55 protein-coding genes (1 of these 55 only partly in view) are annotated in these 57,168 nt (G+C 44.8%); 28 read left to right on the top strand and 27 right to left on the bottom strand.

The features are described 5' to 3' along the window. Positions 1–51 precede the first annotated feature (51 nt). The gene (gene catC, locus R7044_RS20260; protein ID WP_025768711.1) at positions 52–711 is read left to right on the top strand and encodes a type C chloramphenicol O-acetyltransferase; all 660 of its coding nucleotides are present in this window, start codon (positions 52–54) and stop codon (positions 709–711) included. A 55-nt stretch (positions 712–766) separates the two neighbouring features. Here the strand turns inward: catC and R7044_RS20255 are convergent, their stop codons facing one another. The 4 genes from R7044_RS20255 to R7044_RS20240 all read right to left on the bottom strand — a co-directional run bounded on the left by R7044_RS20255 (position 767) and on the right by R7044_RS20240 (position 7,030). Continuing rightward, on the bottom strand, positions 767–2,446 hold the full coding sequence (locus R7044_RS20255; protein WP_225455782.1) for a DUF342 domain-containing protein: 1,680 nt from the start codon (positions 2,444–2,446) through the stop codon (positions 767–769). A gap of 251 nt (positions 2,447–2,697) precedes the next feature. Further along, positions 2,698–4,725: a tRNA(Met) cytidine acetyltransferase TmcA gene (locus R7044_RS20250; protein WP_062730867.1), complete on the bottom strand. Its 2,028-nt coding sequence runs from the start codon at positions 4,723–4,725 to the stop codon at positions 2,698–2,700. A 105-nt stretch (positions 4,726–4,830) separates the two neighbouring features. Next, positions 4,831–5,805, bottom strand: a complete 975-nt coding sequence (locus tag R7044_RS20245; protein WP_062730866.1) for a ParB/RepB/Spo0J family partition protein — start codon at positions 5,803–5,805, stop codon at positions 4,831–4,833. 7 nt (positions 5,806–5,812) lie between these two features. Then, positions 5,813–7,030 carry an AAA family ATPase gene (locus R7044_RS20240; protein WP_005374503.1) on the bottom strand — a complete coding sequence of 406 codons (1,218 nt, stop codon included), beginning with the start codon at positions 7,028–7,030 and terminating at the stop codon, positions 5,813–5,815. A gap of 1,238 nt (positions 7,031–8,268) precedes the next feature. On the opposite strand from R7044_RS20240, the gene R7044_RS20235 reads away from it, so the two are divergent. Next, a complete protein-coding gene (locus tag R7044_RS20235) occupies positions 8,269–10,239 on the top strand; it encodes a replication initiator protein RctB domain-containing protein (protein WP_017635223.1) in 1,971 nt (656 codons plus the stop codon). A 289-nt stretch (positions 10,240–10,528) separates the two neighbouring features. On the opposite strand, the gene R7044_RS20230 is transcribed toward R7044_RS20235, so the two are convergent. Genes R7044_RS20230 through R7044_RS20220 form a run of 3 tightly spaced genes read right to left on the bottom strand, consistent with a single transcriptional unit; the run spans position 10,529 to position 12,779 of the window. Then, complete coding sequence (locus tag R7044_RS20230) at positions 10,529–10,996, bottom strand: hypothetical protein (RefSeq protein ID WP_005374501.1); 468 nt, start codon at positions 10,994–10,996, stop codon at positions 10,529–10,531. Next, complete coding sequence (locus tag R7044_RS20225; RefSeq protein ID WP_171342403.1) at positions 10,996–11,928, bottom strand: ATP-binding cassette domain-containing protein; 933 nt, start codon at positions 11,926–11,928, stop codon at positions 10,996–10,998. The genes R7044_RS20230 and R7044_RS20225 overlap by 1 nt, the downstream gene beginning before the upstream one ends. 2 nt (positions 11,929–11,930) lie before the next feature. Further along, positions 11,931–12,779 carry an ABC transporter ATP-binding protein gene (locus R7044_RS20220; protein WP_005374497.1) on the bottom strand — a complete coding sequence of 283 codons (849 nt, stop codon included), beginning with the start codon at positions 12,777–12,779 and terminating at the stop codon, positions 11,931–11,933. Between the two features lie 361 nt (positions 12,780–13,140). On the opposite strand from R7044_RS20220, the gene R7044_RS20215 reads away from it, so the two are divergent. Both R7044_RS20215 and ribA read left to right on the top strand, forming a co-directional pair. After that, positions 13,141–13,338, top strand: coding sequence for a PA3496 family putative envelope integrity protein (locus R7044_RS20215; RefSeq protein ID WP_005374493.1), 198 nt, complete (start codon positions 13,141–13,143; stop codon positions 13,336–13,338). Between the two features lie 233 nt (positions 13,339–13,571). Beyond that, positions 13,572–14,633, top strand: a complete 1,062-nt coding sequence (ribA, locus tag R7044_RS20210) for a GTP cyclohydrolase II (protein WP_081107475.1) — start codon at positions 13,572–13,574, stop codon at positions 14,631–14,633. A gap of 68 nt (positions 14,634–14,701) precedes the next feature. Here the strand turns inward: ribA and R7044_RS20205 are convergent, their stop codons facing one another. Next, a complete protein-coding gene (locus tag R7044_RS20205) occupies positions 14,702–15,457 on the bottom strand; it encodes a substrate-binding periplasmic protein (protein WP_033907241.1) in 756 nt (251 codons plus the stop codon). Between the two features lie 68 nt (positions 15,458–15,525). Between R7044_RS20205 and R7044_RS20200 the strand changes: the two genes are divergently transcribed. The 3 genes from R7044_RS20200 (at position 15,526) to R7044_RS20190 (ending at position 18,586) form a co-directional block, all read left to right on the top strand. Further along, the gene (locus R7044_RS20200; protein WP_033907240.1) at positions 15,526–17,424 is read left to right on the top strand and encodes an ATP-binding protein; all 1,899 of its coding nucleotides are present in this window, start codon (positions 15,526–15,528) and stop codon (positions 17,422–17,424) included. Between the two features lie 100 nt (positions 17,425–17,524). Further along, entirely contained in the window at positions 17,525–17,734 is a 210-nt protein-coding gene (locus R7044_RS20195; RefSeq protein ID WP_005374484.1) for a DUF3283 family protein, read from the top strand. A gap of 135 nt (positions 17,735–17,869) precedes the next feature. Continuing rightward, the gene (locus R7044_RS20190) at positions 17,870–18,586 is read left to right on the top strand and encodes a YebC/PmpR family DNA-binding transcriptional regulator (protein WP_005374482.1); all 717 of its coding nucleotides are present in this window, start codon (positions 17,870–17,872) and stop codon (positions 18,584–18,586) included. A 72-nt stretch (positions 18,587–18,658) separates the two neighbouring features. On the opposite strand, the gene rodA is transcribed toward R7044_RS20190, so the two are convergent. Then, positions 18,659–19,741 (bottom strand): rod shape-determining protein RodA, encoded by a 1,083-nt coding sequence (gene rodA, locus R7044_RS20185; RefSeq protein WP_064376345.1) that lies wholly within the window; start codon positions 19,739–19,741, stop codon positions 18,659–18,661. A gap of 392 nt (positions 19,742–20,133) precedes the next feature. On the opposite strand from rodA, the gene R7044_RS20180 reads away from it, so the two are divergent. The 8 genes from R7044_RS20180 (at position 20,134) to R7044_RS20145 (ending at position 27,470) form a co-directional block, all read left to right on the top strand. Beyond that, positions 20,134–20,802 carry a hypothetical protein gene (locus R7044_RS20180; protein WP_033907237.1) on the top strand — a complete coding sequence of 223 codons (669 nt, stop codon included), beginning with the start codon at positions 20,134–20,136 and terminating at the stop codon, positions 20,800–20,802. A 9-nt stretch (positions 20,803–20,811) separates the two neighbouring features. Beyond that, complete coding sequence (locus R7044_RS20175; RefSeq protein WP_033907236.1) at positions 20,812–21,510, top strand: ABC transporter ATP-binding protein; 699 nt, start codon at positions 20,812–20,814, stop codon at positions 21,508–21,510. Further along, complete coding sequence (locus R7044_RS20170; protein ID WP_033907234.1) at positions 21,498–22,766, top strand: ABC transporter permease; 1,269 nt, start codon at positions 21,498–21,500, stop codon at positions 22,764–22,766. Before R7044_RS20175 ends, R7044_RS20170 begins: the two co-directional genes overlap by 13 nt. Further along, positions 22,759–23,544, top strand: a complete 786-nt coding sequence (locus R7044_RS20165; RefSeq protein WP_064376346.1) for an outer membrane lipoprotein-sorting protein — start codon at positions 22,759–22,761, stop codon at positions 23,542–23,544. The genes R7044_RS20170 and R7044_RS20165 overlap by 8 nt, the downstream gene beginning before the upstream one ends. A gap of 45 nt (positions 23,545–23,589) precedes the next feature. Continuing rightward, positions 23,590–24,936: a hypothetical protein gene (locus R7044_RS20160; protein WP_064376347.1), complete on the top strand. Its 1,347-nt coding sequence runs from the start codon at positions 23,590–23,592 to the stop codon at positions 24,934–24,936. Beyond that, positions 24,937–25,959 (top strand): sensor histidine kinase, encoded by a 1,023-nt coding sequence (locus tag R7044_RS20155; RefSeq protein ID WP_045406506.1) that lies wholly within the window; start codon positions 24,937–24,939, stop codon positions 25,957–25,959. A gap of 15 nt (positions 25,960–25,974) precedes the next feature. Continuing rightward, positions 25,975–26,766, top strand: a complete 792-nt coding sequence (locus R7044_RS20150) for a LytR/AlgR family response regulator transcription factor (protein ID WP_064376348.1) — start codon at positions 25,975–25,977, stop codon at positions 26,764–26,766. A gap of 68 nt (positions 26,767–26,834) precedes the next feature. Continuing rightward, positions 26,835–27,470: a DUF2268 domain-containing putative Zn-dependent protease gene (locus tag R7044_RS20145; protein WP_064376349.1), complete on the top strand. Its 636-nt coding sequence runs from the start codon at positions 26,835–26,837 to the stop codon at positions 27,468–27,470. A 117-nt stretch (positions 27,471–27,587) separates the two neighbouring features. On the opposite strand, the gene R7044_RS20140 is transcribed toward R7044_RS20145, so the two are convergent. From R7044_RS20140 to R7044_RS20125, 4 genes are all read right to left on the bottom strand, one after another. Continuing rightward, positions 27,588–28,082: a peptidylprolyl isomerase gene (locus R7044_RS20140; RefSeq protein ID WP_020195057.1), complete on the bottom strand. Its 495-nt coding sequence runs from the start codon at positions 28,080–28,082 to the stop codon at positions 27,588–27,590. Between the two features lie 121 nt (positions 28,083–28,203). Further along, complete coding sequence (locus tag R7044_RS20135; protein WP_225455778.1) at positions 28,204–29,865, bottom strand: methyl-accepting chemotaxis protein; 1,662 nt, start codon at positions 29,863–29,865, stop codon at positions 28,204–28,206. A 175-nt stretch (positions 29,866–30,040) separates the two neighbouring features. Next, positions 30,041–30,427, bottom strand: a complete 387-nt coding sequence (locus R7044_RS20130) for a thiol-disulfide oxidoreductase DCC family protein (RefSeq protein ID WP_225455777.1) — start codon at positions 30,425–30,427, stop codon at positions 30,041–30,043. Positions 30,428–30,451: 24 nt separating this feature from the next. Continuing rightward, positions 30,452–31,246: a DUF4344 domain-containing metallopeptidase gene (locus tag R7044_RS20125; protein WP_225455776.1), complete on the bottom strand. Its 795-nt coding sequence runs from the start codon at positions 31,244–31,246 to the stop codon at positions 30,452–30,454. Positions 31,247–32,108: 862 nt separating this feature from the next. On the opposite strand from R7044_RS20125, the gene gltS (R7044_RS20120) reads away from it, so the two are divergent. Further along, a complete protein-coding gene (gene gltS, locus R7044_RS20120; protein WP_005374448.1) occupies positions 32,109–33,344 on the top strand; it encodes a sodium/glutamate symporter in 1,236 nt (411 codons plus the stop codon). 100 nt (positions 33,345–33,444) lie between these two features. On the opposite strand, the gene R7044_RS20115 is transcribed toward gltS (R7044_RS20120), so the two are convergent. The 3 genes from R7044_RS20115 to R7044_RS20105 are packed head-to-tail and all read right to left on the bottom strand — an operon-like array spanning position 33,445 to position 35,500. Continuing rightward, complete coding sequence (locus R7044_RS20115) at positions 33,445–34,275, bottom strand: hypothetical protein (RefSeq protein ID WP_225455775.1); 831 nt, start codon at positions 34,273–34,275, stop codon at positions 33,445–33,447. After that, positions 34,275–35,132, bottom strand: a complete 858-nt coding sequence (locus R7044_RS20110; RefSeq protein WP_225455774.1) for an ABC transporter ATP-binding protein — start codon at positions 35,130–35,132, stop codon at positions 34,275–34,277. The genes R7044_RS20115 and R7044_RS20110 overlap by 1 nt, the downstream gene beginning before the upstream one ends. Next, complete coding sequence (locus R7044_RS20105) at positions 35,129–35,500, bottom strand: GntR family transcriptional regulator (protein WP_005374444.1); 372 nt, start codon at positions 35,498–35,500, stop codon at positions 35,129–35,131. The genes R7044_RS20110 and R7044_RS20105 overlap by 4 nt, the downstream gene beginning before the upstream one ends. 413 nt (positions 35,501–35,913) lie before the next feature. Between R7044_RS20105 and gltS (R7044_RS20100) the strand changes: the two genes are divergently transcribed. Together gltS (R7044_RS20100) and R7044_RS20095 are read left to right on the top strand one after the other, a co-directional pair. Beyond that, positions 35,914–37,140, top strand: coding sequence for a sodium/glutamate symporter (gltS, locus tag R7044_RS20100; protein ID WP_025768732.1), 1,227 nt, complete (start codon positions 35,914–35,916; stop codon positions 37,138–37,140). A 154-nt stretch (positions 37,141–37,294) separates the two neighbouring features. Then, positions 37,295–38,161 (top strand): hypothetical protein, encoded by an 867-nt coding sequence (locus R7044_RS20095; protein ID WP_005374442.1) that lies wholly within the window; start codon positions 37,295–37,297, stop codon positions 38,159–38,161. Between the two features lie 90 nt (positions 38,162–38,251). Here the strand turns inward: R7044_RS20095 and nagB are convergent, their stop codons facing one another. After that, positions 38,252–39,052, bottom strand: coding sequence for a glucosamine-6-phosphate deaminase (gene nagB / locus R7044_RS20090; RefSeq protein WP_005374441.1), 801 nt, complete (start codon positions 39,050–39,052; stop codon positions 38,252–38,254). A gap of 374 nt (positions 39,053–39,426) precedes the next feature. Here nagB and R7044_RS20085 point away from each other — a divergent pair, with 374 nt between their 5' ends. Beyond that, positions 39,427–39,678 carry a DUF3081 domain-containing protein gene (locus tag R7044_RS20085; RefSeq protein WP_005374440.1) on the top strand — a complete coding sequence of 84 codons (252 nt, stop codon included), beginning with the start codon at positions 39,427–39,429 and terminating at the stop codon, positions 39,676–39,678. Positions 39,679–39,829: 151 nt separating this feature from the next. Here R7044_RS20085 and R7044_RS20080 read toward each other — a convergent pair whose 3' ends face one another. Next, entirely contained in the window at positions 39,830–40,183 is a 354-nt protein-coding gene (locus R7044_RS20080) for a DUF413 domain-containing protein (RefSeq protein ID WP_005374439.1), read from the bottom strand. 149 nt (positions 40,184–40,332) lie between these two features. Between R7044_RS20080 and R7044_RS20075 the strand changes: the two genes are divergently transcribed. Beyond that, positions 40,333–41,226, top strand: a complete 894-nt coding sequence (locus R7044_RS20075) for a LysR family transcriptional regulator (RefSeq protein WP_005374436.1) — start codon at positions 40,333–40,335, stop codon at positions 41,224–41,226. Between the two features lie 81 nt (positions 41,227–41,307). Here the strand turns inward: R7044_RS20075 and R7044_RS20070 are convergent, their stop codons facing one another. The 3 genes from R7044_RS20070 to R7044_RS20060 form a co-directional block, all read right to left on the bottom strand. Then, the gene (locus tag R7044_RS20070) at positions 41,308–42,003 is read right to left on the bottom strand and encodes a pirin family protein (protein ID WP_017821043.1); all 696 of its coding nucleotides are present in this window, start codon (positions 42,001–42,003) and stop codon (positions 41,308–41,310) included. A 9-nt stretch (positions 42,004–42,012) separates the two neighbouring features. After that, the gene (locus tag R7044_RS20065; RefSeq protein WP_005374434.1) at positions 42,013–42,456 is read right to left on the bottom strand and encodes a DoxX family protein; all 444 of its coding nucleotides are present in this window, start codon (positions 42,454–42,456) and stop codon (positions 42,013–42,015) included. Between the two features lie 326 nt (positions 42,457–42,782). Further along, on the bottom strand, positions 42,783–42,986 hold the full coding sequence (locus R7044_RS20060) for a hypothetical protein (RefSeq protein ID WP_017633816.1): 204 nt from the start codon (positions 42,984–42,986) through the stop codon (positions 42,783–42,785). A 194-nt stretch (positions 42,987–43,180) separates the two neighbouring features. Here R7044_RS20060 and R7044_RS20055 point away from each other — a divergent pair, with 194 nt between their 5' ends. The 3 genes from R7044_RS20055 (at position 43,181) to R7044_RS20045 (ending at position 45,946) form a co-directional block, all read left to right on the top strand. Further along, the gene (locus R7044_RS20055) at positions 43,181–44,548 is read left to right on the top strand and encodes an AlkA N-terminal domain-containing protein (protein ID WP_225455773.1); all 1,368 of its coding nucleotides are present in this window, start codon (positions 43,181–43,183) and stop codon (positions 44,546–44,548) included. Beyond that, positions 44,545–45,027, top strand: a complete 483-nt coding sequence (locus R7044_RS20050; RefSeq protein ID WP_005374431.1) for a methylated-DNA--[protein]-cysteine S-methyltransferase — start codon at positions 44,545–44,547, stop codon at positions 45,025–45,027. Before R7044_RS20055 ends, R7044_RS20050 begins: the two co-directional genes overlap by 4 nt. Positions 45,028–45,127: 100 nt before the next feature. Further along, the gene (locus R7044_RS20045) at positions 45,128–45,946 is read left to right on the top strand and encodes a hypothetical protein (protein ID WP_064376354.1); all 819 of its coding nucleotides are present in this window, start codon (positions 45,128–45,130) and stop codon (positions 45,944–45,946) included. Between the two features lie 72 nt (positions 45,947–46,018). Here the strand turns inward: R7044_RS20045 and R7044_RS20040 are convergent, their stop codons facing one another. After that, entirely contained in the window at positions 46,019–46,627 is a 609-nt protein-coding gene (locus R7044_RS20040) for a YitT family protein (protein ID WP_225455772.1), read from the bottom strand. 201 nt (positions 46,628–46,828) lie between these two features. Between R7044_RS20040 and R7044_RS20035 the strand changes: the two genes are divergently transcribed. Further along, positions 46,829–47,224 (top strand): GFA family protein, encoded by a 396-nt coding sequence (locus R7044_RS20035; RefSeq protein ID WP_033907219.1) that lies wholly within the window; start codon positions 46,829–46,831, stop codon positions 47,222–47,224. 37 nt (positions 47,225–47,261) lie between these two features. Here the strand turns inward: R7044_RS20035 and nhaD are convergent, their stop codons facing one another. Together nhaD and R7044_RS20025 are read right to left on the bottom strand one after the other, a co-directional pair. After that, a complete protein-coding gene (gene nhaD / locus R7044_RS20030; RefSeq protein ID WP_017633821.1) occupies positions 47,262–48,692 on the bottom strand; it encodes a sodium:proton antiporter NhaD in 1,431 nt (476 codons plus the stop codon). A gap of 420 nt (positions 48,693–49,112) precedes the next feature. Further along, positions 49,113–50,138, bottom strand: a complete 1,026-nt coding sequence (locus tag R7044_RS20025; protein ID WP_033907218.1) for an acyltransferase — start codon at positions 50,136–50,138, stop codon at positions 49,113–49,115. A 250-nt stretch (positions 50,139–50,388) separates the two neighbouring features. On the opposite strand from R7044_RS20025, the gene R7044_RS20020 reads away from it, so the two are divergent. Continuing rightward, entirely contained in the window at positions 50,389–50,979 is a 591-nt protein-coding gene (locus tag R7044_RS20020) for a TetR/AcrR family transcriptional regulator (RefSeq protein ID WP_005374416.1), read from the top strand. Between the two features lie 128 nt (positions 50,980–51,107). Next, positions 51,108–51,965, top strand: coding sequence for an alpha/beta hydrolase (locus tag R7044_RS20015; RefSeq protein ID WP_017633823.1), 858 nt, complete (start codon positions 51,108–51,110; stop codon positions 51,963–51,965). 168 nt (positions 51,966–52,133) lie between these two features. Here the strand turns inward: R7044_RS20015 and R7044_RS20010 are convergent, their stop codons facing one another. Beyond that, a complete protein-coding gene (locus R7044_RS20010) occupies positions 52,134–54,680 on the bottom strand; it encodes a glycosyl hydrolase family 18 protein (protein ID WP_033907217.1) in 2,547 nt (848 codons plus the stop codon). A 369-nt stretch (positions 54,681–55,049) separates the two neighbouring features. Further along, positions 55,050–55,553, bottom strand: coding sequence for a DUF2850 domain-containing protein (locus R7044_RS20005; RefSeq protein ID WP_005374408.1), 504 nt, complete (start codon positions 55,551–55,553; stop codon positions 55,050–55,052). A gap of 328 nt (positions 55,554–55,881) precedes the next feature. On the opposite strand from R7044_RS20005, the gene R7044_RS20000 reads away from it, so the two are divergent. Continuing rightward, positions 55,882–56,166: a pyrimidine/purine nucleoside phosphorylase gene (locus tag R7044_RS20000; RefSeq protein ID WP_005383244.1), complete on the top strand. Its 285-nt coding sequence runs from the start codon at positions 55,882–55,884 to the stop codon at positions 56,164–56,166. Between the two features lie 132 nt (positions 56,167–56,298). Continuing rightward, positions 56,299–56,580 carry a hypothetical protein gene (locus R7044_RS19995; RefSeq protein WP_033907216.1) on the top strand — a complete coding sequence of 94 codons (282 nt, stop codon included), beginning with the start codon at positions 56,299–56,301 and terminating at the stop codon, positions 56,578–56,580. Positions 56,581–56,583: 3 nt separating this feature from the next. On the opposite strand, the gene R7044_RS19990 is transcribed toward R7044_RS19995, so the two are convergent. Beyond that, positions 56,584–57,168 carry the 3' portion of a GGDEF domain-containing protein gene (locus R7044_RS19990; RefSeq protein WP_225455771.1) on the bottom strand. It continues 564 nt past the right edge of the window, so 585 of the gene's 1,149 nt are visible here — the last part of the coding sequence; the start codon falls outside the window, past its right edge; its stop codon occupies positions 56,584–56,586.

Below are 57,168 nucleotides of genomic sequence, written 5' to 3'. Positions count from 1 at the left end.
ATAATAGAAAGCCTCTAAACTCTGTACAACCTAAATTTGAAAGGATGAGTTATGAGTGTTTTCGACACGTGGTTAAAAGGTCAAGTCATTAAAGATCACATCACTAATACCAATATCATCGTTGGCGATTACAGCTATTACTCGGGCTTCTATCATCAAAAAAGCTTCGAAGAGCAAGCGGTACGCTACTTGTTGGGTGACCCCGTCACACTTCAAGAATGGCAAAGTAGAGAACCCGATAGCATCGACAAATTAATCATTGGCAAGTTTTGTTCCATCGCTTCTGGAGCCACCTTCATGATGGCAGGAAACCAAGGTCATCGCATTGACTGGATTTCGACCTTCCCCTTCTCTCCTGAAGAATTTGGAGAAGGCGTACAAGACGGTTTCGAGCGTGCCGGAGACACAGTGGTGGGAAATGATGTTTGGATTGGCAGTGAGGCGATGATCATGCCCGGAGTAAACATCGGCGATGGAGCCGTCGTCGGAGCACGCGCCGTAGTGACGAAAGACGTGCAACCTTATTCTGTGGTGGTTGGAAACAACCAAGTCGTACGTCAACGATTCAGCGATAAAGAGATTGAAACTCTACTCAATATCCAATGGTGGAACTGGCCAATAGAACACATTAAACAAGCAATGAAAGTAATGTGTAGCAGCCAAGTGGGTGCGCTTGCGGACTACTATCAAGAGCACATTGTCGATTTGTAGATAAAAAAAGCCCACACATCTTGTTGCGACGTGTGGGCTCAGTGAGTAAGAAAGCTTAAACCGCAGCGACGTCCTCTTCTTCCAAGTTCGCCGAGACTTTAATTTCGTATTGATTGAAACGGAACGAACAACCGCCATGAGTGCGCTTTGTCGTTACTTGTTCGTCGCCAAACTGCACCGTCACGCGAGTGAATACACGCTCTTTGGCTTCGACAATATTTTCTTCTAACGCGACTTCAAAGTCATGTTCCGTTTGTTCTAGCTTTTGCTTTATCGCTTCAAGCTGCTCGTTGTTTTGTGTTTTCATCACATCAATCTGAGCTTGTTCTTCGTCGGTACGTTCGGCTTTAGGACGTTTCTTAAATTCGAGCTCTTTACGAATCACATCCATCGTGCCTTCTTGAGCGCGTTTGTATTGATCTTTGAGCTCTGCTAATCGCTCCTTAAATGCAGAATAGCGCGCGAACGCTTCTACCTTAGTGGCGGTGTCGCCTTCTACGCCCAATTGTAAGCACACCACTTTGTCACCGACTTTTGCATCTCCGCCGCTGAGCGTACCGTTCCTACCGTTCGCATCCAGCACCGTCAGATTGCGCCCACAAACAATATCGTTATTCATGCTGTGCACCGCCAATTCAATATCTTCTCCGGCTTGCAAATCACAATATTGGGCGTAGCTTGCGCGAATCGAACCTTTGGCTTTGACGTGACAACTCTTTGGCTGGCCATCACTCACGGTGTGGCCAATGATCCCTTTACCAACTTGAATGTCGTCTTGCGCTTGTACGTCAGCCGATTCAATGAAGCCGCCTACAGTAATAGAGCCCGTCGCTTTAACAATCATGCCAGATTCAATGTTGCCACCGATAATCACATTCCCTTTGAATTTCACGTGGCCTGTATTCACGCCAACGCTATTGAGGCAGAGTGCGTTATCAACTTCGATGGTTTTGTCTTTAATCAGAGGCGTACCGGATACCGATGCAATCAATAGGTTTGGGTCGTGCTTGCTTATCTCGGTGCCCTTGCCTGGCTTCATTGGGCTATCTTTTCCGGCTTGTGGAGGAATCACTCGCCCTTGAACAGTAAAACCAGGCGTGCCTTTGGTCGCAGGCGTGCGGCGCATCACCTCATCGCCTACGTCAACCGCGATAGTTTCACCGAGGTTACGTAAATCAATTTTGTCGCTAGCAGATTGGCCGTCTTTGGGTTTGAGGATGCGTTTGGTGATGTCTTTAACAAGAGGAGTAAAAAGAGCGTCTTTGCCTTTGATAGGTTGCTTACCAACCGCTACAGGTTGAGAAAAAGTTTCGCCAGGTTTGAGCTGAGTGCTGACAACCAACACTTTCTTCAAAGCCAGTTTGTTGATGCCTTTCGAAACTCGCGCTTGAGCAAGAGCTTGAACAATCTCGGGGCCGCGTAAACCTCGGCCTCCATAAGCACCGACAACGTTCATACTGGCGAGCATGTCATTATTCGACAATTCGACCTCAACTTGTGCGTTGCGTTTTTCTGCAATGACGATGCCTTCGTAAGCTTCAGCTTTACGTTCTTTGGCGCAGTTAATGAACCTAACGGCTTCCCCCTCTACAACAAACATCTTTTCGGCGTTCATTACGACGAGCTGCTCGTTTAATTCATTTTGATTTAGCTCACCACCGAGATCCACTTCACCCGGAAGACGGGCTATCACCTTGGTTTTATCTTCAGATAACTCAAGACACAGCTTCCACATACCCTTACCACTTTGCATCCCATCAACACTTTCAGTCTAACCAAATCCGTTTTCTGAACAAACCTCGCATTTCTTATTATAGGGCTCACGTCACTAAAGAAAGTAATCCATCAATAACGGTTAAACAGGATATTAAGAGAAAACTCGATTTAACCTAAAGCTCAATCAAAATACACGCTGAAATAAAAAGGAGCTGGATTTACAGTGTAAAATCAGCTCCTAATAATTTCATTTACAGTGTAAATTTCCCTTTAGTGTTTACAGTGTAAATCGTTCCAAATATGTCTTACTTCGTCCCTTAACTGCTGCTCAACTTGCCTTCTTCCAGGTAAACCAAATTGCTGAGCACATTCAGTCCAACTACGGTTAAGAAAAAGCTTACTGATCATCAAGTCGGAAGCGGAGTTCAAACCTAAGTTAAGTAACCACTGCTGAAGCCAAGCAGACACGGACTCATAACTGTTACCACCATCAGCATAGCATTCAATTAGTAATAACTTAGCGGGATGAAGTGGACTCATTCCCAAAGGTTGCGGTAATAGAGCTCGAAAAATAGAGGCTTCTAATTTTGGATAGACGTCAGCCACATTGTTAGACAACATTTCTTCAAATAGCGCCTGAGATTCATCGACCCAAGCCGTCTGTTGGGAATCACAAGGTTTGACCATCAAGACTGAATAACAACCGCTAGCAGCATCGCGCATTGACCCTAAACGAATTGCACGGAAGTTCGATTGTAGCCAGAAATGGACCAACTCTTCCGTCGCACCGAAACTCGTGGATAAGTAAGCAATGTGTTTAGCCGCCATTTGATCAAGTTGCTGCAGCATTTTTTGACCGATGCCTCTTCCTTGCAATTCCGGATGAACAGCAATTCTCATGACTCGCAGCGTCGATAGATTCGCGACATTCGGAAATCCTAGGTGGTTTGCAATCGTAACTGGGGCTAAGTGTCCTTTAGGACGACGCTTACCAAGCTGAATTTCTTCAACCAATTCAGCGTCAAGCCCACCCTCTTCGACCGCTAATATTACCCCCACAACCGCATTATCTTGCTTAGCAAAATAGAGCTGACTGTTGTCGTCTTGCAAAAGGTGAATCAAATCATTCGGCGAGGTCTGATAATGAGCATTAACCAAAAGAGCGAAGCACTCGCGCAGCAAACTAGGCTGCGATATCAAATCGTCCTTATCGGCTTTAGAAAGGGAAATTGAGTCGACCTGGTTAAGTTGATGGTGCGTTAACTCCGCATCCAACAAAAACGCGTCATAGAGCCATGATTCGAGCGCATCATTCATGCTCCAGCGGATGGGCTGTGTCATGTGCCACGTTTTCATTCCCGAACGCTGTTTCTGAAGCCAATCAACAAATTTAATCGTAAAGCCCCGGCCACAACCTTCATAACCGTGAATAGTCGTAGAAAAAATGAGTCGATGATAATGTTCGGTAATGCTCTTGAGCATAGGAACTGGAATTGCAGCCGCTTCATCGACAAGTAACAAATCACATTCAGGTCGACTCAATAATAGTTCATCTGGAGCAATAAATTGAATGGCTCCCTGCCCTGATTCTAATCTGTCCTTCTTAATACGCTGTGCGCTAGGGAGTAAACGTAAAGCATGTTGGTAAACAGGCTCAACGGCTTTTATAGATGGTGCCGTAATTAAGATTCTAAGCGGCTTCTGCTGTAATAAGTTCGCACACGCAATTCCGAGGGCACTTGTTTTTCCACGTCCACGATCAGCGGTCAAAATTAATGGTCGCTTTCGATGTCCTGTCACCACCTTTTCAATTAGAGAAATGGCATGTTCTTGTTCCGTGTAGTGGCTTTCTTTTTCTGCTTGCTTGATGTCTGGAGCCGTTGGCAATGGTTTTTCTTGCTCAATAACAACGAGCTTCTCCCATTGTTTGTGCATCCATTGCTGAGAAAAATTCGCAGTTTGTCGCGACTCAGTAATGACAATAAGAAAACCGCCGCCAACCAATGAGCCAAGCGCGGCGGTAAAACTATTGGCGTCAAAGCCATTTCGAGCATCAAACAATAGAACGTCACACTCTCTGCCTAGCAACATGTGCCCTTGTTTAGACGAAACACTGGATACGTTTTTCAAACCAAAATCACCAACAGAAAACCAACGTTGATGGCGCTGCGTTTTATGGAACTCTAACATCAACGCATTTTGCCAAGAAGCCTCGCCTTGAATGACAACACCAATCCTTTGGAAAGATTGGTGAGCTTGATGTTGAAGTGATGAAAGGAAATCAGATTGTGTCTGCATTTTGTCTATCCAACGTTGAACTGACGCAATGGTATCACATCTTTAATTTGACGCTTCTCAGATATAAAAAAACCGCCCGGAGGCGGTTGATTCAATCATCGTTTGTTATTGCAGTTTGGTTTGTAAAAACGCAAGAATCTCTTCCATTAAGCTGTCGTCAACTTTCTTCAAGTTCAACGCCAGGCTGCTACCTTTTCGGCTATAGCTTGCTCGACCTTTTACTAAGTCGACTTTTTCCGTCTTCTTGCCAGGTTTTGCTGGTGCAAGTTCAGTAATCCAATTTTCGATGCTTTCCGTGACTTCTTTTGTCAGACGAGCAACGCCTTGAGCTGTGCTTCGCTGCCATAAAAACCCTTCGCTAGAGCGACATTTATCTAACAGCTCTTGCTGCTGCTCTGGCGTCAGCGTTGAAAACTGTTTGTGCAGTTTCACGATAGTTGGACGACCGAGATCGCCAACATTCGGATACGCTTGAAGCAGTTCTAACGGTAATGCTGCGGCTTTTAAAGCGCCACTTACCAACGCTTCACTGCACTGGAACATTTTTGCCAATGCTTTCTGATCTTCAGCTTCACCACTATCAAGCTTAGCCTGCATCTCTTTCCCTTTTTCATATAAAGAGAGCGGCTTGTGAGCATTTGCCACATCAGACAAAAACTTAGCATGGTCAGTATTAATGTTGTCAGCAACATAAACCAAAAAGTCTTGTTCAGCGAGGATACAAGACATGCGACGACGGCTACCATCTAAAACTTCAATCTTGCCATCTTCAGTTCTACGACCCACTGCTGGATATTGTTGGCCACGCTCTTTGAGTGTGACTAAAACATCAGATAAAGCATGTTCGTTTAAGAACGATTGCTCACGAGCGTTATCAACAAATACTGTTGTTTCTGTCGCAACTTTATTTGCAGGAATACGCACAAGTTCAAACTGAACAATATTTTCACCTGCAACTGCTAGTTCAATCGTTTGAGCTTTCTCTTTTGCCGCAGTTTGCGCCTCTTGCGGAGTCACAACACGACGCTTATTCGTTTTGCCAAATAATTTCGCGTTTAATTCAGACGTTTTCAAAGCCATTTACTTATTACCCCTGATTCAATGACGGCCAATTAGAGTGCAGCACACGCTCTAATTCCAGTGCGCTCTTATGAACAGCGTCTTGCGCGGTAGCTAGTGTCTTCTTACCGCCTTCAAAATCGCTTACTGTCAGATCAAATACTGTGCTGTAGGTATCGGCACAGGTTTCAAACGCACGGCTACGAGGAATAGTAGCCATCATAACTTGGTCACCTAGAAGATAGTTCATTTCAGTTAAAACAGAAACTTGCTTCTTATTGTCGTCCTCAAACATGGTTGGCATCAAGCGAACAAACTCAAGACCATTCCAGTCCTCCGGGAACATTTCATATACCGTAGGCAAATGCTGGAAGAAGTTTACTGTTGAAGCCCAGTCCAGACGCTTAGCCGCACAAGGAATTAGCAAGGCATTTGATGCATACATCGCATTCCATACTAATGGGTCAACGTGTGGACCGGTATCAATCATAATGATATCGAAGTCATCAGCAATTTTATCAATCAGTTGCTCTTTCAGCAGACGGACGATATCGAGTGATGGGTCTTCAGATAGCGTTTGCCATGCTTCCGCATTAAACATCGCGTCTTCTGGAAATGCTGAAATCGACTTTAAGTTCGGATATTGCGTTGGCAGCAATACGTTTTTACGTAAAAATTCACTGTCAATTTCCACACCATCAGGCACGTTACCCAACATAATGTCTACCGCAGAATAGATATTATCATGCTCTGCCATGCTGATTTGCGGGTTGAGGAATAAACGTAGCGAGCCTTGTGGGTCTAAGTCGATTAAACAAATACGGTATCGTTTATCCAAATTTAGCGCTAAACATGCCGCTAAATGAACCGCGGTCATTGATTTACCTGTACCGCCCTTTTGGTTCTGCACATTAATAATCCAAGGTTTGTTACCTGAATTCTTTTTACGCTCATGAAATTTAGGCACTTCAGCCGCATCCATGAGCATGTGTGCTTCTTCTAACGTAATTGAATAATGATTCGCGTTGTTTTTGGTAAATTGATGCCCAGCGGCTTCCATTTTACCAATCGCGTCGTCGAGCTTACGGCGAGTTAGACCAGAACGGGTTTCCATCATCGCTTTCGACATTGGTGGGAAGTAGTTATCGCTTCGCTCTTCTAAAACAATTTCAATACGGTCAGCTTGAACCTGCTGAGTCAGCTCCGCTAACTCAAGAAGGTTTTCAATCGTTTTTTCTCTTTTCATGCCAAATTCCGTTGGAAGGATTTATAATTTCAATTGTACAGCAGTAAAGACCAAAAACAACAAAAAGGTGCACGAACATTTTGAATAACCATCACATAAAAAAACACCCAAATCGACGCTTTTATGATTTATGGTCAAAAAGATAACTATTTTTAATCAAATAATCTTCTCATAAGTGGACACCTAAACTTAAAAATAAAAAGTGTTACAGCGTCACTCATTTACAATGTAAATCAATTTTCTACCGGAACGATTATAATCTTAAGCTAAATTACGGATTATGTTAGACCAACCTAATTTAAACGAAAAATAGTAAGTAATATCGGAACAATAAAGACCTGAACACCTTGATCATGTCTCCGAACAAAATAGGGTAGTTCCAGCGAAACATCTATGGAAGTATGATCAAGGTATACTTATGATCATGCTTCCGTGTTAATAAACAAATCCGAAAGCATGATCATGGCAAAATTGAGCAGAGTACGGTGTAAACACGCAAATAAAATAAGATCCATTAATCGGAAATATGATCAAGCCTTAGAATCTCTCGGAAGCATGAGTTTTCTTCTCTGATTTACGGTTGAGTGCAGACAGAATGGGGGATTGAGCAGAAATTGACGGTATAGAAGCCGGAACAATGAAATTGCGCAAGTTGCTATGATAAATCACACTCTCATGATCATGCTTCCTGTAAATAAGCAGAGACTAGGATTTACTTCTAAATATGAGCGACTTGAATGTATTTTAATCAGATGAGTGATATCTCATCAATATGGGCGCCAGAACGATAGATATATTGGCTCTTGATCATCGATCCGAGTATAAATAACATTACCAATGCACAATATAATCATCGTGAAGATAATTATTAAATACTGCATCTGTGGATAACCTGTAAAAACATCATGATCATCGTTTCAAGACTCTTTTGATCATCTTTTCATAACCTTAATGATCATGCTTACGAATAAATATGATCATGCTTTCAGGTTATTGTTGATCATACTTTCAGACTTCTTATGATCATAGTTCCGAAATACATGAAAATAATAGCCTTATAGAACAAAAACTTAGAGGAAAATTCCAAGCCAGATCATTAGATCATATAATCAATTAAGATCAGATTAATCAAAAAGATCAGTTATTTAAAAAACAATCTTTTTTCTTTATTTATGATCTGTTTTTCTTTATTCTTCGGAACCATAGCACAACTACGGCTAGTGTGATCTGGATCTAAAATGACGGCTGATGAAAAAATTCTGATTAAAGCACCGAGAAGCCACAAAGATGGCCATCTTTTTGAGGTACATGAATCCTCTGCGGATTGGGTAGAGCAGTACCAACATTTCAAAGGGGTGACTAAAAGCATCTTAGAGTTGCTTAATCTGATCTCATTACGAGGCTTCAGCAGCAAGGATGGTTTGGTTTCAACCACAGAGATTGTGGAAGCAACAGATGGGCAACTCACACGTGCAGCCCTGCAACAACGTTTGCGCGCGGCAGTAAATATTGGTTTATTTACTCAAACTCCAGTGCGTTTTGAAGAGGGACTTGCTGGTAAAACGATGCTACACAAATTTGTGAATCCCAATCAGCTTATATCTGTGTTGGGAGCAACAAGTCTTGTTACCGACAAAGTTCGCCAGAACGAGAAACAAAAACGTTCGAAAGCATTGGCTCAGACTCAAGTAAACAAACGTTTGTTGAATGAGCACGGGTTAAACACACCTCCCACGATGAAAGATGAAGCCGATCAATTTGTTGTATCTCCAACAAATTGGGCTGGGATAATTGACCAAGCACTTGCGCCACCAAGAACTCGAAAAAGTTATCAGAAATCCATGGTGTCGATCTCTGGCACAAAAGCCGTTATTGAGACGCGATCATCCAAAAATATCATGACTGTGGATGATCTCATGACCCTGTTCGCTCTCTTCACGTTAACAGTTCAGTACCATGATCATCACAAAGATCAGTATCAGCTTGATGCGGCTCACGTACCAAACAAAACGCCGCTATACATCACTGATATTTTGTCGCTCAGAGGCAAAAAAGACAGTGGCCCAGCTCGTGATTCCATTCGCGATAGCATTGATCGCATTGAATTCACTGATTTTCAGCTCCATGAACTTACTGGACGTTGGCTAAGTGAAAACATGCCCGAAGGCTTTAAGAGTGACCGCTTCCGCTTCTTAGCCCGTACCATCACGGCTTCAGAAGAAGCGCCCGTTGAGGGCAGTGATGGCGAAATTCGTATTAAACCCAACTTATACATCTTGGTGTGGGAACCGTCGTTCTACGAAGAACTACTAACACGCGATTATTTCTTCTTGTTCCCACCAGAGATCTTGAAACAACATACTTTGGTGTTTCAACTGTACTCTTTCTTCCGTAGTCGCATGGTTCGTCGTCACACGGATTGCATGCTACTGAGTGAGTTAAACCAGAAACTTGCACGTAACATTGAATGGCGACGTTTCTCCATGGATCTGATCCGAGAACTAAAGCGGTTGTCTGATGGAAAAGGGAATGATGATCTATTCGTCGTTAATTTGTGGGGTTATCACCTGACGATCGAAACCATGATCGAAAATGACAAAGTGATGGACTACCAGATCGACATCAAATGTGATGTCGAAGAGGTCTTACGTTACTCGCGAGCGCGAACGACCAACGCAGGAAAGCGTAACATGGCGCCTACGCTGCCAAATCCACTTCGTAATGAGATGGTAACCCGACAACAGCTTGAGGAGCTCTCAGGCATCATAGACGGCGAATTTGAGCCCATTCAACGCAAAGCACCGTCTCCAAGAGGAAATTTAGGGCGACGCGTGAAGCAAAGAAAACATTTGGTAGAGATCAATGCTGATGAGATCACCATTACTCTATCTAAATATACCTCACCAGAGGCTCTAGAACGCAGTATAACGGCTTTGTCTGCGATGACAGGGCACTCCTATGCCTCAATCAAAGAAGAGTGCTCAGATTACATAGAGAAGCTCGATTGGCTAAGGGTAGGGGATGAGCCGATTCCTTATGAGACATTAAGTAAAACCGTCGAGCTGTTTAACACCCAGAACGATGTTAAGCATCTTACCATCGAGCGCTTGATTGCGGGGTTAGCGGTGCGTCGGAAAGTTTGTCGTCAAATCTTCGATGGTCACATGGATGAAATGGTATTTCGTGCCTTGGATGAAATGGCGATTTAAAAGTGTCGCTTGATGTGTACCAAGCTATAGGTGTGATGTATCGGTTTGAAATGTAACAATGTCTTTCGATGATAAAAAACAGACTTAACTCTTACAAACCACTGACATTAGAAGCCAAGCCTAATACTACTATTTATCCCGAATAGACAACCTTTTGTCCTTTCTGATGATTAATAGATTGGCTCATATTGTTACATTCATTCTGAATAGACTTCGCGAGTTTCTCCTCAGGAAACTCGCTTTTTTTTACCTAAAATTCCGCTAATTAAGCCTTGATCATTTTTCCGGACTAATGAGGCAAACCTTGATCATGCTTCTTAGGTTCATTCCAATGTAATGAACGCATCAACGCAACATGTGATTCGATTAAGCTATGGGCTTGTTCCTGCCACTTGTTTTGATCACACTGCTGATTACAAAACTCTAACGCCACAACGGTGAGATGCTGAAGTCGTCTCAAACACCAATCTTTGATCAGAATATCAGTCGAGACTTGGCATGCTGCTTGTTCAAGCTTTGCACTCGTATAAAGCAAGGTTTGATATGCTTTCTGAGGGTCTTGGTACCTTGCATGTTGAAACACGCGTAAACATCCATCCAACCAGCAAGCAATCGCTTTACTTTGAAGATCACTCAATTCGGGTCCAAACACGTCATCAGGCACCTGATATAAGATCGTTTCCAATTTTTCTACTTGATCATGTTTCCGCTGTTCGTACCACATGGCGATTTGATCTTGCCAAGTACTCAAATCCATTACGCTACCTCAGTCCATTGTTTTACATAGTGATTTGGCCCTATTTGATCAAATTCGTCGACAATTATGCTGCTACGTTGACGAATTTCATCGGCATCTATCGAATAGTTTGGCTCATTTTTCACTAAGTTACCAAAAGGTAAGTCAGGATCAGGAACGGCAGAAATCAACAGCTTAGTATAAGGATGCTGCGGGTTCTTAAGTATTGAATGAGTGTCGCCCCATTCAACGATTTGCCCTTTGTACATTACTGCGGTTTCTTCCGCGATGTAGTGCGCAGTCGCCAGATCATGAGTGATGTATAAAAAACCAATTCCCAGTTCTTGCTTCATTCGTTGCATTAAATTCAACACTCCCAAGCGAATAGAAACATCCAGCATAGACGTAGGCTCATCCGCAAGAATGATTTGCGAACCTACCGCTAAAGCCCTTGCTAAGTTTACTCGCTGACGTTGCCCACCACTGAGTTCGTGAGGGAACTTATTCAGTGTCTCTTCTGGTAGTTCCACCAGCTTTAGGAGCTCTTCCAAGCGGGCTGGGATGTCGCGCTCGTTTTTGACTTGTTTATGAATTTTTAAAGGACGTGTTAGGTGATGGCGAATGGTATGAGTTGGATTGAGAGAGCCAAACGGATCTTGAAACACCATTTGTACTTTACTGCGATATTCTTGTAGAGCCGATCGTGACGTGATCTCATTTATGTCAGTGCCATTGAAAAGGATCTCGCCTTGCGTTGCAGGGTAGACTTTGGTTATTAAGCGAGCGCAAGTACTCTTACCGCAGCCTGATTCTCCAACCAAAGCCAAGGTTTTTCCTGCGTACAGATCAAAAGTCACTCCTTGAAGCGCACGAAAGGTTTCCTCTTTCGCTAAACCACCGCCCACTTTGAATTCTTTAATCACATTTTTCATTTGGATGATAGGCTGGCTCATGGTTACGCTCCTTGTAACTCTGGTTGTTTGTGGACGTCATGGATGTTTGGGAAAGAAGCCCATAGCTTTTGCGTGTAGGGGTGTTGAGGATGATTGCGTATATCGTATGCTCGATTGACTTCGACGATTTCTCCGTGACGCATGATTGCAATTCGATCACATAGTTGGCTCATGAGTGCCAGGTCATGAGTGATAAAGAGGACTGAAAAACCGAACTCATCTCTAAGCTGATAAATTTGCTGTAAAATTTCTCTCTGTACCACTACATCTAATGCTGTTGTGGGTTCATCCATAATGATCAGTTTTGGATTTAGAGACAAAGCAATGGCTATCACCAACCGCTGACGCATTCCTCCTGAAAATTGATGAGGATATTCTGCTAAGCGTTCTCGAGGAATATTGACCAAGTCCAACAACTTTTCTGCTCTATCTTTTGCTTGAGCGTTAGTGAGGCCTTGATGGTGTCGTAACACATCTGCAAATTGCTCTTGTATCGTTAAGACAGGGTTGAGTGAGTTCATCGCGCTCTGGAACACCATGGCGATTTCACTCCACCTTAGAGCGGTCAGCTCAGAGTCTGAGATACTAAGGATATCCTTGCCATCAAACCATATTTTACCGCCAGAAATGAACGCTGGCGGCTTATGAAGACGATTTATTGAGAATGCGATTGTGCTTTTACCACATCCAGATTCACCGGCAAGACCAAATACTTCGCCTTTGCCGATATCAAAGCTGACGGACTTTACCGCATTAAAATCACCATTATCAGTGATGTAATCGACGCACAAATCTCGGATCTGGATGACCGGGTCATTGTGGTATGCATGACTTAAGTTAATACCATCCATATAAACACCTTACCAATCTAAAAGATAATTATTATCATTATCAGGTGTGGCGGTTTTTAGAAAGTATCAAGCTATGAATCAGTGAAGTGACTCGAAAGTTAGGTTAAACAGGAAGTGGTGTAATGCGTCGTTGATAAAACTAAAGAAGAGCAGAATTGAGAGCTAGATCAGCACACTTTTCGTAGGGGGAATTACTCAAATTTAATCGTAAATTTGTCCCTTAGCAAAACTTAAATGATGAATCTATTAAGGAGTTAACGAAAGGGCGGGAGGGGTCACATTTCCCTACAGTTTTTCTTACCACCTTGTTCCGGTTTTGCTATAGATTACGCATCGAAAACATGGTGTGTTCGGAGGAAATATGTCCATTAATTCTATCGACCATGACGAGATGACCAACATCGCTCACAAATGGGAATTACCTGATGAGGAAACCGTTGTGAAGCCAGAGAAAACAGTGAAATCAGCAGAAGCCAGAAGACGCATTGAAGCGTTACGTGAGATCCGTGAAAGTGGGTTGACCATTGAAGAAGCAAGGGAGCTTGGCTTGATACACTGATCGCCTCAGGTTGGTTTAGCAACCCATAGGGTAGTCGACGGACTGCCCTTTTTATTTTTTCACTCTATTACTCTCTTATTCAAACCCTCCATTTATCTGTCTTGCGCCTCAAAAGCACGAGTTTCACACTCCCGTCCCGAAGAAGTTTGACAATCTGACCTTGTGTTACTAGATATATCAGTAGCGATATGCTTTTTGTTGATTATCGCAACCACAAAGCAAGGAGCGCAAGTATGGTTGATCAAATCCTTTTTTATGAGCCCGATGAGCCCCACGGTTTTCTCTCAAATTTTTGCCATGCCCCAGTCAATATCTCCTCCCAAACTTGGCCCACCAGCGAACATTATTACCAAGCCCAAAAGTTTCTCGATGCTCAGTTGCAAAGTAAAATTCAGCACGCAAGCACCCCTGATGAAGCGTTTGCTTTAAGCCGTAAATACGAACACTTTGTCAGAAGCGATTGGGACGATATAAAGTTGGCTGTTATGGCTTTCATCGTTAGGGAAAAGTTTCTACAAAATCCACCATTAGCGCAGCAATTAATGAGAACGGGTAACGCTTGCCTAACAGAGCATTCTCATAAAGATGCCTTTTGGGGAGACGGGGGAGATGGTAAAGGAGAAAATCATCTAGGAGAGATTCTGATGAATGTGCGGGCAGAGCTGAGACATGTTGAGCCTTACAATCTCGTGAAGTTTATCGATAAAGCCAAACTGCCCACCCAGTGGGGCACATTTATGATGTACGGCTTTATTGAAGCCGCGACAAATAAAGAGCATCTTGCTCTGGTCTATGGCGAGCCAACAAAAAGTGCAGCACCACTTATTCGGTTGCATTCGGAGTGTCTTACCGGAGATGCTCTATTTAGCACGCGTTGTGACTGTGGTTTTCAGCTTAATAGAGCGCTACAAAACATCGTCAAAGAGGGATGTGGTGTGCTGCTTTATTTACGTCAAGAAGGGCGTGGAATCGGCTTGATTAATAAAATTCGTGCCTATCACTTACAAGATGATGGCGCAGATACCGTGGAAGCAAATGAGCGTTTAGGTTTTGCCGCTGATATGCGTGATTACGCGTTCTGTAAAGGAATGCTAGAGCATTTGGGGATTGACGCTGTGCGTCTAATGACGAATAACCCACGCAAGCTCGCCGCCTTAAAAGCGGTTGATATTAACGTCATTGAACGAGTGCCATTACAAGAAGGGAATAACCCAAGTAATCAACATTACCTGAAAACCAAGGCGAGTAAATTGGGGCACATGTTTGATCCTAAGTTTGTTAACCACATTAAGTAAGTGCTACAGATTTCCCAGAAACAAAAACGCCAACGTATCATCGTTGGCGTTTTTGTTAATGAGTTGATTCATTGATACTTTTGAATGATTTCATCAATTTCCCCTGAGGCTTTTAATTCAACGAGTCGTGTATTGATGTAATTTTGAGTTTCTGGTTGCATTTGAGGTGAAAAAGCTAGGTAGATTGAGTAGTCAGGAATAACCGAGCTGAAAGGCTGTATCTGAAAATTCTCTAACTGCAAATTGAGTCGCTTTAAGTTGTAAAGGACTCGGGATTCCATCTCGACAAAAGCTGTATCTCCAGGGGTTCGGCTTATCACTCGGTATGCGGCGTTGTAGTCTTTCACGCGCATTTCATTGACACTGCCATTTTCAAAGAACGGTGTTAAATTTGGATAATCAAACCCCAGCAGTAATACAATAGAACGACCATGCATGGTATCCATATTTTTGAATTCTAAAGGCTTCTCGCTACTCGACACCAGTACATGTTTTACAGTGTAAATGGGCTCCTCAGATAAATTTTCCGATTGCACCTTGCCCCAGTTCGGGCTGCCATAAGTTAACCAGTTTGGCTCAGCGCCTTCTTCCAATATGGAAATCATACGTTTAAATGGATAAGTATGATAATTCACTTGGTAATCCGACTCCGCGAAGATAGCGCTGACGATATCGGTCACAATTCCGGAGTGCATTTGTCCCTGTTGTTCAATTTGAAATGGTCGAGCTTGTTCAGCAATGACGTAATAGTTCACTTGATTTGCGGTCACATGAGAACTTACAACAATTAAGCTAAAAGCCAATCTAAGTAGAAGTCTTTTCATCGTATCCTCGATTATTATTTGTGCGTAGCTATATTTAGAGTAGCGCAAGTTTATCGGAGCGGTTTCATATGGATGAAAAAGAGCGATCTCAACGTCGTTTTAGTATCGGCAACCAACTTATGTTGGCGGTATTAACGTTGAGTTTAATCTTTACGGTCATCATTTCTACAGTGAGCTTATATCGAGTTTTTCACGAAGATTTAGCCCATTTAGATGTTGAATTAAAGCAGGTTGAGTCTAGCTATTTATCGAGCTTTTCTGCGAGTTTGTGGGTAGAGGATAGGGAGCTGTTGCTGACACAAGCTCAAGGTGCAATGCGTATGCCCTCGGTGGACTACTTGCGTATTGCTAGTGAAGACGAAGTTATCATTGAATTAGGTTCGGCGCTTTCTGAGGATGTTGTCGAGAGAAGCTGGCCGATGCAGTATCGGGTCGGCGATAAAACGTATGATCTCGCGATATTAACGGTTCAATCGGATCTTAGCGCGATATATGAAGATCTTTGGCAGCAGTTCTTTTTTCTACTTACGACAGAAGCGATCAAAATTCTTGTCCTCATCATTGGTGTTCTTTGGGTGGCGTTTCGCTTGTTGGTCAATCCGTTACAATTGCTGTCTGGTGCGGTGAGCGATTTTCGTGGCGGTACAGTGCCGAGTAAAGTGACTCTCCCTAAACGATGGTGCTTTGATGAAGTGAGTGTTTTGGCAGAGAAATACAACCGAAGTGTTGAGAAAGTGAAAGAGCACCAGACTGAGTTAGAGGCTGAACGCGATAGGGCAGAAGTCGCTAATCGTAAAAAAAGTGAGTTTCTCGCCACTATGAGTCATGAGATCCGCACACCGATGAATGGCATTATTGGTGTGTCGTCGTTGCTCAATGACACCGACCTCGATCCCCAGCAAAAAGAGTTTGTAGAGATCATTGACAGTTCTTCTCACTCACTAATGACGATCATCGACGACATTTTGGACTTCTCTAAAGTTGAAGCTGGCAAAGTAGAGCTGGAATACACGAGCTATGATCTTCGCGAGCTACTTGACGATGTCATCAGTTTACATAGTGTCAAAGCCAAGCAGAAAAACTTACAGCTGCTCAGCGATATTGATCCTCACTTGCCAATGGAAGTGCAAGGTGATGCCACACGATTGAAACAAGTTCTGAACAATTTGTTGAGCAACGCGATTAAATTTACCGAGCGCGGCCATGTGAAGCTTCTTGTAGCGTTATCTCGACTTGATGGAGAGACCGCTCATATCCGGTTTCGAGTTGTGGATTCTGGTATTGGTATTGCGAAAGAGCACCAACAAGCAATCTTCGAACGCTTCCAACAAGCTGATGGTAGTACCACCAGAAAGTATGGTGGGACAGGGCTTGGTTTGGCGATAGCTGCACAGTTGGTTAACTTGATGGGAGGGGAAATACAACTAACAAGTGAGCTTGGGCTGGGAAGCTGTTTTGAATTTTCGATTCCTGTTGCTGTAATAAATGCGCAACCGACCTATACCGACCAACTTAATGTATTAGATTTCCGGAAAGCGGAAGACAACGAAATCAGCCCTCAAGATAATGATAAACCTTGGGTATTGGTTGTTGAAGATACCATCGTCAATCAGAAGGTAGTTCGCATCATGTTAGAAAAACTGGGTGTGCGAGTGAGTGTCGCCAACCATGGCGAAGAAGCATTGCAGCTGTGTGATCAGCAGCCTTTCGATTTGATTTTTATGGACTGCCAAATGCCTGTGATGGATGGGTTTATTGCTACGGAGCGAATTCGAAAAATGGGAGAGTGGGGGAAACACGTTCCAATTATTGCGCTAAGTGCCAATGTCATTAAAGAGGATCAGCAACATTGCTTCGATGTCGGGATGAACGAGTTCGTGGCTAAACCCGTTACCAAGACTCGATTACAACAAATATTCGAACAGCATTTACCAAAAGCACTGAAAATCAGCGCTGTGCCTAAATAGTTAACTTGAAATCGATCAAGTTAAGTGCGTTTCTATTCTGTAATTGTAACTCTGTGTGATATAGTGCCCGGCTAGTATTTAAAGTACCTTGAGGCTGTGAATGTCGTTTAATCTATCCCTATTGCCGCCTGACGAAAAAAACAAAATCGAACTGGATAAGCAGGCGTCGTTTTTGGTTTGGAAGCTCAGAGAGGCCAAATCTGGTCCTGAAGCAATAGAAGAACAGTTGTCCAAGATTAACGATGCTGATGAAAAGGCGTTTTTCCAGCAATCGGTCGAAAAGTACAAACGAGTAATGGGTGTCGCTTAACGCGAACCGTGGCAATGGTTCAATCCAATGCGACGAATGAGGTAACCTCCCTATTCCTTTGCTAAGCGAAATTGAAAAGGTTTCGCTTTTTGCTAAAATCCTTCGCATTAAATTTGAATTTAGAGAGACATCCCGATGGGAAGAAGTTTTGAAGTGCGCAAAGCCTCTATGGCGAAAACTGCAGGCGCGAAAATTAAAGTTTATTCCAAATACGGTAAAGAAATTTACATGTGCGCGAAAAACGGTGGTGGTGATCCAGACATGAACTTGTCTTTGAAACACCTGATCGCAAAAGCGAAAAAAGACCAAGTTCCTGCGCACGTTATCGATAAAGCGATCGACAAAGCGAACGGTGGCGGTGGTGAAGACTACACTCCAGCACGTTACGAAGGCTTCGGCCCTGGCGGTACTAGCGTTATCGTTGACTGTCTAACAGACAACGGCAACCGTACTTTCCAAGATGTACGCCAATGCTTTGTGAAAGTCGGTGCGAAAATTGGTGTTGAGGGCTCGGTTTCTCACATGTTCGATCACCAAGCGGTATTCCAGTTCAAAGGCGACGATGATGAAATCATCCTAGAAACGCTAATGATGGAAGACGTAGACGTTACTGACGTTGAGCTAGAAGACGGTGTTATCACTGTATTCGCACCTCACACAGAATTCTTCAAAACAAAAACTGCGCTTAACGGTGCATTCCCAGATCTAACGATCGATGTTGAAGAAATCACATTCGTTCCGCAAACTCATACGCCTGTATCGGGTGAAGATGCTGAGAAGTTCCAGAAATTCCTAGATCTTCTAGATGACTGTGATGATGTTCAGCAGGTTTACCACAACGCAGAGCTGTAATTAATTCGCTCATATCGTTGTAAAAAGGCTTCTTTAGGGAAGCCTTTTTTGATCGCTTTTTCTCAAGCAACGCTATGCGTTACGATATTTGGAATAACACAGCGACATGATTACACCAAAACAGATACCTTGAGTTAGCATCGCCGTGCCGCCATAGCTAAAGAAGGGAAGTGGGCTACCCATTACTGGCAACAAGCCACTCACCATGCCCGTATTGATAAAAGCATACAGAAAAAAGCTCATCGCTAATGCGCCACTTACCAGCCGACTAAAAAAGTGGTCAGACTGACATGCAAGCAACATAACGCGTGCAGTAATAAACAAGTACAATGCGAGTAAGACTAAACTGCCAACAAAGCCCCACTCTTCTGCATAGGTCGAAAAAATAAAGTCCGTATGACTTTCTGGAATAAAGCCAAGTGTTCCCTGCGTTGCATTCATCCAACCTTTGCCTTTCATACCGCCTGAGCCAATCGCAATCAAAGATTGGATGATTTGGTAACCCGAACCCAGTGGATCGGACTCAGGGTGCAAGAACTGTGTTACACGGCTCTTTTGATAGGTTTCCATAACGAAGAACCATAAAATAGGTGCTAACGTTAAAATGCTCGCAATAAACCCGCAGATTATTTTCCAGCTCATGCCAGCCAAAAACAAAACGAACAATGCATAAATGATGGTAAAAACTGCACCGTCTAAATCCGGTTGTAGCGCGATTAACCCGGCAGGAATCATTGTAATAAGTAAGCAAAACGCAATTTTCCGAATGTTTGGTCGACCTCCTTCAATATGAAGCATCCAGGCGATCATGATTGGAATGGAAAGTTTGATTAGTTCGGACGGTTGAAAGCGGAAGAAGCCGATATCGAGCCAACGTTTAGAGCCATTGGTGCTATCACCAAATAAAGCGACAGCAAGTAGCAGAGCAACCGCAATAATGTAGAGATATGGAGCTGAGCGCTGATAGCTGGACGCTGGAATCGAGGACATGACCAAGATGCAAACTAATGTCAGTCCGCAGCGCGCCAAATGTTTGAAGAGCATCGCCTCATTAAAGCTACTGGCACTCCAGAGAGTGAGCGAACTTAACAGCATGATCGGAATGATCGCCATGAGCAGTGGTAAATCAACTCTTGGGAAATAACGCTTATTCATTTTCAACGACCTAATAACGCACCTATTTTGAGTGCGAAAACAACTAAAACTCGAAGAGTTCAAACTATTCCGATGCTAAGAATCTCGATTTCGAAACAACAGACACCATGCAAAGGTGTGTAAGAAAGGAGAGTGCGCACTGTCTGTTATGGGTAGTTGTGGGATGGATAAATACACTAGCCTCAGATTTTAAGCCAGTGTTTTTATTGTGACTGCCGTAAAAATGTAGCGTTACGAATGAACGGAATTGTATTTTCTGTTTAAGTGAATGTCATTCATCCTCTCTCAATACCATTCACTCCGCATAATTGCCATTGGTCGCATGCAAAAGCAGCGTGCGATCTTCTCCCTTAATCTGAAACCATCAAATCACGTTCAACTAAGGACAGTACATGATGGTTTCTCAATCTCGCTTAATCAAAGCTCTTAAACTGGCAAGTACCTTTATCGCCACATTTGCACTTAGCAGCAATCTGGCTCTGGCTAACCCAAGCGAGCGCACACTCAGTCAATTCAACCAAGCGGCGCAGGGTGACTCTGGCTTAGTTGATACTGTTTATGGCGAACTATCCAAACAACTCGAAGAGCAGGGCGCAACGCCGGTGACCTTGGTTTACTTGGGCAGTGCTGAGACGTTGCAAGGTCGTGAGGCGTTTATGCCTTGGAACAAGATGAAGTTCACCGAGCGCGGTCTTGCTACTATCCAAAAAGGTTTGGATCTAATGGCGAATCAGCCAGTACCACTGCAAGAGCAACAACGCTTACAAGGTTTGCCGGAATACCAACTAGCCACCGCTATGGCAGCTACCACATTTACTTCTCTACCTGACATGTTCAATCACTTTGAGCGTGGCTACGAGCTGTACCTTTCTCTGCTCGATGAACCGAGTTTTAGCCAGCAACCTTTCGCCGCAACGTCTTGGATTTATCGCTACGCCATTGAAGCGGCACTGCGCGCTGAAGATGTTCAACAAGCCAAAACATGGTTAGCACAAATGGAGCAGTTGGGTGACAGCAATTTAGAAACGCAAACCGCGAAAGCGCTGCTAGCGAAATATTAGAGAGGCGTCATGATCGTTTTTAATCAACTTAGCCGCGATTACGCCCTTGGCAGCCAAACGGTGCGTGCATTGCGAGATGTGTCTGGTGAAGTGTTTGCCGGCGAAATGGTGGCATTGTGTGGACCGTCGGGCTCAGGCAAAAGCACCTTACTTAACGTGCTTGGCATGCTGGATACTCAATACCAAGGTCAGGTGACATTTGCAGGCAGCCCATACCCAACCGGACAAATGCATGCGGCGAAAATGCGCCGAGAAAAGCTTGGTTTTGTGTTCCAAAAATTCAATCTTGTCCCCGTGATGACGGCGCTAGAGAACGTGGCTTATCCGCTGCATCTCAACGGCTTTTCAAAAGCAGAACAAACCGAGCTCGCCACACAAATGCTAGAACACGTTGGGTTGGGTGAGTTTATTCATCACATGCCCGATAACTTGTCGGGCGGTCAGCAGCAGCGTGTGGCAATTGCTCGTGCGTTAGTGCACAAACCAGCGTTGGTGATTGCTGATGAGCCAACCGCAAGTCTTGATAGCCAAACTGCCAACAAGGTCATCGACATTATGAAAGGGCTCGGACACGAGCTAGGCACCACTTTTGTCGTCGCTACACACGACCCTCGTATGGCATCCCGCTGCGATCGCACCATTGAATTGGTGGACGGCAAAATTACCCAAACGCACGCAAGTGTGGAGGAGGTTTCATGGGCAAGCTAATTCCAGTTTCAGTTCGCCTTGCTTGGTTGAACCTGCAACGCAATCGCCGTCGCAGTTTATTGTCGATGTTGATCATTGCCATTGCCGTGTTTGCCTTAACCAGTGCGGGCGGTTTTGGTCTATACACCTACGACAGTTTGAAAGAATCGACAGCGCGTGACACGGGGCATCTGACGTTAACCACACCGGGTTACTTCGCCAAAGAAGAAGAGATGCCACTGAGTAACGGTTTAACTCATGCAGACGACATTACCAAGCAATTGATTGGGTTGAATGAAGTGCGAGGTGTGCAACCACGAGTTGAGTTCAGTGGTTTGATTTCCAACGGTAACAAATCATCGATCTTTATCGGCATTGGCGTGAACGAACGTGAATTCGATATGAAAGGACCGTTTTTGGATGTGCGCGAAGGGCAAACGCTGTCCGACATTCATGCATCGCGTTATGACCCTACAGAGCCAGAAGTGATGCTTGGCGTTGATTTGGCGAACAACCTAAGTGTGCACGTTGGCGATTGGATTACCTTGCTGGCGACCACTACCGACGGCGCATTGAACGCGTATGACTTCAAAGTTCGTGGTATCTATTCAACTGGCGTGCCTGAGCTTGATAAACGCCAACTGTACGTGCATATCAACAGCGCGCAATCGCTGCTCGGTTCAGACAAAGTCAGTGCGTTATCTGTCTTCCTGTTCGACACCAGTTTAACTAACCAAGTCGAGCAACAAGTGGCTTCGGTTCTGAGTAAGCAAAAACAGAACTTTGGTGATCAAGATATTGAGATTACGCCTTGGCAAGAGCGCGCGTTCTTCTATCTCAAAGTGAAAGATTTGTACGATCGTATCTTCGGCATCATGGGTGCAGTAATGGCGCTGGTGGTCTTTGTTGCGCTGTTCAACACCATGACTATGTCGGTGACTGAGCGCACCCGTGAAATCGGCACCTTATCGGCTCTTGGTAGCTACCCTCGCGAAATTATTGCTGGGTTCTTGCGCGAAGCAGGGTTACTTGCGGTGATTGGTAGCTTAATCGGCGCTTTGTTTACGGCGCTAGTCACCGTCTTACTGATGGTCGTGGATGTGCAAATGCCGCCACCGCCAGGACGCACAGAAGGTTACCCATTAACGATTTACTTCTCTTGGGAGCTGGTAGCTATAGCAGGATTTGCAGTATTGATGATTTGTTTGGTTGCGGCGTTTTTCTCGGCACGCAAAGGGGTGAACAAGCCAATTACGGAGGCACTGATTTATGTTTAATTTCAAATCACTATTACCAATTGCATTGCTGATGGTAACTGGCGTTGCAAGCATCAATACCAGTGCGAATGAAACAGCGTTAGATGCACAGCAAGTCGCGCAATTGATTGAAAAAGCCGACAGCTACCGCTTGCAAGATGATTCCTCCAAAGTGGTGTCATTGGTGCGCTTATATCAAGACCAAGAACTAGATAAAACCCGCCTTTACCACGTGTACACGCGCCCAAATCGTGAATCGCTGGTGGTGTTCAAATCGGCAGTCGAAGCCGGGCAAAAGATGTTGATGATGGGCGACAACTATTGGCTACAAATGCCAAAGAGCCGCCGTCCGATTCGCATTACGCCAATGCAGAAGCTGCTTGGTGAAGCGTCTATCGGCGACATCTCAACTTTGACGTGGAGCCAAGATTATCAAGGTGAATGGAAAGCGACAGAAACTGTCTCGGTAAACGGGGAAAGTGTCGCGGCTTATCACCTTGCGTTAACCGCGAAAACCAAAGGGGCGAGCTATCAGAAGATCGACTTGTGGTTGTCTGAGCAAGATGCGTTTCCAATCAAAGCTGATCTTTACTTGCGCTCTGGCAAACTCGCCAAGCAAGCGCAATATGGGCGTGCAACTGACAAAGGTGAAGACTACGTCAGTGAGATGACCTTGCTTGATAGCATTCAGCCGAGCAAAAAGACCGTTATCGAGTATCAAGAGATCGTGCCTTGGCAGCTGGACAACAAGTTCTACAACCCAAGCTATTTGCCGAAAGCCAATACGACTCAGCTTTAGCCTGAACTCCTTAAATAGAACCATGAAAACGAGCAAGGAAGTCACATGAAATCGCACCAGCCTAACCTTAACAAAAGCACCAGTTTGTTGATTGCTGCGTCGTTGTGTGTGGGCGCAGCAGCCCCAGTTTTTGCCAATGATGAGCTGAGTTTTGAGTGGGATTGGGCTGTCAGTTACGAAACTGCCAAGCAGCGTGATAGCGCATTTATGCAGGCGCAGGGCAGTTCTCGTGATTCACTTAATGCACTGTTGGATGTGCAAGTGAACTATCAAAACTTCAGTGGCTTGTTCGCTCTGTACAGCCAAGGTTTGTACCTCAACCAACAAGGAGAGAGTGACTGGTGGAGTGAAGCTGATAACCAACTACTGATTCGAGAACTTGCTTGGCTAGGGGAGTGGCAAGTCGGTGACACCACACTTGATGTGAGCTTAGGTAAGTTGCGCATTGATTGGGGCGTGGGTTATGGCTACCGACCTTTGGATCTGTTTAAGCCTTATCGACAAAATCCTGTTGGCTTAGTAGCAGAAGAAGGTGCGGGTGTGTTTTCACTTTCACACTACGATATGGCAGGCGAGTGGACGGTGATTGCAACGGATTCAAGCTGGGGGCAACAAGACCAAAGTGCACTTGATCAAGACGCAGAGCAACAAGGTGTTGGTATTCGTCGTTATGCGCTGGTGGGTGACACCGAGTATCAACTTATTGGTTATTACGATGATGTGCGCCGAGGTTTACTCGGAGCCAGTGCCATTGCCGTGTGGGATGAATCCATCGCCATGCACGGTTCCATGCTGTGGCAAAAGCAAAGTGTCGGCTATCAGTTTCAGCAAGATGACCTTTACCAACCCGTTTCAGTTGAGGAGCAGGGCAGCGCATTCCAAGCCTTAGTTGGATTGAACTGGGCAAACCAAGCCGGACACAACGTGATTGCTGAATATTGGTACGACAGCCGAGCATGGTCGAAAAACGAATGGCAACAAGCAATAGAGCGTGGAGAGTTTCTCTCTCAGATCCCTGAACCTAACAACTCTCTGTTGGCTAGCAGCGCTCTACTTGCGACAAGCTACGCCCAAGGGTTTCAGCATGCCAATATCGTTCAGCATAACGTAATGCTGCACTGGAGTTGGGATGTAGAAGCATGGGCTGCATGGAACGGCGAAGCGGATATGGGCTGGCTAAGTGATGTAACCCCTACGTTGGATGTGATGCTGTCGCCACAAGATGGTGGTGTGATTGTCACGCAGTGGCTTAACTACCAATGGATTGATACCGGCGATCAAAGTGTAGAAGTGGAAGTTGCCGCACGCTTTTTAACCGGAGACGACCAATCTGCTTACGCACAAATCAATGATAAGCATATGATTGTATTTAACATCAAAGGGAAATTCTAAATGTGTTCAGCAAAATCAGTGGTGAAAAGTGGATGGCCGCGTAGCTTATTAGTGACCACGGCATTTTGTCTCTTTATCGCAGCAATGACGCTCTCGGTTTGGGGCGGTCCATTCTATATTCATGTGGCGGTTAGCTTTGGATTTGGCTATTCGGCTATTTTCTTCTCATGGCTTGTCGACCGCCTATTTCCTACCATTCCTCGTTTGGCGGAAGTGGCTATCTCGCTGACGGCATGCCTATTGTTTGGTGTGGTGAACGCCCAGCTTTGGCTTGGGGAATACTTTGGTATCTCAAGTATGCTGTCGGTTGGTCTCATGGGGTTGTTATTCAGTGCCATGTGCTTTTTCTATTTCTACTCACGCGAGCAACATGCAATCGCTCAACGAGAGTTGGAAGCCATCAAACGCGAGAAAGCAGAGCAAGATCGTGCGCTGTTGCTGAGTCAGCTTAAGCAGATGCAAAGCCAGATTGAACCACATTTCCTATTTAATACCTTGGCGAATATCAGCGCGCTCATGTCGCAAGATGTCGATAAAGCTAAGCTGATGCTAGAACAGTTAACCGCACTGCTGCGAGCAACGCTAAAAAGCTCACGCGAAGAACACACCACCATAGACAATGAAACGGCGTTACTTGAGGCTTACTTAGGCATCCAGCAAACCCGTTTAGGTGACCGACTCAGTTACAAGATTGAGGTGGAAGAGGGATTAGGCAGAACCGAGCTACCGCCGATGATGCTTCAACCCTTAATCGAAAACGCCATCATCCATGGTATTGAGCCAAAGCGAGAAGGTGGTGAAGTCAGCTTGCTCATTAAGCGCGAACAGCAGAACTTGAAGATTGAAGTCAGAGACACAGGTGTTGGCTTGAATCACGTTAGTGGGCACATGGGCTCTGGCGTGGGTCTAAGTAATCTCAAGCAGCGAGTTGAAGCTTTGTTCGCAGGGCAAGGAGAGGTCTCTATCAGTGAGTCTGCTCAGGGTGGCGTTTGTGTTCGCTTGCGCTGGCCAATGGAATCGTAATCAAGGAAGAAAGGAATGAATACAGGGTTTACTGCCATTATTGCTGATGATGAACCGCTATTGAGGCGTCATCTTGATAAAAGCCTAGCTGAAGTGTGGCCAGAGCTAGAGGTGATAGCCAAAGTCGCCGATGGTGAACAAGCGTTGCAAGCCATTGAGCAAAGCCAACCTGACATCGCGTTTCTTGATATTCGTATGCCAGTTTTGGATGGCATGACATTAGCGCAAAAACTCAATCAATTCGCTAATCCACCTTTGATTGTGTTTGTCACCGCGTACGATGATTACGCCATCAAAGCTTTTGAGCAAAATGCCGCCGATTATTTGCTCAAGCCTATCTCGGATGAGCGCCTCCTGACGACGTGTGAAAGAGTGAAAGCACGCCTTGCTAAGCGAGAGAAAGAAAGCAGTAATGTGCAGATGAGCAGCCTGTTAGAACAGTTACAACAATTATCTGCGCCACAAACGCCGCAATATCTTCAGTGGATCAAAGCGACGCAAGGGAAAGATATTCATCTGATTGCCACGTCTGATGTGTTGTATTTCAAAGCGGAAGAAAAATACGTTTCTGTGTATGCCCAACAAGGACAGGGCAAAGTGCAGGAGTATTTGATTCGCACATCGTTGAAAGAGTTGATAGGGCAGCTTAACCCAGAACAGTTCTGGCAAGTACACCGTTCAAGCGTTGTGCAAGTGTGCAAAATTAGCAAAGTAAACAAAGACTTTGCTGGAAGAATGTTTGTTCACGTTGGAGAAACTAAGCTCGCTGTGAGCCGTGCATCTCAAAGTTTGTTCAAAGGGATGTAATCGCTAGAACTGCTCACTCTTTACACTGTAAACTCGCTACTCTTAACCCAAGTTATCAAGGAAGATAAATGAATTATAGCGTAACCCTGTTAAATGCGACGGGAGAGTTGTCTCCAATCTCTGAGTATTTACATCAAAAACTTGATGATCTGAGCTCACAACTTTCTAGTTACTTTGATTTGAGTTACATTGACCTCACCATTAGCCCGTTTGATCGCAATGACGTACCGCAGACGGGGATCGGTGGCTATTGCTTAAGTGCCTATCGTGTAGAGATTCTGCTTGATACTCAACGTACTGATATTAAAAACGTTATTGAGAAAGAACTAGCTGCGGTGTTAGCGCATGAGTTGCATCACCTGTTCCGTATGCGAGCGGGAGAAAGTGGCGTTGCACTTGGTGATGTACTGATTATGGAAGGGTTAGCTTGTCACTTCGAACGTAAGGTGAATGGCGGCGTCACTCCGAGCTTGTTTGAGAACATCAAGGATCAAGATTGGCGCCCTTTCTATGCTGAGGTGAAAGATAAGTTGACCAGCCTAGATTACAACTTCGACGCTTACTTTCTTGGCAGCGATGAAAGCCGCTGGCCGAAATACATGGGGTATTGGGTTGGGTACAACCTTGTTGCTGAATATCTGGCTGATTTTCAAGGCTCTGAGCTTGATTTAGTCGGAGCCAAAGCTGAGCTTTTCTATCAATAACTTCGTTATAAGCCCAACTAATCGGCTGAGTCATAAAAACAAAAAGCGCCTAAGTCATCAGACGTTAGGCGCTTTCTTCGTTTTATAGCGACGATTTCTCTGCAGAGGCGAATGGGTTTATTCGCTGATCGTCACTTTCTCGATAATGATTGGATCGCATGGCACATCATCGTGACCAAGCTTAGAGGTCGTTTTTACTTTCGCGATGCGGTTTACGACATCCATACCCGCAGTCACTTTACCAAACACGGCGTAGCCCCAGCCTAGGTTGGTAGTTGCGGTGTGGTCTAGGAAATCATTGTCTTCCAAGTTAATGAAGAACTGTGCCGTTGCAGAGTGCGGAGCATCGGTACGCGCCATTGCGATAGTGCCAACAAGATTCTTTAGACCACGGTTTGCTTCGTTCGCGATAGGGGCGCGTGTTGGCTTTTCTGCCATGTCTTCTGTATGACCGCCACCTTGGATCATAAAGCCGTCGATAACGCGGTGGAAAATGGTGCCGTTGTAGAAGCCATCTTCACAGTATTTTTTGAAGTTCTTTGAGCTAACTGGCGCTCGTTCTAGGTTCAGTTCAATCTCGATATCACCGAAATTGGTGGTCATAATAATCATCTGGTTTGCCCTTATGGGTGCTAAGTTGGCGGCATTATAGCTAAGTCGTATGAGGATAGCAGAAATAAAAACAGCGACGTTTTGGCGTCGCTGTATGCATGATGTAAGAGTGAGGAAAGCGTTAAACCGTAAAGCGACCGACCAAGTCGTACAGCTCGTTAGCTTTGTGGTTAAGGTTGCCACTGCCTGCACGGTTTTGGTTGGCAAGGTGTGCCGATTGGCTGCTTTGTTGAGAGATCACTTCAATACGTTGTGAAATCTCTTGGCCAACTTGGCTTTGCTCTTCGGTTGCCGTTGCGATCAGCGTGTTCATGTCCATGATGTTAGCAATTGCGGCTTGGATTTCTTGCAGTGCGGCAGAGGCTGCTCGTGCTTCTTCAACCGTTGCTTCACCGCGCGCTTGGCTTGAACCCATGGCTTTCACTGCTGCATCCGAGCCAGACTTCAACTGCTCAATCATTTGGTGAATTTCACCTGTGCTGTCTTGAGTGCGACTCGCCAGTTTACGAACCTCATCGGCAACGACTGCGAAGCCGCGGCCTTGTTCGCCTGCACGGGCTGCTTCAATGGCTGCGTTCAGTGCCAATAGGTTGGTTTGCTCAGCGATGTCTTGAATCACTTCTAGCGAAGAAGAAATGTTTTGTACATCGCTCTCTAGACGAGAAATCACCGTGCTGGCTTCTGACACTTCTAAAGCGAGCGCTTCGACAGAGTTCGCTGCTGAATCAACAATGTGTTTTGCTTGTTGTGAGTTTTCATCGGCGTCTCTGGCTGATTGCGCTGCTTGGTTAGCGTTGTTTGAAATCTCGTGCGCCGTTGCTGTCATCTCGGTCATTGCCGCAGCGACCTGTTCGGTTTCTTCACGTTGACCTGAAGCTAACTCGTCCACTTGCGATGCACGCTGTGACATCTCGTTGGTCTCTGAAACCACTTCTTGTCCGACATGGCTAACACTCTTGATGATGCCTTGCAGGCTTTCAACGAAGATATTGAAGTTGCGGCTCAGCTGCGTGAACTCCGGCACGCTCGATTCTTCCATGCGCGCGGTTAAATCTGCATCGCCTTGTGCGAAAGAGTGAATTGAAGCATCAAACTGCTCAATAGGTTTCATGATGCTGCGGTTAACAAATACGGCAAAGACTGCAACTATCGCTGTTATCGAGGCGCAAAACAGGGCTATTGCCGTCAGTGTGGTGTTGAGATCTTCGTGTGCGGCTTTTTCCATGTCTGCCACAATGGCGTCGATATCGTCCGTGTAGAAACCCGTTCCCAACATCAAGTCCCATTCAGGAATAAAGACTGAGTAGCTCAGTTTCGGTAGTGCTTCACTCTGACCGAGTTTCGGGAAGTAATAAGTCGTGAACTCGCCAGTTTTGGCATTTTTTAACAAATCCTGAATCAGGTAATTGCCTTTCTTGTCCTGCAAGTTATAGAAGTTTTCCCCGATGCCTTTGGTGTTTTTACCCACCACGACGCGAACGCCTTTTGAATCATAACCAAAGATGTAGCCGGATTGACCAAACTCCAACTGTTTCAAGATAGGCAATGCTTCTTCAAGTGGGGCATTTTGAGCGAGTAGTGGTTCGACGGCGGAGCGCGCCATTTGGACGTAGTTTTTGAGCTCGGCTTTTTTCATCTCCATCATTTGACTTCGAGTCTGCTCAATCTCGTGTTCGTTGTAGGCTGTGGTTTGTAGATAGGTGAACCACATCATGCCTATTGCCATGGTTAGAATTGGAATTATTGAAAGGATATATAGTCGTTTTCTGATCGTCAGATTCATAGAGACGTCCTTCTCTCGGCGCAGCGTTACAAGTGACAAGCTGAATAAGCTTGCCTGATAAAATTATTAATACTTATTGTTGTAATGCTTAGAGATTAACCGAGTTAATCAATCAGAAGTACTGGAAGTTTATAAATTTAGACTAAGGTCGTAGCATTTTTAAGCGGGATCACAATTAACGTGAACACGACCCACTATTGCAACGAGAAGTCCCTGTTAACCAATATGAGACGCGATACCTATTCTTTGCGAATTTGAGGTAAAGCCAGTCAGCAACAGGTTTAACGAGGAGCCAACGCAGTGGAGCGTAGAGCCAACCGCGACCAACTAATTGCCACGCACGATGAGTCACGTCCAACCCAAGCAGAAGTTCCCCCTTTTCGTTGAGGGCGTGCAAAATGGTGTTGGCTTGTTCAGGATCGATCTGCGGATAATCTGAGAATGCATCACTATAGATATCGACGGTTTTGATGTGCTGCTTGGCATCGCGTTGTTTTAGCGCCTTCATCTCTTTGGCACAAAGCGGGCAGGTTCCGTCATAAAATATGATGAGTTTTGTCATTGCGGTTTTCTTGTTTGAGATTTTCTAATCGCTTTTACGTGGCGAATTTTCTTTTGGTTCATTGTTTTGCAAGTAATGCAGCCAATTGTCGCGAATGTTGCCGTAATTGAATTGGCAGAACTCTTTGCGATCACGCAGGTAGTCTTTTTCTACTTCATCGAGTAAGGCTTTGTATTGCTCAGGATCACTACCGTACACCAGACATAACGTTGAAAAGTAACGCTGCAAATCAAAGCTGTGTTCGTCAATGTATTCGCCAAAATCGTAGTAGTCCGGTCTGTCGTCGGATTCGAATGCGAACATGTCGGCGGCGCTAATGGCCATATCTGCGCCATCTTCTAGGAAGTCAATCATTAAAATGGTGGCAAAATTATCGACCGCATCTTCTTCTTTTCCGAGAACAGGGATGCTTTGATCTTCGATGTAAGCATGCCCAGCTTCATGAAGTAAAGTGTGCAATAACGTATCTAGCGCCCCTGTTTTTGGGGATTTTCCGAAGCGTTCTTCATACTGATTATTGGAGAAGTAATTGAGCGACTCCAAATAAAAAGTGTAAGGAACGTATATTGTGTGTGTCTCAGGATCATACATTGGACCATCTTCTCCGCCGTAAACCAGCGTGAGAGCTTTATCAAATGGAAAGTAGGCCTGAGATAGCTCAACAAAGATGGTGTTTACATCGCTGCTTTGAATCGATTGTTGGGCGATTTTTTCATGAGTTGTCTCTACGGGAGAATATTGAATACGAATGCTTTCAGCTGCTGTAGCTGATGAGACGACGCTGAGTAATAGCGCAGGGCAAAGCGAATGAATGTTCATGTGGGACTCTTGTTATTGAATAACTTGTATAAAAAATTATACATGTTTTTGCCTGATGCATAGTTGGGGTTGTACTCATCAGCCAAAGTCGGGGCATCGGTCTCGAAAAGCAATCATGATAACATCGCATATTTCGGCGGCTTGGTTCTCTAGGGCGTTTATCAAGACCTCTTGGATAAGAACGGCGGTGAAGTTATTGGCTATGCATCGTTTTCTAAGAAGCTTACTGAGTAACTGTGCTTCGATCTTTATCTGTGAAAATGATAATAGGCAGTTAATCATTGCAAGGTTTAACCATGGGGTTGGTGAATGTCACTGAATTGAAGAAAATTATCAGCGATATGTTATAATCCTGCTCCGTTGTAACGAAAACGTTTGTTGCAGCCTGAGAGTTTCCTTGGATTCGGCTCGTTTATACACCATGAGCCAGAGTTGAAAAGCTACGACAGGAACAGGCAAACCCAATTGTTTTGAACGCGCTCTCGGCGTTTAGCGGTTACAACGGGAAGGAACTTTGTTTGATAGTAATTGACACATTCTGTTTAAGTAAGGGAGCCCTAAGTGGTTCAGAAAGTGTCACCCAGAATTTACTCACAACACGACACCCCAAGCGATAACGCACAGGTATTGCGAGGGGCCATTTGAAGGAGCTGTATCAGCTCCTTTCACATTTAAGGGCTTGCTAACAGCGTAAAAACTGACACATCGCTTAAGGAGCGCCCCTTAAACTAGCCTAAGGCGCATCTACACCAACTTTTTGAGTATTTTCGAAACAATAAAGCGAGAAAATTTGCTATTGAACGAAGGTTAAACTAACACTCATTCATTACGGAGAATGAAGAGAACAATAATAAGAGGCGATATGAATCATTTAATATCTGTAGGTGCACTGGAGTCCTTCTTGGTCGCAATTAGTGTGCTTTTCCTGGGGCATTTTATTAATGCTAAGCTACCGATTTTAAAGAAATTCAACATACCTGAGCCGATTGTAGGTGGCCTTATTGTGGCCTGCATGATTACTGCTCTTCATTTCAACGGCATCGATTTAGAGTTCGACTTGCCATTACAAAATACGTTTATGTTAATGTTTTTTGCGACAGTTGGTTTGGCCGCCAATTACACTCAGTTGATGAAAGGAGGTGCGAAGGTTTTTATCTTCTTAGCTGTCGCATCGTTTTACATCATCATACAAAACGGCGTTGGCGTTTCACTTGCGGCGGCGCTCGGTTTAGATCCTTTGATGGGGTTAATTGCTGGCTCGATTACTCTGTCTGGTGGTCATGGTACAGGTGCTGCGTGGTCACAAACCTTTCAAGACGTGTATGGATTGGATAACGTCTTAGAAATTGCAATGGCATCAGCGACTTTTGGTTTGATCATCGGCGGTATCATTGGTAGCCCTGTAGCGCAGCGTCTGGTGGAAAAGAACAGCATAGAGTCTGAGTATGGTCGTGGTGGTCGAGATGCCAAAACTCACGAGAAATTCCCGGAGTTGGTGACTTACAATGAATACGAAGAAGATAAAGTAACGGCGAAAAAAGTGGTTGAGAAACTCTTCTTCCTACTGATCTGTGTTACTGGGGCCAAGTATGTCGAGCAATGGGTAAGCACGTATGAAATCTCATGGCTGATGATTCCAGACTTCGTATATGCGCTATTCATTGGTGTGATCATTACGAATTTCTTGGAAGTGACCAAGATTCGTAAGTTAGATGCCGAAACGGTCGATATGTTAGGTACGGTATCGCTATCTCTGTTCTTAGCGATGGCTCTGATGAGCTTGAAGTTATGGAATATCTTCGATCTAGCGATTCCATTCTTGGTTATTTTAGCTGTGCAGTCTGTCGTCTTAGCTATCTTTACGTACTATGTTACGTTCAAAGTGATGGGAAGCAACTACGATGCTGCGGTTATTGCAGGGGGGCACTGCGGTTTTGGCTTGGGTGCAACCCCAACAGCCGTAATGAACATGGGTTCGATCGTTAACCGATTTGGCCCGTCGCCGCAGGCATTTATGGTGGTGCCAATTGTGGGGGCTTTCTTTATCGACATCGTCAACTTAATTATCTTGCAAGGCTACATTTCATTCCTTGGTTAAAGTTAAGTGGATGAGCTCCTAGAGGCGAAATAAAAACGGTCACAACACTGGTTGTGACCGTTTTTTTATGACTTGGTTTGGTCGTTTATTGAACGAAAAATTATTGGATAGTTCGGCTGAACTTGAGGCTAGCTGTCCAACCAAGAATACCAATGAAGGCGTAAATGCCGACGTTTAACCAACCCGCTTGAGGAATGGCATTGAATGGGTTTGGTGTAATAATGGCGTGCAGCGGAAGGTAAAGCACTTCGGAGAAAAACTGATCTAGTCCGTAGAAACCAAAAAGTGCGATAGGCATCCAACGCAGCGCATAAATGGCGATAAACAAAATGACCAGTGGTGAGTTCACTTTTTGTGAAATAGCCATCGCAGTTAATGCCAGCGGTAACAGCAGAATACCGGCGAACAACATTCTGATTAAAAACTCTCCCCAATGCAGCAGCACGTAACCTAACGAGGCTTGGCGGTACAATAAAGCCAATTGGTGATCAGTAGAGGTGTTCAGCAACCACAACATTAAATTTGCAGCGAGTACGAGCACCGAGCAGACGAGCGGAATCACCAATAAGCCAAATCCTAGCTTCACTAAATGGGTTTTTATGTCACTGACAGGCATACTGCGCCAAAACATAATGCTGCCTTCCGCCCGTTCTTTGCGTAGCGTTCTTGGGAAGTACTGAACGGCTAACAAGATAGACAGCAGCCCTGCTCCTCCGGTAATCAACATATTGACATCATCACCAAGCTCTTTGTGAATGTCACTGACATCGCCACCAAAGCTCATTTGGAAAAACATATTGTGTTGTAGAGTGTCGTTACTCATCAAACTCACAAAGAGAATAACTCCACACGCCAACACAAACAGTGGAATACGTAAAACAAGAGGGTTTTCTAACCACTCTTTTTGCAACATCGCGACAACTGAACGCATTACTCTGCCTCCTTCTGCAATGCTAAAAATAGATCCGCTAACTTCACCCCATGGATGGAACCCATTGTTTCTGCTTGTTGGGCATACTGGGCTTTGAGTAACCATTTCGTTGAACCGAGGCCTTTTTGTGACGAGAGTGGGTTCATCGCTTCAATTTGTGTGCGGTGCTCGTCGTTGGCTTCAAGAATGAAATAGTCTTCACTGATACTGTCCATCGAGGTTTGCAGAACGGGGCGACCATGCTTAAGAATCAGAACATCTGTCAGCAAGTGCTCAATCTCTGATACTTCATGACTGGCGATGATCAACACGCGCTCGCCGTCGTGAAACCATTCCAATAAGTGACGATAAAACGTCTCGCGATACACGAGATCTAACCCGAGTGTCGGTTCATCCAATATGAGGATTTGGGTGTTGGTCGCGATCACAATCGCGAGGTGTAATTGCACCTTCATCCCTTTGGATAAAGATTTGATACGCGCACGAGGTTTGATGTCCGTTTGACGAAGTAGCGTATCTGCTTGGGCGCGATTGAACCCTGAGTGCACGCCCTCGGTATAGTTAAGCAGTTGAGCAACGGTCATCCAATCTGGCAGAACGTTGACATCCGAGATGTAGGATAAGCTCTGCATTATCTTGTCGCGTTGCATAATGGGTTCAAATCCGTTGATACGAATAGTGCCCTGATATTCATGTGCACCGAGTAGGGCATTAATAAGCGTTGATTTACCTGCGCCATTATGGCCGAGTAAGCCAAGTACTTGTCCTGCATGTAGGTCGAAACTCACTTCATGCAGTGCTTCTCCTTGTTGCTGATATTGCTTGGAGACGTTGTTTACACTGACTAATGCGCTCATTGGTCACCTTTCAAGTGTGGTTTTAGTTGTTGAATGAATTCGTCGAGTGACATATCCAGACGCTGTATTGTGTCGGCTATCTGTGGAATTTGTTGCTGAAGAAAACGTGCCTTCTCGTCTGCGAGTAATTTGAGCTTTGCTCCTGAAGCGACAAACATACCTTGACCGCGTTTTTTCTCCACTAGCCCGTCATCAACAAGCAATTGATAGCCTTTCATAACTGTGAGGTGGTTAATTTTCATATCTGCAGAGATGCTACGGACGGAGGGCAGAGCATCGCCTTCTTGCCAGACACCTTGCAGTATTTGCTGCGTGATCTGGTCTGCCAACTGTCGAAATATCGGTTGGCGATCATGCCAATTAGTCATGAGTGAATCTCTTGGTTGAGATGGTGTTATATATATGTATAACACCTAGTGCGTTAGAGAGAAAGTAATAATTTAAAACCTAGTGTATCCGCCTGTCTCATTCGCTCTAAATATCCACCTATGTGGTCGTTGTTTTGAGGTTTTGTTTTATATGGAAATTAATTACTTCTCATAAGTTGAGAAGTGTTGTTTTTCTCTTCCCATCAATACACTTATCGCCTGTTCTAAATGAATATTCTCACTGAATGATAATTAGCATAATTTTAGGTTTGCCTATTTCTTACTTGATGAGAATCAATGGTCAAAGAGGCCTAGAAAACAAAAGTTTCGAGAGGCAATCTGACTGGCTTAGGCACCTATCTCACGTTGAGCGCGTGCTCAATGAATGAGAAAGAGTAGAGTAAAGAGGTCTCATGAATCAGGTAATATCTATCGGCCCACAGGAGTCGTTCCTCGTCGCAATTTGCGTGTTGTTTTTAGGGCAGTTCATCAATACCAAGTTACCAACCTTAAAAAAATTTAATATTCCAGAGCCAATTGTTGGTGGTCTAGTGGTCGCTTGCGTAATCACGACGATGCACTTAAACGGTGTGGATGTTTCCTTTGATTTACCACTGCAAAACGTCTTTATGCTGATGTTTTTTGCAACCGTTGGCTTAGCGGCAAATTACACCCAACTGATTAAAGGCGGTGCGAAGGTTTTCATCTTCCTAGTTGTGGCATCGGTCTACATTCTTATCCAAAATGCGGTCGGCGTGTCCTTAGCAACAGCGTTGGGGTTAGATCCACTCATGGGGTTGATCGCCGGATCCATTACGCTTTCTGGCGGACATGGAACTGGAGCTGCGTGGTCGCAAACTTTTCAAGAAATGTATGGTTTGCATAATGTTCTAGAGGTGGCAATGGCTTCTGCTACATTTGGCTTGGTGATGGGCGGGATTATTGGCAGCCCTGTTGCACAAAAGCTACTAAACAAACACAACTTGGAATCGGAATACGGACGCACCAATCAAAGTCATCAGAGTTTCCCTGAACTGGTGACGTACAACGAACATGAGGAAGATCGTGTCACAGCGAAAAGAGTCGTTGAAAGCTTGTCCATCATTTTACTTTGCGTGACAGGCGCGAAGTATCTGGAGAGTTGGGTAAGCAGTTTTGACATCAAGTGGCTAATGATTCCCGATTTTGTGTATGCGCTGTTTATTGGTGTTGTTATCACTAACATCATGGAAGTGACGAAGGCGCGCAAGGTTGATTTAGAAACCGTTGATATTCTTGGCACAGTTGCACTATCTCTATTTCTTGCCATGGCCTTGATGAGTTTGAAATTGTGGAATATTTTCGATCTTGCGATCCCATTCCTTATTATTCTTGCTATTCAGTCGGCAGTGTTGGCGATGTTCACTTACTACGTAACATTCCGCATGATGGGAGGCAACTACGATGCGGCGGTGATCGCTAGCGGACACTGCGGTTTTGGGTTAGGTGCTACACCGACTGCGGTCATGAATATGGGCTCCATCGTGAGTCGATATGGTCCATCACCACAAGCATTTATGGTGGTTCCAATTGTCGGTGCATTCTTCATCGACATTGTGAATTTAGTGATTTTGCAAGGATGCATCGCTTTTATTAAATAACATTCGCTTTTTTACCGAAATAACAAAGCCAGCACCTATACGCTGGCTTTGCTATTTGTAACACGAAATCTTGTTTGCCTGACTTCAAGCCGTGAAATCAATACGTTACTATGACGACATAGTGTTCAATTTTGCAGCAGCATGAGGTACCCACATGTCTGAAAAAATATCGACGTCGGCATTAGCGAAAATGCGCAAGGTAGAAGCTAAGCTGCTGTTTGCCGATCTCAAACGTGCAGGCTACATCGTTCGCCAAGATGAAAAGTGGATTTTGACCGAAGAAGGGGCAAAGTTTGGCGGTGAGTATGTGGATCACCCTAAATTTGGCCAGTTCATCGTCTGGCCGACCAACTTACATATTGAGCTGACTCCCAGCTCAGGGAAAACATTGAGCGCGACACAACTGGGTGAAAAGCTGAAATTGAATGCGAAGCGCATGAACCAGCTTTTGAGTGAACTGGGTTGGTTGACCAAATCCGAAGAGGGGTGGAGTGTCACAGAAGCTGGTGTGCGCGCTGGTGGGCAGCAAAGAACCGATAAAGAAACACAAAATACCTTTGTCGTATGGCACGATGTGGTGCTGCGTAACAAGCGTCTTAAGCAGTCTGTCATTGAGTTTTTAGGGCAAGACGCGGAGTCACATTCTACGGATAAATCGTACTCAAGCTTTCGCCAAAAATTTGAAGCCAAGCACCGAACATTAGATGGGCATTACGTGCGCTCTAAGGGGGAGTTGCTCATCGACAACTGGCTGTACTTGGCTGGTGTTGTGCACGCTTATGAGCGTCAGTTGCCGATTGACCAAGATGTCACTAGCGATTTTTACTTGCCAGGTGGCAAAGTCTATTTGCAATTTTGGGGAAGTGACGATGGGGAGATGGCTCAGGCCGACCGTGAGACCATTCGTACTGTTTATGAGCAGCATCATTTCAATCTTATCGAAGTCGAACCGAGTGAACTAGACAAGTTGGATGAAGTGCTTCCTAAGCGTCTTCGTCAGTTTGGTATTAAAGCTTATTGACGACTTAAGCCCGCTGTTCAGATAAGAAAAAACCCGTGTTCAACACGGGTTTTGTATTTTTAGTGTGTTTCTAGGCTGCCATCCTATGGGTTAAAAGCCTTTGATGTTTTCTGCTTCTAGCTCAGAGAAGTACTTCACTGTCTTCACTTTCAGTTCTTGTTGAGCTGGTTCGTCGCATACGATCACCGCTTTAGGGTGAAGTTGAAGAGCAGAAACTGTCCATAGGTGGTTTACACAACCTTCCACGGCTGCTTCAAGTGCCTGAGCTTTGTTATGGCCAGTGACCAAGATCATCACTTCTTCTGAGTCTAGAAGCGTACCAACACCGATAGTCAGCGCGTATTTAGGCACTTGGTTGATATCGCCGTCAAAGAAGCGAGAGTTCGCAATGCGAGTGTCTTCAGTGAGGGTCTTGATGCGAGTACGAGAAGAAAGAGATGACGCTGGCTCGTTGAACGCGATGTGACCGTCGTTACCCACGCCGCCCATGAACAGGTTGATCTTGCCGTAAGACTTAATTTTGTCTTCGTAACGCTTACATTCTGCGTCGTGATCGTCTGTGTTACCGTTCAGTAGGTTGATATTTTCTTCTTGAATATCAATGTGATTAAAGAAGTTGTTGTACATGAACGAGCGGTAAGATTCTGGGTGATCCGCAGGGATGCCAATGTACTCATCCATGTTAAAAGTCACGACGTTTTTGAAGCTGACTTCGCCGGCTTGGTAAAGCTCGATTAGGGCTTTGTAGGTTGCTAGAGGAGTGCCACCAGTTGGTAGACCCAGAACGAATGGACGCTCAGCGGTAGGTTTAAAGTCGTTGATACGCTTAGCGATATGCGCAGCTGCCCACTTACCTACTTGTGCTGCTCGAGTTAACGGGATAAGTCTCATTTTGTGCCCCTAGTTATTGGAATTGACGATGTACTGAAATATTAATTCGCATTATAAAATAAGTGGTGGCGAACTGCTATTGTTTTAGGTCAAAATTTTGCTTTTTCTTTAACCAATGTTGGTTTTGTCGACGATTTTTATATCTAAATGCTTTTATAAGACGATTTTTTACAAAGAAATTGCATTATGAAACTGACGAATCAATAGATAAAATTTATGATCTAAATTAAGTTCTGCCTTCGCACTTAACCTTGTTTTTTAACAACCTACAGAGTGCGAAATCGCACACGAACTTCAAATATTATGGGTTAGATATGGCATGGCGCTCATTCTTTAACCATAATTGAAATGTGTAAACCAGTGAGGAATTCGGTATGAAAAATGAGTTAGATCCGAGCAAAGTACTACAGGCTTACGAATGTGTGATGAACAACGGTACACCAACCGAATTTGGTAAAATGTATGAAGGTGTAGAAGCGTTTTCTGACTACGATGGGTACAACGTTTTCTTGAGAGGAAATGGTGTTGAGCTAAAAATTGGCTTCCACAACACCTATCACTTGGAATATGACCAAGAGCATTTGAAAGAGAGCTTTCTGAAAAAGATTGCGACGCTCGCCAAGTAAACGGTCATCACCCAAATATTAAAAAAGCCCTTGGGAGAATGCCCCCTTGGGCTTTAGGAGAAGAAATGAGCTTGTCTTGCTCGCTCAGTAAAGTCAAACGAGCTTTCGCCTACTGCTAGAAAAAGGCGAGAACTAGGTAGGTTATTGGTTATTAATCGTCTTCAACCAAACTCTCTTCAATGTATTCTTCTGTGGCGTCAGGCTTGTTACGACCATTTAGCGTATGGAAGCGCTTGCGACCACGAGCAAGTTGGGTGTACTTTAGCCATGTACGCTCAAGTTTTGTTTTTGCTTTGCCCGGGTTTTCTAACACCTTGATGAAGTGTTTCTCTTCGCTGTTTTCAGGTGTTAATTCGCCTGACTCTAAGCCAAGCATTGTATCCCCATAAATTGTTAGGATTTCCTCTTCTGAAAGAGTAAAATCGCCAGACTTTGCAAAGCCGCGTGGGAATTTTACGTTATCGTAAAAACGTTTTTTGCCATGACGGAATTCAGTGTCAGACATGTCAACAGCCTCTGTAACCGTTATTGATGAATGTAGTGAACTTACGGCGAAAATTAGGCTTAAATCTAACAAAAGAAAAACAAAACTTTTTTGTCGTCATGATTTTAATTAGTTGTTAATCTGGTTTTATATTAACCAGGAGATGGTTTATGGATGTAAAAGTCTTTCGAACATTTTTAGAGCTGGCAAGAGTTCGTCACTTCGGACGTGCTGCTGAGAACCTTTATATTACCCAAGCCGCTGTGAGCGCACGTATCAAACAATTGGAAAGTTACTTCGATACGCAATTGTTTATTCGTGATCGAAATAACATAAAGTTGACCTCTGCAGGTGAGCGCTTAATCAGCTATGCCGAGGTAATGGTCACTACATTGCAACAAGCGAAGCTAGAATTATCGCTTGAAGATGGCAAAGCGCTGCAACTAACGTTAGGTGGCACGCCAAACATTTGGGACGCTTATTTACAGAATTGTTTAAGTGTCGTCACAGATTCGTTTGGTGGTTATGGCTTCATGGCAGAAGTGATGGGACGTGAGATGCTCAGTCGTAGCTTGCTAGAGCGCACGTTAGATATGGCATTTGCGTTCGATCAGATCAAAGCTGATGAGCTTAACTGTAAAAAAGTGGCAGATGTTGTTCTCGTTCTGGTATCAACTGAGAAAGATTCTTTAGACACCGTTTTCGAAAACAAATATGTGTACGTTGACTGGGGGACGCGTTTCTCCTCAGAGCATTCTGAGCGTCACCCTAAGATTCCGGCTCCATATTTACGCACTTCAACAGCGCGTATCGCATTGGACTTTATTTTAGAGAAGGGTGGAGCCGCGTACTTACCAATCTCTCTCGTGGAGCCATTTATCGCTAATGGGCAGCTTCACAAGGTGTCTGGAGTAGAAGATTGGTGTCGCCCTATCTATTTGAGCTATCGTAAAGCTAGCTCGTCTGTAGACGCGATTAAGCAAGTGGAAGAAATTGTCAAAGAGATCGATCCACTGACCGCTTACAGTTTTCAGCAAATTGGTTCTGGCACTTCCGACGAATAGCGTTGAATGAAAAGTCAGAAAAACGAAAAAGCCGCCTTGAGAAATCAAGGCGGCTTTGTTTTTATCTCGATGAATCGATAGTTATGGTAAGTCAAACAACAGGGCTGTTGTGCTTTCGTTTGATGTATTGCGCAAAACAACCTTACTCTGGTGTTCAACCTTCGCGCCGTCGCCAGCCGTCAAAGTGGTATTGTCGACACTAAGGCTCCCAGTCACTTGATGGATGAATAGATTTCGGCCCGACTCAATCTCAAAGTTTAGTTCGCTACTTGGTTCAAGAATTAACTGATGCAAAGTCGCATCTTGCTTAATAAGTAGCGTGCCGTTTTCTCCAGTTGGAGTTGCGATAGTCGTTAACCCAGGATTGCGACCAAAATCTTTTTGCTGATAACCTGGTTTGGTTCCAAATGTGTTCGGTTGAATCCAAATCTGTAGAAACCGCAGCGTATCTTGGTTCGATGCATTGTACTCACTGTGGTAAATCCCTTTCCCTGCCGACATGAGTTGGAATTCACCTGCAGGTAGTGTTTTGACGTTACCTTCACTGTCTTTGTGTGCGATAACACCTTCCAACACATAGCTGATGATCTCCATATCACGGTGGCCATGTGTATCAAAACCCGCGCCAGGCTTGACTACATCGTCATTAATGACTCTCAGCTCAGAAAAGCCCATATGTTGAGGATCGTAGTAGCTACCAAAAGAAAACGTATGTTTGCTATCAAGCCAGCCAAAGTTTGCTCGACCTCGGTCTGCTGCATGTCTTACCGTAATCATAAGGCCTCCTTAAGAGAGCTTTTTGTTTAAAAAGTTATCTAACGCTGCTTTACCTGCGCCAGAGAACGCCAGAGAAACGCTCGCTGCCAGTAATGCCAAGCCAAACTCGTAACCGTTGTTTGCCATGAACAGGCCATTCTCAAAGTGGACAGAGAATATCGCTACCACCATCGTGAACGCCAAAGCAACCGCTGCTGGTCGAGTTAGCAGACCAAGTAAAATGAACAAGCCGCCAAAGAACTCTGCGCTGCCCGCAAGTAACGCCATGAGTACGCCAGGACCTAAACCGATAGATGCCATCCACTGACCTGTGCCTTCTAGGCCGTAGCCACCAAACCAGCCAAATAGTTTTTGTGCGCCGTGCGCCATAAAGATAATGCCGATTGGAACGCGAAGTGATAGTGCGCTGTAACCTGCGTTTGATGTGGTAATTTTCTGTAATAGTGCTTTCATGATTCTGTCCTCTGACTCTTTTCAATGAGTGGGAAGCGTGTGCTCCCGTGCTGTTGAGAACAGTTTAGGTAGAGGCGAGCATAAAAATAACGGGAGGATTTTGATAAACTCGTTCTAAAAAATTGAATGATTGGTTTTTATTTATTTAAATCAATGTCTTGATTTTTATATTCGGGTGTTTATTTGCCGATTATTGTCTGTTTTAAATCAAGGTCTGTCATTATTTTCGATAAACATTTTTGCTGTTAAACAAAAAAAAGAGCACATGTACTGTGCTCTATTGCTTTCGCTTTTAACAAGGGAGAAAGGTGTGTTAAAGAAAACCGTCAGAGGTTCATTAAGCTCTCTAATGACTCCTCTACATTGTTGTAGTGATAAGTTCGAATATTACGTCCATCCGTCGCATTAATCTGAATTTCTGAGATCTCGTTATCTGAGTCTCTTTCGATAATTCCAATAGAATGATCTACGGATTTACTGGTAATAACCTTTTGGTTTCTTAATACAATTACGCAAGTATGTAAGTCCATGCCAATTCCCTTTAGCCGACGTTGTTGTGATGTTCTGGATCTAACTTTAGTGTACAAAAGCGCTAATGCCAATAAATCTCAATATTGAGTTCCGAAAGTGGCTAATTGTGGGCGCTTAAGCAAGCTACAATAACACTATATTGAACGATGCCTATGAACAATAAATGACAAAAGGCATGAGCAAGGAAAGCACTATGTTTATTCACCCCTATACCTCACTGACCTTCGAGCAGTGTCACAAGGCGCGAGTCGCGCGAGACAGTCGTTTTGATGGGCGATTTTATGTGGCGGTAAAAACAACGGGAATCTTTTGTCGTCCGATTTGCCCGGCAAATTTGCCTAAAGAAGAAAATGTTGAGTATTTCGCTGATAAGACGCAAGCCCTTCAAGCAGGGTACCGTCCGTGTTTACGCTGTCGACCTGACAGCGCGCCTGGATCTTGGGCATGGAAAGGTGTCGAGACGACCTTTCAACGAGCGATTTCGTTAATTGATAGAGGGGAGTTGCATCACCATTCGGTGTCTGAGTTGGCTGAGCGTGTTGGGATTTCTGACCGTTACTTACGTATGTTGTTTGAGCAGTATCTAGGTATGTCACCCAAGCAGTATGCGCAATATCAGCAACTAATGTTCGCCAAACAGTTGCTTCACTCCAGCTCTATGTCGGTCACCGACGTGGGGTTTGCGTCAGGTTTTAACAGTACGCGCCGCTTTAACGATGCTTTTCAAAAGTTTCTCAAACTAACGCCTTCTCAAGTACGCCGTAAAGAGTTTGATGGTGCGGGTTGCAATCGAATTGCCTTACCTTATCGAGGTGAGTTGAATTGGTCGCACATGTTGGACTTCTATCGTTTGCGAGCGGTTGAGGGGGTTGAGCTAGTGAGTGATGAGAGTTATCAGCGCAACGTTTTTTTGGATAACAGCAAAGCCTGGTTTAAAGCGACAAAAGGTGAAGGATACTTAGAACTGGCGTTTGAAATTGAAGACGTAACGAAGCTGCAAAACGTGGTGTCTGACATTCGTCGTATGTTCGATCTTGACGCTGATATTTGTACTGTTGAGCAGCATTTGGAGTATGTTGCGCCTGGGCTCGTGTCGAGTAAAGGTATTCGTATTCCTGGTGTATGGAGTGCATGGGAAGCAGGGGTTAGAGCGATTTTAGGCCAGCAAGTGTCGGTTAAAGCTGCGATTGGTCAACTTAACTTATTGGTGGCCACACTTAGTGGAGAGTCAGAAAAACGTTTTTTCCCGACTCCCAGTGATATTGCGAACGCCGACGTGAGCTTTTTGCGCATGCCGCAAAGCCGTAAAGAGACGCTAGTGCGCTTCGCCCAGTTTATGCAGGACAACTCAGAAGCTGACCCCCAACAGTGGCTAGCTTTGAAAGGCATTGGACCTTGGACCGTCAGTTATGCTCAACTGCGAGGGCAATCTCAACCCGATTGCTTTCTAGATAAAGACTTAGTGGTGAAAAAGGCGATGCAGCGTTACCCATCACTGAATACGCACACTGCGGCCCCTTGGGGAAGCTACGCGACGTTTCACTTATGGAATCAATCATGAAAACATTTTATACCGAAATGCCGAGTCCACTAGGAACGGTGACTATCCAATCGAACGCTGAGGGCTTACTTGGCATTTGGTTTGAAACATGCACCACTAAGCCGAGTGAGCTGGGGGTGCGAGACGAGCAGCATCCGGTCTTGCGCCAAGCTGTCACCCAACTGGATGAATACTTTGCTGGTCTGCGCAACGAATTCGACTTGCCCCTTGCAGCGACAGGCACTGATTTTCAAAATCAAGTTTGGCAGGCACTAACGACCATTCCATATGGGGAAACGTGGAGCTATCAAGATCTCGCGAATGCGATAGGTAACCCTAAAGCTGTGCGTGCTGTTGGGTTAGCAAACGGGAAGAATCCGATTTCTATCGTGGTACCTTGTCATCGCGTTATTGGCAAAAGCGGAAAACTGACTGGGTATGCAGGTGGAGTGGAGCGCAAGCAACGTTTGCTCGCGCTGGAGCAAGGTACACCGCTTTAAGTGAGGCGATTCTCATATTGGGATTAAGCGTGCTACACAGGGGTAACGATAGTATAGAGTTTCATATTCGTTATACGAATAGAAAAAGGACAATAAGGACATGCCTTTCAAAACGGATTTTGATGCCTTCATGAGTGAGTGTTGGCAGCATCACGAGGAAAATCCCGAACAAGTTTATGCTCAGCTAGAAACGGCTCTGAGCGAGGTGGAAGACGTTACCCAAATCGAGCGAATATTCGCATTGATGCTGCATACCGCTATTGGGCATCTCCAGTGCCCAGAACAGTTTCTTACTTGTTTAGAGCACTTTGATGAACGCAAGGTTGCTGAGAGTTTGGCATTTCAACGCAGTATTGCCGTTGCGCGCTATTTCGTAGATGGCACTGACAATATGGAATTATTGGAAGAGCAAGAACAACGCCGAGTTTACGCTTTGATTTCGAATGAACTTTCTGCACTTGCTCAGCTTGAACTGGCGAGTCAATGGTTGGTGAAAGCAGCGTTAGGAATGACGCCGAACGATGCAGAAGGGCCATTAGCGCGCGCTATAGCGATCACTGCAAACAACTTAGCATGTCAGTACGAAGCGCTGGCTGAGCGCACGTCCATGGAAAAATCGAAGATGTTAGAAGCAGCAACACTCGCGCTAGACTATTGGAAAGTGGCTGGGGGTTGGATGCAAGAAGAGCGCGCAGAGTATCGCTTAGCGATGAGCTTGCTTAAAGCGGATAAACCGCAAGAAGCCAAAGTGCATGCTGAGCGCTGTGAAGATATTTGTCAGCAACATGGTAGCGACGCGCTTGAGCTGTTCCACGCACATGACTTGCTGATGCAAGTACACTTCCATCTTAGCCAGAAATATAAAGCTAAATTGGATGAAGAGATGCAGCAGCACTGCAAAACGAGCTCGTTGACGTGATCTTAGCGTTGAATGAAAAAAGCCCCGAGCGACTGGCTGGGGGCTTTAGGGTTGTTGACTATGCAGCGATGATTATGCTGCTTGCGCTTTTGCTTGGTATCGTCCTGGTTTATGGTTCATCGCCAAAATCAAGTTCGTAGCGATGGCACCTAGAACAGATAGAGCGATAAGGTGCACATCTACAATCAACAGTGACATCACCACGATGGTACAATCTAACGCCATTTGAACTTTACCCGCTCGAACTCCAAAACGTTCCTGAAGGTACAACGCTAGAATGTTAAAGCCACCCAAACTCATTTTGTGACGGAAAATTACCAACATACCGATTCCAATCAGCCCACCACCCAAAAGTGCCGCATAGAAAGGTTCGATTCGTGAAATCTCAATCACATGATGCAGATGATCGACCGCAAAAGAGACAATCGAAACCGCAATAAAGGTATTGATAGTGAAGCGCCAACCCATGCGCATCACAGATAAAATATAAAAAGGGAGGTTAAGAGCGAAAAATATCTGACCAAAACTGAAGTCACTCACTTTGGTTAGGAAGATCGCCAAACCAGCCGTACCGCCAGTGAGCAATCCTACTTTGCTAAAAAATATCACCCCAAGTGACACCAACGCACTGCCGAGCGTCAGAGCCAAGAGGTTCTCTCTTAGGCTATGATCTTTGTCCATAAATTAATTTCCTTGGTTTAAAAACCGCGCCGGAGATAACACGTCTCACGGACGCGATAGACAATCGCCAAAATAGCAACTAACAAATCGGCCAATAAAATGTCGCGAAAAGTGATGGATGTCGAGTTTTTGGACGAGATTATGATGATATTAACCTGTTTAACATAATGTACACAGATAGAAAAACAACAAGGAAAAGTTATGATTAAGAAAGTTGGCAACACCCAAATCAGCACATTACATCGACTGAGTTGTCACTGTGGAAAAGTTGAGCTGGAACTGGCGTTACCCAATGGTATTGAGAAGCCGAGACGGTGTGACTGTTCTATGTGTCGACGTCGTGGCGCGATTGTCGCGTCTGTACCTTTGAACGGTATTCGTATTGTGCAAGGCGAAGAAGTCTTGAAGCAGTATCAATTTAATACACACACTGCGAAGCACTTTTTCTGTGGCGAGTGCGGTATTTATACGCACCATCAGCGTCGTTCTGACCCGAGTGAGTATGGCTATAATGTCGGCTGCTTAGAGGGCGTCAACCCATATGAGTTGGGAGCGATTGAAGTGATGGATGGCGTTAACCATCCATCCGACCGTTAGGTTACATTGCAAGTTAAGTGACTAATTCTAGGTGTTTTTAAGTAAATAAACCGCTATTCATCCACAAGTGTACCGCAATACTGGCGGCATAACCCAAGGCGATGACGGGAGCCCACTTTAGGTGGCCAAAGAAGGTGTATTGTCCACGCGCGGCTCCCATTAAAGCGACGCCTGCCGCGGAGCCAATGGAAAGCAAACTGCCCCCGACACCTGCGGTTAATGTGACGAGTAGCCAGTTGCCCATCGACATGCTTGGTTCCATGGTCAGTACAGCAAACATAACCGGAATGTTATCGACAATTGCAGATAGGACACCAACCATTACGTTTGCCCAGACTGGGTTCCATTGCGTGTACATGACGTTTGAAACCAGTTCGAGGTAGCCAAGTAAACTTAAACCGCCAACACACATCACAACACCGTAGAAGAACAACAAGGTGTCCCATTCGGCTCGAGACACACGATGAAACACATCAAACGGAACCACTGAGCCTAAGCGCTTCAATGCCTGATCATCGCCATTGGCAATTGCCATAGCTGCTTTTTTTGCGAGTGAGTGTTTAAGAGTTTGACGCAAAAAATATCCGAAAAACTGTAAGTAGGCCAAGCCCATCATCATGCCCATAACGGGTGGGAAGTGCAGCAAGGCGTGGAAAGAGACTGCGGTGGCAATCGTCAGAATGAACAACGCGACAATACGCCTTGCCCCGCGTTTTAGCTCAACGTGTTGGTGAATCGTATTCGGTTTTGTGTTTGGAACAAAAAGTGACATCAAAAATGCGGGAACCAAGTAGTTCACCAATGACGGTACAAACAACGGAATGAACTCAGCAAAGCTGACATGACCGGCCTGCCACACCATCAGGGTTGTAATATCACCAAATGGGCTGAATGCACCGCCAGCGTTGGCTGCGATAACAATGTTGATACAAGCAAGATTGACGAACTTAGGATTATCACCAGAGACTTTCATCACTACAGCGCACATCAAAAGGGCCGTAGTTAAGTTATCGGCAATCGGTGAAATGACAAAAGCGAGAAACCCCGTCAGCCAGAACAACTTTTTGAATCCAAAACCTTTACCAACCATCCACGCCTGTAAGGCATCGAAGAGTTTGCGTTCTTCCATTGCGTTGATGTAAGTCATCGCCACGAGCAAAAACAGCAGCAACTCGGCATATTCCAACAAGTTGTGTTCTAGTGCGGATTTGGCGATTTCAGGCTGGTTGTGTTGAGCAAAGGTGTAGCCAATCAGAATCCAAATTAATCCTGCAGCGAGCAGCACTGGCTTGGATTTTCTCATTTTCAGATACTCTTCCAACATAACCAGTATGTAAGCGATCGAAAAGATAATCAGAGCCGCGTAACCGACACCAGAATTAACAAGATTCAGTTCATTGGTTGATGCAGCAAAGGTGGCGCTAGAGAACAACAAACAGCAGAAAGCCACAATTGGATAGATTGGCATAGACATTTCTCCTTTGTCTGGTTGGAGAAATATTAGCCACAAATGAATGAGTTAGTTGTGAGAGAGCTCGAATTAACAGTAGGAGTTAGGAAATGATAGTGTGCGCCACTATTTTCTGAGTGACGCAATGCTTGCTGCGCCGAATAAAACCGCAGCGGCATATAAACCGTAAGTTAACCAGTGACTAATCTCTAAAAAAGGAACGAGTCCTTGACCTGCCCACATACAGCCTCCGTTTAATGAGCAATGTTGTAATAGTCGAGCCAATTTAAAGGAAATGAACAATGTTTTTTGTGAGTGAAAGCAAATTCTGAAGGATTAGAAAGTCAAAAATTGGTCAGTGAGAGAGAAATCTCATTTTTAACTGGCTAGCTCTAACCCTTTTGAGTTAAAGCTAGCTATATCTAGAGCTGAATGCATTTAGCGTAGGAGCCATTTTTTCAACGGTGAAGTGTCAATTGCTTTCACAAGCAGTATGGTTGCAACAATCGTTGCAGGATAAATAAACACATCTTTCGCGAGGTGTTGCAGCCCGATAAATCCAGCGACATTCATCATGACAATTATGATAAGCAGATGGCTAACATATATCCCTAACACGCTAGGAGATAGTTTGAAGACCCAAGGCATGTCGCCAAAATGAGGGTGAGCCAAAAGCCACATAAAGACACCTACAGCCCAGATAACGGTACCGAATAGGAAGTCGTGCGAGTTGAAAGCGATGTCATGTTGCATCAGCCAGTAAGCTTCACCAAAATGCAGTGCCATGCCAAGAATAATGCATCGAACCGTATTGTTTCGCGACCACCGCCACTGCGCTTCTCGTGCGGAATAACCTAGAGCAACTAGCAACGTGCTGAAAAAAGGCCCGTTACGAGTAAAGAAAGGCGCTGGCAGGTCGGTAATGGTCGCGTAACTGCCAGCAAAGACCCCGTATATGTATAGCAATACTGCGGTTGGCAGTATCAGTTGCACCATATTGATATGCACGAGAAAGGCAATTAACGCTACGGCAATGACCAGAGCCGGAATAAACCACAGATGAACGAGTCCGCCTTCGATGAGTGAATTGATCGGGGTTGACATTAAGTACCCCCAATAACCTTGCCTTTCGGCGAGATACCCAGCCTCAGCGACCGTCTGCCATTGGAATGGCATCAGTAAACTGATCATGCTCCAAATGAGCCAAACCTTCATTAACGGTTTGGCGTAGTTCTTAAGAGTATCGATAGGTGAATGACTCAACTTCGGCTGGATTAGATAACCCGAGATGAGAAAGAATAGCGGAACAGCAAAACGAGCCAGTTGGTTGAGCATATAGCCAACCCATGGTATCCCATCCCACTGCCAGTACGTCAGTGCCATCTGGCAATGCAAACCCACAATCGCAAGCATTGCAATGATACGTGCAAACTCTAAGCTGGCTATTTTTTGTTTCTTTGCCATTACATTGTTTACCTAAATAAAAAACTTAGGTGAAAATAGCAGGTTGTTACTGAAGTAATACGTGAAAAAGTCAACAGACTTGCGCTTACATTGAAGCTGTTTTGAAAATTAAGACTTACTTCAAACTTCTTAATTATTAACCTATTAACGCAATCAATACCTGATTCGTGAGTCGAAAATAGCACTGAATAATGGTTAGACCAGTTAACTCGAGATTGCAAAAAAGAACGATCGTGCTAAAAATAAGACTATGCAAAAAGGAAAAGTGACAAAAGAGTTTATTCTGCAGCGGGCTTTCGAGATCGCCAGCGAAGACGGATTAGAAAGTCTTACGATTGGAGAGTTAGCCAAGCAATGCGGTATGTCGAAAAGTGGTCTGTTTGCCCACTTTAATTCGAAGTTGAATTTACAGCTATCGGTGCTTGATCACGCCAATAAAGTGTTCGCTGATCGGGTTATTGAGCCTGCTCGAGAACTCGGGGATGGCAATATCGAGCGTAAAATTCGAGGGTTGCTCGACTCTTGGATGACTTGGAATCACGCATTCCAAGGAAGTTGTATGTTTCTTGACGCTTGGAATGATACGGCAGATAAAGATTGCCCGCTTCAGGCCGGACTGCGTAAATCCATAGACACTTGGCTGAGTTATTTGGAGATCCAAATAGCGAAAGGCAAAGAGAAGCAAGAATTTGCAGCAGACTTAGATACACGCCAAGCAACGTTTGATTTGTACGGTCTCTATTTGAGTGCGCATGTTTTTTACTCAATTAAAGGTGAGCAAGAAAGCTTGCGTCTGTTTTGGCAAGGGATCGACAACTTATTTTCTCGCTGGAAAGGCTAATATCGGTTATTCGCTTCCCAGATTCGTAGACATAAAATCACAAAGAGCGGCTGACTTCGCTCTTTCTTATCAGTATAAAAAGCACGACCGTTCTATTTTGTGCAAAGCTGATAGTTAAGGACATGATTATGAGTGAAAAAATTTACTTTAATACATCGCAACGTTTCAGTATTAAGCGCAGTTTGGTGAACATTAGTACTCGGTTACACCATACACTGGCCCCGTCACATGCAAAGAAGACCGCGCGCAAGCTTCTTCTGACACCGGCTCGTACGCAACCTAAAAATATTGAACCTCAAGGGCTTATCAAAGGTGAAATTAAAGGGCATGCAGGCATCATCAAAACCTATACTTTGGGCTCTGGACCTATTTGGGTGCTAACTCATGGTTGGTCTGGAACGGCAAGTCAGTTTTATCCACTGATGGAACATATTGCGTCGAAAGGGTTTACTGCTTTGGCGTACGATCATCCGGCACATGGTGAGAGTGAGGGGCAGTATGGGCACATTCCGGGGTTTGTCAGAGGATTAGAAGATGTGTTGGATACGGTCGAGGATATTGTTGGCCTAGTTGGGCACAGCATGGGCACCGCTTCTGCTCTTGAGTGTAGGCACAGTAAATTAGAAAACAAGCCTTTGCTGCTTATTGCTCCGGTATTAAATTACGTAGAGAACTTATTCGGTAGCATTGCACGTTCCGGTTACTCGATGAAGCTTTTTAATGCTGTGGTTTCAGAAGTTGAAGACCAATTTGGTTATCCGTTACAGTCCATTGATCCGATGAAGCGTTTGTCTGAGCGTCCGTCTCACACCATTATTATTCATGATGAGCAAGACAAGTTCACCAAATACAGTGTCTCGGCAAAAGCGGCTGAAGAGATTAAAAACGTTGAGTTAGTAACAACACAAGGTCAGGGGCATGGTCGAGTGATGAAGTGTGAGCAAGTCTTCAGTAGTTTTGACCGTTTGCTCGATAGTGCTTGGTAACCCTTACTTTTACTGATTGACTCGCTCCGTTTTGCGCTAATTCGATTTGAAAGTAACACCTCAGATTTTTTCGTCTCTGGTGTTGCTCTCCTCGTTAAGAGGTTAAATCCAAAAAGGACAGCCGAAGCTGTCCTTTGTTTATTTAGCAGAAAGTCTGCAAGGCTGAAGTTAGTTACAGTTAGCTACGCCAACTTCTTTCCAAACGCCCCATTCGCCAGATTGGCTAGGATCGTCACCCTGAGTCCACCATTTCGCTTCCCACGTTTTACCTGCGTGAGTCACTTGGTTACCACCTGTGTACACTGCGCTCGCATCCCATGCGTTGTCACAAGTACCAGGGTTCGGATCGGTTGCGTGCTGTGCAACAACCACTGTCGCGCTTGCCGATGAAGACGCTTTACCGTCGCTCACACTTACAGTGAAGCTTAAGCTTGTGTCTTGCGGGTATTCCGCAGCAGTGAACGTGACTTTAGAGCCTTCAACCGTTGCATTCAGACCTTGAGGTAGAGTCCAGTTGAATGTCAGGGTATCGTTGTCTGCATCGCTAGACGCAGATGCATCTACAACCACAACGTCACCAGCGTTTGCTGTTGCTGGAGCAACAACTTGCGCTACTGGCGCGTTGTTCACTGGGTCAACCACACCTGCTGGCTTCACAGTTACTACAACAAGGTCAGATGCCGTTGCACCTTCATTGTCAGACACCGTCAGCTTGAAAGTTAATTGCTCTTCAACAGTAACTTCTGCTGCATCAAAGCTTGCTTTCGCTGAGTTTGCACCTGTTAGTACCACTGCCGTGCCAGATACTTGTTCCCAAGCGTAGCTTGCGATGGTGCCGTCAGAGTCGTTTGACAGGCTGCCATCTAGAACCACACTTGCAGGACCTGTTACCGATTGATCTGCGCCAGCGGCTGCGGTTGGTTTACGGTTTGGTTGAGGTACCACACCACCAGCCATACCTTCGTGCATCGCGTTTAAAATGTCGCCGTTATCCGCGTCAATTTCCCAAGAGAATAGACCAGCAAGACCAAGAGACTTCGCGTAGCTACCTTTTGCTAGCACTGAACGGTGGTCATCAAATGTGATCAACTCGCCCGTAGTACGGTTCCATACCCATGGTGCTTCTGCTTGTGCATCGTAGCCGTATTCGAAGCCGTTAATGCCAGTGTTGTTTGCACCTAACATGAATGACTTAATGCCTTTGTAGTCAATTACGCCATCTTCCCAAACACCTTGTGCTGTGCTGCCCTTCAGTTTACCTGTAGCAGTACCTGTCATTGGGTCGTTTGGATCTGTGAGTGTATCTGGAGTTACGCCTTCCCAGCCACGACCGTACATTGCTGTACCAAGTACTAGCTTGTTCGCAGGAACGCCTTGAGCAAGAAGAAGTTGGATGCCGTTATCTGCTGTGTAAGCAGGACCTTTGTACGGTTCGCCGTTCTCATCAACGCCACTACCGTCACACTGACCAGGACGCATGAATGAACCACAGTAAAGCGCAGTCTGGTGACCAGGAACGTTGTTCCAGCCGCCGTAGAAGTCGTAAGTCATTGCGAAGATGTAATCCATGTACTGAACCGCATCTGCGTAGTCTACGTCTTCAATCTTGTCGTAACCGACACCGATAGCGGACGTTAGCTCGTAAGTACGGCCTGTCTCAGCTTCTAATTCATCAAGCATTACGCGCAGTTCACGCATCAGTGCGATGTATGCTGGGCCATCGTTTACAGGGTCGCCCTTATCGGCTGCTGCACCGCCGCCGCCAGGGAATTCCCAGTCGATATCAACACCATCGTAGAATTTCCAAGTTTTCAGGAACTTCTTAACTGATGCGACGAATGTGTCTCGGTTTTTCTTGTCCACGAAATCGAAGAATGGGTCAGACAGTGTCCAACCACCGATCGATGGGATGATTTTTAGATCAGGGTTACGTTGTTTCAATGCCATTAGCATTGCGTAGTTACCCTTGATAGGCGTGCTGTATTCATGACCAGCTTGTGGGAAGCTCTTCTGATAAGCAGCCCAAGGGTCATGGATAACGACTTCATAATCAGGCACACCTGTACAAGCAGTTTGTAGCGCGTTGAAACTGTTGCCGCCAACAGACTTCACAGACTCATTTGGGCCACAAATTGGGATAAAACCGTAAAGGATGTGAGTCAAGTTGTCGACCGGCATATTATCGACTGTGTAGTCACGGCCATAGATGCCCCATTCAACAAAATACGTACCCATCACGACGCTTGGATCGGTATTGTAGGTTTTGTTGTTTGGATCAACATTCATCGTTAGTGGCTTCAGGTGAGAACCATCGGTATCTGCAATTGTGATTTCAGCTGGTGCGCTTTTCGCACAACCTGTCGCATCACATGCTTCGATTTCCATTTGGTATAAGCCACCTTGGCCGTATTCAAACGAAGCTGTTGTTTGGCTACCAGTGATAGGGCCGCTTGCTACTTTTACACCATCAAAATAGACGTTGTAAGTGTCACCAGGTGTGCCACTCCACTGGTTAAATTTAACAGTGATCTTCGCTTGCTCATGGTATTTCACCATGTCGTAGTAGCCTGACGTGGTTTCCATCGCGAGTTCAATTTTAGAAAACTGAAGGTTGTTGGAACCGTACATATCGATACTTGGTGCGGTTGGAGCCGCAACTGCAGCACCTGATAGCGCTAAAGCAACTCCAGCTGCACATAGGTTAAATCGAATCATAACTTCTCTCTCAATCCTTGGATTCATGTTCTACCTAGAACATAGGCTGCTCTTGCACCAGATAAGATGATTGGATTTACTCCACGTGCAAAAGCATCACACTCAGCATTTCAGAGAGTTTTTTTTCGTCAAAAAAAATTAAGACGGTTTTCGAGGCACTTGAGAGAACTTAACTAAAACTCGCACTCTGTTACACAGAAAGTGTCAGACTGAGTCAATAATTTATAAAATCTCAGCAGAAACTAAAATTATTGTTTACTCAGTAACGAGTTAGTTAAATGCGATGAAGGCCTTATTTTGTTGTTTATTAAGGTTTTGTTTCATTGATATAGAAAGAGAATTGAAAGGAAAAATAGCCGTGAAGACGTACTAGTCACGGCTGAAGTGTTCACTCAACGCGGCACGACGTTTAGAGGCTGCGCCGGTTTCTGAGCCCTGAACGGTATGCTCAAATCCTTTACGAATGAATCGCTGATCTGGAATAAGAGGTTCAATACGGCGTATTTGAGGTGAAAGATGAGAGCCTGAGATCTGATACGCTGTCTTTCCTAATCCGGTATTCAACGTGATGACCTTGCCATCGAATTCAAATTCCGTCGTAATGAGTCGATGGTTTCGGTATACCCCATCTTCAGTGAAAACGAGACGTTCTGTTTGGTAGGGTGGCGCGCCAATCTCAATCCATTCGCCGTACACCTTTTCCGGATCAATGTGGTCTTGATAGGAAAGGTGGATTTGATAGCCAAAAAACGTCAACAGACCCATCCCGAAGCAGACAAATGTACTCTTGAGGATTTTGGATTGGTGGCGAGCCAAAAATGAAAGTTTTGGTTCTTGTCGTGCTTTTCGCCTTCGGCGAGTCGAGTCCGTCATAGATCTAATTTTCTCCACTTTTTTAACATGGTGGAAACCTTCCTTTTTAAAAACAAACAATCCCGCCATTGAGACGACGAAACTATGATCTAATGTCCACTTTTACATTCAGATACACATCTTATTGATGGTTTTGTTGTTTGCTCACATTCATTACTTCGCAGGTTTTCTTGCTCGGTTTAGGTCGCCTGATTAATCCTCGCGAAAAAAGGTTCTCGCTCAGTAGCAAAGGATGTGCGTTATTACGTTGAGTTTAATGGCTTTCAAAGCTTGAGTAACGGAAAGAAACAAGGTAAAAAAGAGCGGACTTTTGATAAGGAAACCAATAATGAATATTAAGGAAAATAGCTATTTTGCTGGTAGTGTAAAATCACTAGGCTTTAACCAGAAAGATCAGGATGTTAGCGTTGGTGTGATGCTTCCTGGTGAGTACACGTTTGGTACTCAAGCACCAGAGCGTATGACGGTTGTAAAAGGTGCGCTTGTGGTCAAGCGTGTTGGCGAGAGCGATTGGACGACTTATCAAAGTGGTGAGTTTTTTGAAGTGGAAGGTAATTCTTCATTTGAGCTTCAAGTGAAAGAAGCGACTGCGTATTTATGTGAGTACTTCTAGCGTTCATTTGTTGCTCGTCATAAAACCACCTTCGGGTGGTTTTTTCGTCTATGTGCTTCACTTATAACGCATCTTTTTGGTTATTTGGGTATATACTTAATAAAAATGTACCCATCGACCAGGGAGGAAGTGATGGCAGTACAACGCAAGCATTCTGATCTCCCTCCTCGTTACGAGGATAAAGATCTCACCAATGAGCAAAGACAGCGCTTTACCGAAGTTGCCAACGCCGCTCATAAGAGACGTGAATTTTATCGACGTGCTCTAGGAAAGAGCTTAATGGGCAAAATGAAGGGCCGTGCGTTTAAAGATCACCCCACTCGTCAGCAAGGCAAGCCGAACAGAACGTTGCAAGTAGTGTGGTTAATCGTATTTCTCGTTGTGGGGCTTTGGGTGATGCATGTGTTCGCTTAGTCATTAGCAAGCTTCTGGTACCGCTGGTGCATCAGATGTTGACTGTTCTTCCGTATTGCAGTGCTCATAAAAGGCGTACTGGTTTTTACCAGTATGTTTAGCTGCGTACATTGCTTTATCTGCACATCGAGTCAATTCAGACAAATCCTTTGCATCTTGCTTATAGATAGCAGCACCTACACTCATTGTTAACTCGTTAATCATATCGTAGCTTCGGTAACCTGTCGGAAACAGATGCACGATCCGTTTTAGGATGCTGTCGAGGTCACCTTTACTTTTTACATCGTAAAGCATGATTACAAATTCATCGCCCGCAAATCGAGCGATGGAGTAGTCGTGTTTATCGGTTTTTCTGTCTTTGCTGCGAATGTTATTTTTTAATCGAGTTGCGAAGGCTTGAAGTACTTGGTCACCAATATCGTGCCCGTAGGTGTCGTTGATGTGCTTGAAGTTATCGATATCGAGAAAAACCAATGCGGTGATGCTGTCATCAGATGAGTGCTTGATTTCATCGAGCTTTGCGCGCGCCCAAGTCTCAAAGCTCCAGCGATTGGCAAGCCCAGTGAGCTGGTCAAAATATGCTAACTC

Source organism: Vibrio sp. 1402, from assembly GCF_033340275.1.
Note: the sequence above shows the minus strand (reverse complement) of the source record. Positions and strands in the feature narration are given on the sequence as shown.

Coding starts and splice junctions, on each gene's coding strand:
- catC (WP_025768711.1), top strand. CDS start 52: ATGAGTGTTTTCGACACGTGGTTAAAAGGTCAAGTCATTAAAGATCAC.
- R7044_RS20255 (WP_225455782.1), bottom strand. CDS start 2,446: ATGTGGAAGCTGTGTCTTGAGTTATCTGAAGATAAAACCAAGGTGATA.
- R7044_RS20250 (WP_062730867.1), bottom strand. CDS start 4,725: ATGCAGACACAATCTGATTTCCTTTCATCACTTCAACATCAAGCTCAC.
- R7044_RS20245 (WP_062730866.1), bottom strand. CDS start 5,805: ATGGCTTTGAAAACGTCTGAATTAAACGCGAAATTATTTGGCAAAACG.
- R7044_RS20240 (WP_005374503.1), bottom strand. CDS start 7,030: ATGAAAAGAGAAAAAACGATTGAAAACCTTCTTGAGTTAGCGGAGCTG.
- R7044_RS20235 (WP_017635223.1), top strand. CDS start 8,269: ATGACGGCTGATGAAAAAATTCTGATTAAAGCACCGAGAAGCCACAAA.
- R7044_RS20230 (WP_005374501.1), bottom strand. CDS start 10,996: ATGGATTTGAGTACTTGGCAAGATCAAATCGCCATGTGGTACGAACAG.
- R7044_RS20225 (WP_171342403.1), bottom strand. CDS start 11,928: ATGAGCCAGCCTATCATCCAAATGAAAAATGTGATTAAAGAATTCAAA.
- R7044_RS20220 (WP_005374497.1), bottom strand. CDS start 12,779: ATGGATGGTATTAACTTAAGTCATGCATACCACAATGACCCGGTCATC.
- R7044_RS20215 (WP_005374493.1), top strand. CDS start 13,141: ATGTCCATTAATTCTATCGACCATGACGAGATGACCAACATCGCTCAC.
- ribA (WP_081107475.1), top strand. CDS start 13,572: ATGGTTGATCAAATCCTTTTTTATGAGCCCGATGAGCCCCACGGTTTT.
- R7044_RS20205 (WP_033907241.1), bottom strand. CDS start 15,457: ATGAAAAGACTTCTACTTAGATTGGCTTTTAGCTTAATTGTTGTAAGT.
- R7044_RS20200 (WP_033907240.1), top strand. CDS start 15,526: ATGGATGAAAAAGAGCGATCTCAACGTCGTTTTAGTATCGGCAACCAA.
- R7044_RS20195 (WP_005374484.1), top strand. CDS start 17,525: ATGTCGTTTAATCTATCCCTATTGCCGCCTGACGAAAAAAACAAAATC.
- R7044_RS20190 (WP_005374482.1), top strand. CDS start 17,870: ATGGGAAGAAGTTTTGAAGTGCGCAAAGCCTCTATGGCGAAAACTGCA.
- rodA (WP_064376345.1), bottom strand. CDS start 19,741: ATGAATAAGCGTTATTTCCCAAGAGTTGATTTACCACTGCTCATGGCG.
- R7044_RS20180 (WP_033907237.1), top strand. CDS start 20,134: ATGATGGTTTCTCAATCTCGCTTAATCAAAGCTCTTAAACTGGCAAGT.
- R7044_RS20175 (WP_033907236.1), top strand. CDS start 20,812: ATGATCGTTTTTAATCAACTTAGCCGCGATTACGCCCTTGGCAGCCAA.
- R7044_RS20170 (WP_033907234.1), top strand. CDS start 21,498: ATGGGCAAGCTAATTCCAGTTTCAGTTCGCCTTGCTTGGTTGAACCTG.
- R7044_RS20165 (WP_064376346.1), top strand. CDS start 22,759: ATGTTTAATTTCAAATCACTATTACCAATTGCATTGCTGATGGTAACT.
- R7044_RS20160 (WP_064376347.1), top strand. CDS start 23,590: ATGAAATCGCACCAGCCTAACCTTAACAAAAGCACCAGTTTGTTGATT.
- R7044_RS20155 (WP_045406506.1), top strand. CDS start 24,937: ATGTGTTCAGCAAAATCAGTGGTGAAAAGTGGATGGCCGCGTAGCTTA.
- R7044_RS20150 (WP_064376348.1), top strand. CDS start 25,975: ATGAATACAGGGTTTACTGCCATTATTGCTGATGATGAACCGCTATTG.
- R7044_RS20145 (WP_064376349.1), top strand. CDS start 26,835: ATGAATTATAGCGTAACCCTGTTAAATGCGACGGGAGAGTTGTCTCCA.
- R7044_RS20140 (WP_020195057.1), bottom strand. CDS start 28,082: ATGATTATTATGACCACCAATTTCGGTGATATCGAGATTGAACTGAAC.
- R7044_RS20135 (WP_225455778.1), bottom strand. CDS start 29,865: ATGAATCTGACGATCAGAAAACGACTATATATCCTTTCAATAATTCCA.
- R7044_RS20130 (WP_225455777.1), bottom strand. CDS start 30,427: ATGACAAAACTCATCATATTTTATGACGGAACCTGCCCGCTTTGTGCC.
- R7044_RS20125 (WP_225455776.1), bottom strand. CDS start 31,246: ATGAACATTCATTCGCTTTGCCCTGCGCTATTACTCAGCGTCGTCTCA.
- gltS (WP_005374448.1), top strand. CDS start 32,109: ATGAATCATTTAATATCTGTAGGTGCACTGGAGTCCTTCTTGGTCGCA.
- R7044_RS20115 (WP_225455775.1), bottom strand. CDS start 34,275: ATGCGTTCAGTTGTCGCGATGTTGCAAAAAGAGTGGTTAGAAAACCCT.
- R7044_RS20110 (WP_225455774.1), bottom strand. CDS start 35,132: ATGAGCGCATTAGTCAGTGTAAACAACGTCTCCAAGCAATATCAGCAA.
- R7044_RS20105 (WP_005374444.1), bottom strand. CDS start 35,500: ATGACTAATTGGCATGATCGCCAACCGATATTTCGACAGTTGGCAGAC.
- gltS (WP_025768732.1), top strand. CDS start 35,914: ATGAATCAGGTAATATCTATCGGCCCACAGGAGTCGTTCCTCGTCGCA.
- R7044_RS20095 (WP_005374442.1), top strand. CDS start 37,295: ATGTCTGAAAAAATATCGACGTCGGCATTAGCGAAAATGCGCAAGGTA.
- nagB (WP_005374441.1), bottom strand. CDS start 39,052: ATGAGACTTATCCCGTTAACTCGAGCAGCACAAGTAGGTAAGTGGGCA.
- R7044_RS20085 (WP_005374440.1), top strand. CDS start 39,427: ATGAAAAATGAGTTAGATCCGAGCAAAGTACTACAGGCTTACGAATGT.
- R7044_RS20080 (WP_005374439.1), bottom strand. CDS start 40,183: ATGTCTGACACTGAATTCCGTCATGGCAAAAAACGTTTTTACGATAAC.
- R7044_RS20075 (WP_005374436.1), top strand. CDS start 40,333: ATGGATGTAAAAGTCTTTCGAACATTTTTAGAGCTGGCAAGAGTTCGT.
- R7044_RS20070 (WP_017821043.1), bottom strand. CDS start 42,003: ATGATTACGGTAAGACATGCAGCAGACCGAGGTCGAGCAAACTTTGGC.
- R7044_RS20065 (WP_005374434.1), bottom strand. CDS start 42,456: ATGAAAGCACTATTACAGAAAATTACCACATCAAACGCAGGTTACAGC.
- R7044_RS20060 (WP_017633816.1), bottom strand. CDS start 42,986: ATGGACTTACATACTTGCGTAATTGTATTAAGAAACCAAAAGGTTATT.
- R7044_RS20055 (WP_225455773.1), top strand. CDS start 43,181: ATGTTTATTCACCCCTATACCTCACTGACCTTCGAGCAGTGTCACAAG.
- R7044_RS20050 (WP_005374431.1), top strand. CDS start 44,545: ATGAAAACATTTTATACCGAAATGCCGAGTCCACTAGGAACGGTGACT.
- R7044_RS20045 (WP_064376354.1), top strand. CDS start 45,128: ATGCCTTTCAAAACGGATTTTGATGCCTTCATGAGTGAGTGTTGGCAG.
- R7044_RS20040 (WP_225455772.1), bottom strand. CDS start 46,627: ATGGACAAAGATCATAGCCTAAGAGAGAACCTCTTGGCTCTGACGCTC.
- R7044_RS20035 (WP_033907219.1), top strand. CDS start 46,829: ATGATTAAGAAAGTTGGCAACACCCAAATCAGCACATTACATCGACTG.
- nhaD (WP_017633821.1), bottom strand. CDS start 48,692: ATGCCAATCTATCCAATTGTGGCTTTCTGCTGTTTGTTGTTCTCTAGC.
- R7044_RS20025 (WP_033907218.1), bottom strand. CDS start 50,138: ATGGCAAAGAAACAAAAAATAGCCAGCTTAGAGTTTGCACGTATCATT.
- R7044_RS20020 (WP_005374416.1), top strand. CDS start 50,389: ATGCAAAAAGGAAAAGTGACAAAAGAGTTTATTCTGCAGCGGGCTTTC.
- R7044_RS20015 (WP_017633823.1), top strand. CDS start 51,108: ATGAGTGAAAAAATTTACTTTAATACATCGCAACGTTTCAGTATTAAG.
- R7044_RS20010 (WP_033907217.1), bottom strand. CDS start 54,680: ATGATTCGATTTAACCTATGTGCAGCTGGAGTTGCTTTAGCGCTATCA.
- R7044_RS20005 (WP_005374408.1), bottom strand. CDS start 55,553: ATGACGGACTCGACTCGCCGAAGGCGAAAAGCACGACAAGAACCAAAA.
- R7044_RS20000 (WP_005383244.1), top strand. CDS start 55,882: ATGAATATTAAGGAAAATAGCTATTTTGCTGGTAGTGTAAAATCACTA.
- R7044_RS19995 (WP_033907216.1), top strand. CDS start 56,299: ATGGCAGTACAACGCAAGCATTCTGATCTCCCTCCTCGTTACGAGGAT.